Raw genomic sequence first — 56,993 nt, forward strand, 5'->3', positions numbered from 1 at the left:
GTCCCGGAGCGACGGCTTCTCCTGCAACACGAGGCCAGACAGCCAGCTCAGGGTGAACGGCGCGTCCGTCTCCGTTTGCCCGCGCTGGGCACGCAGCAGCACCGCCTCGCCTGACCAGACCCGCTCCAGGCGCAGTTCGTCCACCGCGAGGGTTATCTCGCTGGCCAGCGCGCGGGGATCCCGAAGGAAAACCACATGGCGGTTGGCGTCCGCGCCCACCATCAGGGTCGCGTTCCCATCCTTGAGCAGCAGCACCACCGGCCCGGTGTCGACGAAGTGCATAAGCTGGCGCCAACGCAATCGCATCGCCCGCGCCCACATGCCGGCGCTCTGTGCCCATTCGGAGAGCGAGGCCGCTGAAGGGATGTCTTGCGCACCCGTGGAGACGAGCTCGCCTGGATCCAACTCGATGCCGTGGAACCTGGCCGCGACCATCACCGCCTGCACGCGCGGATGGATCACGTCACCGTTGGTTTGGCGCCCACTGCCGGCATCAGTCGGGAACGTAGGCTGATAGCGCTGCGTCAGCGAACCGAGACGCTGTCCGATCGACATGTCCACGACGGCGTCTCCTCAAAGGAGCATCCGAAAAAAGCATACCTGCCGTTCTGGGCTACGAAATGCGGCGCCGTCATTACCTGTGACGTGTAGCGGGGCGGAGGGCGGCGCGCGTCATCCGCCCTTCCGAAGCCGCAGGTCCGTCGTTTCGCGGTCGAGCCACCCAAAAAGCAGCGGTTCGAAAGTTCTGGAACCTCACCCGTGCATGGAATGCGACCCTGTCATAGGGCCTGTCATCGATCCTGCCACAGGATTTGTCATAGAATCCGACATAGATCCCGTCATAGACCCTGTCATCGAATTCGACCCTGTCATCGACATGGCCGAATTATTGGATTCTGGAATCGCCGCCAAGCTGCCAAAGAGACCGTGCGCCTCGTTCTTCACTCCTGCGGTGAAGTAGATCTTGTTCGGATCGGTGCCGGCATTGCCACTGCCGGGAACAAGCGACCAGAGATCAAAGATGGTGATCGGGGCACCGTTGGCGTCTTCCAACTTGCCCAGGAAATGATCGTTCTTCGGATTGAAGACATTGATGGTGCCGTCGCCGAAATTTCCGACCAGAAGATCGTTGGCGAACTCGCCAAATCCCGGGGGTGCAATCGCAAGCCCCCAGGGAGAATCGAGCACCCCGCCGGACGCCACCCTGTCCAGCATATGGCCTTGCAGGTCGAACTCATCCACGAAGCCGTGGCCGACACCGGGGACGTCATCGTGTTTGGTGGGATCTTGCAGCGCGAACGTGACGAACAGGTGGTTGTCAAGAACCTGCACGTTGAAGGGCGCGTAGCCGGCCGGCACGTTCGGATCGGTAAAGCTATTCACCTGATTGAAGTTCTGGTCGAACACATCGACCGTTCCATTCCGGAAGTTTGCTGCGTATAGGAAAGTGCCATCGTCGGTCTGCGCAATCGTGAGACCCTTGTAGACGGCTCCGGTACCGCCCTGCGAGTTATCGACGGCCAGGACGGAGCTGGCGGGGTTCACGGTCGGATTCCAGCCGGAAATGGTGCCGTCCTCGGTTGCGAAAATGAAGACCGAGGATCCCGTAACGCCACCGCTGGTGACGTTGAACCCGCTTCCGGCAATATTGAACACGTCTCCGGTAGGGCTGGCCGGCGAGGTCTGCCCAGGGGGCGTCGCGATCGTGATTGCGGGAAACCCACCGACCTTCACCAGGGTTCCGTCACCGTTATAGACCGTCGTCACGCCCGCGCCGTTGTCCGACACCCAGAAAGGACTGGTCGCGCTGTGAGTTAAGCCCCAGGGATTGATGAGATTTGGATCGATTGTCACTGCAGGAACAACGAAGCCATCCGAGACCAGATTGGTTTGCGCAAACGATGTCTCTTCCTCGACCTTATGGTCAATGCGGCGGTGATCGTCGTCTTGAATTGATGACAAGTTTGAATCCATCGCAACCTCCTGCGATTTGTGGATGTTTCAATCCCGCTCGGCGCCATTGGAATCGCGCCTGCCCGCGGCGTGGCATCGTCTCCTCGTATTCAAACGTGACCCTCGTTTTCGAAGAGAATGCAACATCGGCTTTTGGTATCGGGCGCGTGCAATCGGCACTAACGTCTCTATTTGATGAAGACTGTGCAGCGACCACTTTATGAGAGATCGTTTAATCTTCTATGCCCGCAAAACATTGAAGGAGGCATGTTGCCAGAAATCAAGTGAGAGGTACTGCCATATCGGCACGAAGCCGCGACCCTGATCAATCCCTGTGCTGGCGCTCTCGGCGCGACCTTCTGCTGGATCTCAATCGCTACCGCTCTACCGGAGCGCAGATCCTAGGCGGGTTGGGGGCGAAGCCGTAACCCGCCACTTCTATCCAAGAGCGCGTCATGCGAAACGATCGCGGCGATGATGAACGGAAGCCGGTGATTTGCCCGACGTGCCAGATTTTTCTCTTCCGTCGAACCGGCGGACGACCCCGCGCAAAAAAAACACGCGCCCGACGGGCTAGATTTGGTGTGGTCGGGGGCTGTCCAGCCCCATGTGCAAAAATATTCTGATTTTCAGAAGACCCAAATCAACCTATATCCATCGCCATCCTGTTCCACTCAGAGGGGCGTTTCGCGAACGTCACGGACGCGGGGCGGGGGGCGGTGGACGCGACGGCGCGCTTGACGGGCGATGCCAACGCGGACGGCGAAGACGTGTGGTCCTGACACCCCGACGCTGGTGTCAAGTCGGTAGAGGCAACTCCGCCGGCGACGGTGGCAAGAAAGCCGATCACCGGGGAGAGCGCGGTATAAGCCGTAAACCATTGCGCGGGGAATGCCGGATGATTCCGGTGACTCGCTGTGAATACTCGTGTGCATACTTGTTACCAATAGCGCACACGAGGCTGCGGGTGCATCGGGCGCCCGGCATTCCCTGCGCCCTCTGATTGGAGAGGGCGGAACGAGCAGGCCAACCCTCGCGCAAAACATGCGGCGAGAATGCGAGGCTGTGTCTGCAAACACCAACCGTCGTCCCCGCGAAAGCGGGACCCAGTATTCCAGAGACGCCAGTGATTGAATCGATAAGCCGCGGCGTACTGGATCCGCTTTCGCGGGGACGACAAGTTTTTGTGGGCGCCGTGCGCCACACTCATTCGTCGTCCCGGCGAACGCCGGGACCCATACGCCGCGGCCCATCGATGAAGCGCTGCTGTGAGATACCTTCTGCCACAATAGACTACCGGGATTATGGGTCCCGGCGTTCGCCGGGACGACAGCTGGGGTTACCTGTACGGCGTCGGCAATCCATCCACTTCGCGAGATTCTTTTCAAGAGATGGATACGCGGGTCAAGCCCGCGTATGACGACCGAATTTGTTGAGCCCGGGTGCGCCGGGACCATTTAATTCGCCGGGACGACGAAATGTTTTTCCTTGCGCTACCTTTTCGGCAGCCGCTCGAAGGCCGGCATTCCCTCGGGGATCTGATGGAACGGCTGCCTGTCGATGGTGTAGATCGCCATCTGCGGGCCGCCGAACAGCGTGGGATCGTCGAGCGTGCCGACTTTCAGGACCACGGCGGGCAAACCCGGCGGCCGCGTCATCAGATGGGTGCCGCACTCGGCGCAGAATTCCCGCGTCACCGCGCGTTCCAGATCGCTGCGGGTAAACTGCCTGGGCGATCCCTTGGTGTAACGGACGCCGTCGATCGGCATCAGAACAAACAGGTTCGGCGCGCCGCCGGAGATATATTGGCATTCGCGGCAATGGCATTGCGCCTTCATCATCGGCTCGCCCTCGGCCACGTAACGCACCTCGCCGCAATAGCACCCGCCTTCCAGTTTCATGGCACTCTCCCGCTGTTGGCGTTCTGGTTCGAACTAATGCATCGCTTTCGCCGATGCCGCATGGGCATGCTTGTCGATCGCATCGATCACTTGCGGCCACATCGGGATCGGCAGCGCGTGGCCCATGCCTTCGATCATCAGCAATTTCGCGCCCGGGATCGAGGCCGCGGTGTCCTTGCCGCCTTCGGGGCGTACCAGCGGATCGACGGTGCCGTGAATCACCAGCGTCGGCGCCTTGACCGCGGCCAGCCGCTGCTTGCGGCTCCCCGAGGCGAGGATCGCCCGAAGCTGGCGTCCGACCCCGGCCGGGTTAAGGCCGCGCTCAAAGGTGCGCTCAGCGCGGGCGCGGTCGAGCGCTTCGTCTTCCGGAAAACTGCCGACGCGCAACACCTTCCAGGTCTGCGCGAAACGGGCAAAGTATTCTTCCTTGGTGGCGGGGGGCGGGGCCATCAGCACGGCGGTGGCTTCGCGGCTCGGCGACGGCACTTTTGGATTGCCCGTGGTCGACATGATCGAGGTCAGCGAGCGCACCCGCTGCGGAAACGAGATCGCGATTTCCTGGGCGATCATGCCGCCCATCGACGCGCCCACAATGTGGGCCGATTTGATGCCGAGCGCATCCATCAGGCCGATCACGTCCTTCGCCATGTCGCTCAGTTTGTAGGGCGCGGCGATCGGGATCTTCAGGAATCGCAGCTTGAGCAATTCAAGCGGGGTCAGGCGCTTGCCGCCGGTCAGCTTGCTGGACTTGCCGATGTCGCGATTGTCGAAGCGGATGACGCGAAACCCGCGCGCCGCGAGCTGCCGGCAGAAATCGTCGTCCCAATGGATCATCTGAGCGCCCAGCCCCATGATCATCAGCATCGGCTCGGCATCGGCGTCGCCGAAGATCTCGTAACAGAGTTCTATGCCGTTGGCGCGGGCGATCCGTTCGGGTTGGTGGAATGCTGCATTCACCTTGGCTGTTCCCTGAAGATGGTATTGCGATGCGGAGTCTATGACACGATTTTTCGCGCCGCAGAAGGCTTTCCCGGCTGGCAAATCGGCCAGGCGATGTTGACCGGCCTGGCGCAACAGTATGGTATGATCAAAAGAGACGGCTTCATCGTCGATCCGGAGGGCGCCCATGGCAGACAAGAGCAACGATCCGGCCGCGATGTGGCAGAACATGATCGGCGAGATGGAGAAGGGATTCAACGCCTTCGCCAATCAGGCGATGGCGTCGCCGGAAGTCAGCAAGGTCGTCAATCAGGTCGGCGGGATCAGCGCGGGTGCGCAGAAGCAGCTCGGCGAGTTCATGGAAAAATATCTCGTCGGCATGAACCTGCCGAGCCGGGCGCAGATGGTCGCCATGGCCGAGCGGCTGCAGTCGATCGAAGGGCAGCTGAACGAAATCAAGGCGCTGCTGCATCAGGTCCATCACAATTCAACCGCGCCCGACGGCGGACCTCCGGCTGCGCCGAAGCCGCCGCGCACCAGGCGTCCGCCGCCCGCGGGCGGAGAGCAAAAATGAGCGCCGCTGCGGGCCTCGACCTGGCGTCGATCCCGGAGCGAATCCAGTCCGAGGTGCAGCGCGCGATCCAGCGCAGCATCAAGGGCGTCGAATATATCGCCTCATCGGGCCCGTCGCTGGGCTCGACGCCAAAGGACATCCTGCACGTCCGCGGCACCATGAACCTGTATCACTACCGGCCGGTATCGGACGAGATCTACCGGGTGCCGATCCTGATCGTGATGGCGACCACCAACCGCGGCTACATCCTCGATCTGGTGCCCGGCCAGAGCTTCATCGAGTTTCTCCTGAAGCGCGGCTACGACGTCTACATGCTGGACTGGACCGCGCCGCGGCCGGAAGAGAAAAGCTTGCGGATGGAGGACTACGTCCTCGACTTCATCCCGGATTGCGTCCGCCATGTGCAGCGCGATTCCGGCGAAACCGACGTCACTGTCATCGGCTATTGTTTCGGCGGCGTGCTGTCGCTGCTCTACGGCTCGATCTTCGCCGGCGGGCCGATGAAAAACCTGATCTGCTTTACCACGCCGGTCGATTTCCGCGAGATGAAGCTGTTCCAGAATTTCTCGGACCGGCGCTATTTCGACGTCGACCGGCTGATCGACAGTGTCGGCAACGTTCCGCCCGAGATGATCCTTTCGTCATTCGAGATGCTGCGGCCGGCCTCGCGCGCCGCGAGCCAGGTGGCGCTGTGGGAAAACATCTGGAACGACGAATACGTCAAGTCCTACCGCATGTTCGACCGCTGGGCCACCGACACCCTGCCGCTGGCCGGCGAGTATTTCCGCACCATCACCAAGGACCTGATGTGGGACAACAAGCTCTACAACGGCGTGATGTCGGTCGGCGGGCGGCCCGCGGATATATCCAAGATCACGGTGCCGATCCTGCACGCGGTTGCCGAGCACGATCACATCGTTCCCTATGACGCCGCCAAGCCGCTGATTGAAAAGATCGGTTCGACCGACAAGGAAGAGGTGATGCTGAAGGGCGGGCATGTCAGCCTTGTCGCCGGCGCCAACGCCGTCAAGCGGCTGTGGCCGAAACTCGATTCATGGCTGGGTGAGAGATCGATATGAGCAGCACTGACACACGCAGCTATCCGCTCCGCGTCGCCACCGAGTTGGGCGAGATCGAGCTTCGGATGATGGGACCGGCCGACGAGGCGGCGGTGCTCGCATTCGCGCAACAGCTCCCGGTGCACGATCTGTTGTTCCTGCCGCGCAACATCAGCGAGCCCAAGGTGCTCGCCGCCTGGGTCAAGGATATCGAGCGGGGTTCGATCACGAGCCTGCTGGCGGTGAAATCGGGCAGGGTGGTCGGATGCGGAACGATCGTGCGCGATCCCTTGTCGTGGTCGCCGCATGTCGGTGAAATCCGCAACGTCGTCTCGCCGGACGTGCGCGGCCGGGGGGTGGGCCGGGCGCTGTCGCAGGAAACCTTTGCCCTCGCCTTGAGCATGGGACTGGAAAAATTGCTCGCTCAGATGACGGTCGACCAGACCGGCGCGATCGCGATTTTCGAAGGCCTCGGATTCAAGGCCGAAGCGCTGCTGCGCGACCACGTCAGGGATAAGGCCGGCAAAAAGCACGATATCGTCGTGCTCGGGCACAATGTGGCGCAGGTCCGGGCCCAGATGGAAGCCTACGGTTTGCCCGGGGCCGTGCAGCCCTGAGCCGGTGCCTCGGTATCAGTCACGAATTCGTGATATCGCGCTGCAACATGGATGTTGCGGCGCATCATTAACTATGGCATAACACCTTTGCCCCGGGCCAATCCGGACGGGGTGAGCCCATAGCTCAAATCTGAGGATGGAGAAACCCAATGACCACCGAGACCAATTCCGTAGTTGATACCGTCAAGGAAGTTTTCGCGCCCGTCACCGACGCGCTGAAGAACCTCCAGAATCTGGAAGTTCCCGAGGCCGCCCGTGAGTTCGTGAAGAAGAGTGCCTCTACCGCCAAGGAGCGCGCTGCCGACCTGCATGCCGGTTCGGAGAAGGTGACCGCCGCGATCGAAACCGCCGTTGCCGGTTCCGTCACCGAGGCCGCCAAGATCAGCCGCAACATCCAGCAGGCGATCTATCAGGACGCCGAAGCCCTCTTCGCAGGCATCGACAGGCTGGCTTCCGCCAAGTCGCTCAACGAAGCGGTGCAGATCCAGTCCGATATGGTCCGCGCGCGCGGCGAAGTGTTCATGTCGCGGGCGAAGTCCACCACCGAATATCTCGGCAAGCTCGTCGCCGACGGTGCGAAGAACGCCCAGGACAACTTCTCCAAGGTCTACACCAAGACCGCCTGATAGCGATCTACTGACAGTCAATCCTTCCAGGGCCCGCTTCGAGCGGGCCTTCTTTTTGGGAGAAAACGTCGACTGCGGCATTGCGCGCCGCTGTCATTCCGGACGAGGCGAAGCGGCGATCCGGAATCTCGAGATTCCGGGTTCGTGCTTTGCACGCCATGACGGCGATGGGCACGTCGCGCTATGCTTGAAACAGATCAACGCCCTGAAGGCCGCCATGCCTGTCCCCCGCACATTCACGTTCGACGCGCCCGGCGATGCCGTGCGCGCGGCAGAACTGCGCCGGGTCAAGGCGCTGGCGACGCTGGTACTGGCGGGCACGCTGGTGCTGTTCGTGGTGGCGAAGCTGTTGCTGCCCGTGCATCCCATCTTCGGCTTTGTCGCGGCGTTCGCGGAAGCCGCGACCATCGGCGGCCTCGCCGACTGGTACGCCGTGGTGGCACTGTTCCGCAGGCCTTTGGGATTGCCGATCCCGCACACCGCGATCATCCAGAGCAATCAGCACCGCATCGCCGACAAGCTCGGCGAATTCATCGAGGTGCATTTCCTCGAAGCGGCACCCGTGGAAGCCAAGCTGCGCCAGATCGACTTCGCCTCCTTCATCGCCGACTGGCTGCGCGACCGCAAGCGCAGCACCGATCTCGCCCGCTTCACGCTGCGCCTGTTGCCGGAGGCGGTCACCGCGACGGAGAGTTCGGGCCTGATGAACTTCATCACCCGCCGGATCACCAGCCAGTTGCAGGCCATCAATCTCGCGCCGCTCGCCGCGGGGACGCTGCGCGCCTTCGTAGAGGAGCACCGGCACCAGGGGCTGCTCGACGACATCCTGCGCGCGGTTCATGAAACGCTCACAAATGCCGAAACCATGGCCATGATCCGCGAGAAGATCCGCGCCGAGCTGCCGACGCTGCTAAAACTCTATCGCGCCGACAAATTCCTGGTGAACAAGATGGTCGCCTCCGCGACCACGTTCTTCGAAGAGGTCCGCAACGATCCGAAGCATCCGTTCCGCGGCGAGTTCGATCGCATGGTGTTGTCGTTCGTGGACCGGCTCGGCAGCGACCCCAGCTATGCCGGCCGCATCGACGGATTGAAGCGCGACCTGCTGGCGCGTCCCGAACTCGGCGATCTCGCGCGAAACGCCTGGGCGAACGCGCGGTCGTTCATCGAACGCAGCGCCAGCGGCGAGAGCCAGGTGCTGCAGCATCATCTGGCCGGCATGTTCATGGCCGCCGGCGAGGCGCTGGCGGGCGATTCCGAACTGCGGGCCGAGATCAATCAGGGCCTCGTTGCCGTGCTCCGGAGTTTCATCGCCGACCAGAAGAGCGGCGTCTCCAGCTTCATCTCCGATCAGGTCAAGGCCTGGGACATGGGGCAATTGCTTTCGCTGATCGAAATCAATATCGGCCGGGATCTGCAGTATATCCGCTTCAACGGCTCGCTGATCGGCGGCCTGGCTGGCTTGGGGCTTTACACGGCCGAATTCGTGCTGCGGTGGCTGTGACTTTTACATCACTTGGCTTCATTAAGTACGCGGACCTATTGTCCGATCCGATGCCAGCCGCTTGAATAAGGGAATCAGCGCCCTCACTTGATCAAGAGGTTGTTGCGTTGCGGAACGATTGCCCGGGTTTGGCGTCTTTAAATTGATCCATTCGGCGGCTCGTTCGAGGCCGGCCCTGAAGAGGAAACACCAATGTCCGCCACCGCCGAAACGCTGCGCCCGCCCTCCAGAACCCTGATGTTTCTGGAGGGGCGAGCGCTCCACGAATTTGGCGCGTTTCTCGGCGCCTTGCCGCTGCTCAGCCTGGCCCCGAAAGGCGACGGCCACCCGGTGCTGGTATTGCCCGGGCTGGTCGCGTCGGACACCTCAACGCGGCCGCTGCGCCATTTCCTGAAGAACCGCGGCTATGCCGTCAGCGGCTGGCGCCAGGGCCGCAATCTCGGCCTGCGCGGAGGCGCGCAGCACGCGATGGTCGATCTGGTGCAGGAATTGAACGACGCGCATGGGCGCAAGATCAGTCTGGTCGGATGGAGCCTCGGCGGCCTCTACGCGCGCCAGCTCGCGAAAATGATGCCGGATCGGGTGCGCTCGGTGATCACGCTAGGCAGTCCGTTTGCAGGCGATCCCAAGGCGACCAATGCCTGGCGCGTCTATGAGATGGCCAGCGGCCGCCGCGCCGACGAAGAGAACGGGCGGTTCGGCGGGTCGCTTTCGGAAACACCGCCGGTGCCGACCACCGCGATCTTCAGCCGCACCGACGGCATCTGCGCCTGGCAGGGCTGCGTGGAAAAGCCGTCCGCCCGGTCCGAGAATATCGAGGTCGAAAGCAGCCATTGCGGCATGGGCCATCATCCCGCCGTGGTCTACGCCGTGGCCGATCGTCTGGCGCAGCCGGAAGGCGAATGGACGCCGTTCGATCGCAGCGGCTGGCGCAGCATCGTCTACCCCGATCCGAGCAGGTAAGCGCCCGCCCTTCGAGACGCATCGCTTTGCGATGCTCCTCAGGATGAGGTCCTCTGGACCCTCATGGTGAGGAGGCGCCCTTGCGCCGTCTCGAACCATGAGGCCCCCGACGTTGTCGCAAATCGCAAAAACGCGCTATGCGTGGGGCATGGCGCCGCATCCGCTTGCCCGCATCATCGACCAGCTCAAGCGCGAACCCTCGCGCACCGGCTCCATCGTCATCACCTTGTTCGGCGATGCGATCGTGCCGCGCGGCGGTTCGGTCTGGCTCGGCACGCTGCTGGAGTTCTTTGCGACCATCGACATCGACAGCGGCGTGGTGCGCACGGCGATGTCGCGGCTCGCCACCGATGGCTGGCTCGAACGCAACAAGGTCGGCCGCAACAGTTTCTACCGGCTGGTGAAGAAGGGACGACAAACCTTTGATGTCGCGACAAAACATATCTACGATCCGCAGCCGTCCGACTGGACCGGACGCTTTGAACTTTTGCTGATCGGCAACAGTCAGGATCGCGACGTTTCGCGCGAGGCGCTGAAAAATGCCGGCTTCGGCAGCCCGCTGCCGGGCGTGTGGATCGCGCCTTCGGGCGTTCCGGTTCCGGAGGAAGCAGCAGGCGCGATCCTTCTGGAAGTGTCGGCCGAGGACGACAGCGGCCGGCGCCTGCTCAGCGAAAGCTGGCCGCTGGATCGCACCGCGGACGCCTACCTGAAGTTCATGAAAACCTTTGAGCCGTTGCGGGACTGGATTACCCGGCGCGAGCGGCTTTCCGATGCCGATGCCTTCACGGCGCGGATTCTGCTGATCCACTATTACCGCCGGGTGGTGCTGCGCGATCCGCTGTTGCCAACGGCGTTGCTGCCGGTGGACTGGCCGGGCAGGGCGGCCCGTTCGCTCTGCGGCGAGATCTATCGCGGGCTGCTTCCCGCGTCCGAACAATGGCTTGATCGGAATGCCAGCAACGAGAATGGGCCATTGCCGCCGGCCGGCGAGGAACTCGCGCGCCGGTTCGGCTGATACAATATGTTACAAAAATAACTTGAGTTTTGTATTTTATGATATATATTGAACGCAGTCTCCGTGGAGATCGCCATGTACACACAAGCGCTCAATACGTCCGAAGCCGAAGACCGCAATATTGAAGACGCCGGCCGTGCCGCGCAGTTTCAGGCCCGCATCGACGCCGACGATCGCATCGAGCCGAACGACTGGATGCCCGCGGCCTATCGCAAGACGCTGACGCGGCAGATTTCGCAGCACGCGCATTCCGAAATCGTCGGCATGCTGCCGGAGGGCAACTGGATCACCCGCGCACCGTCGCTGCGCCGCAAGGCGGCGCTGCTGGCGAAAGTGCAGGACGAATGCGGCCACGGGCTCTATCTCTATGCCGCGGCTGAAACGCTCGGCACCTCGCGCGAGGAACTGGTCGACCTGATGCTGGCGGGCAAGGCGAAATATTCCTCGATCTTCAACTATCCGACGCTGACCTGGGCCGACATCGGCGCGATCGGCTGGCTGGTCGATGGTGCCGCGATCATGAACCAGATTCCGCTGTGCCGCTGTTCCTACGGTCCCTATGCCCGCGCCATGATCCGGGTCTGCAAGGAAGAATCCTTTCACCAGCGCCAGGGTTTCGAGATCATGCTGACGCTGGCTCGCGGCTCGGAAGAGCAGAAGGCGATGGCGCAGAGCGCACTCGATCGCTGGTGGTGGCCGGTGCTGATGATGTTCGGGCCGCCGGACAAAGCGAGCCAGCACAGCGACACCTCGACCAGATGGAAGATCAAGCGTTTCTCCAATGACGAGCTGCGCCAAAAATTCGTCGATGCGACGGTGCCGCAGGCGCAGTATCTCGGCCTCACCATTCCCGACCCCGGCATGAAGCAGAACGCGGCGGGAAACTGGGAATACAGCGCGATCGACTGGAACGAGTTCAACCAGGTACTGGCCGGCAACGGACCGTGCAACCGCGACCGGCTGGCGGCGCGGCGCAAGGCGCACGACGAAGGTGCGTGGGTGCGCGAGGCGGCGCCTGCCTATGCCGAAAAACGCAAGCGCCGCAAGGCTGCGGCGTAAGCCGCCATAAATTCAGGGAGGTCACGATGACCACGCCAAACACTCCGCTGTGGGAAGTCTTCATTCGCAGCCGCAACGGACTTGCCCACAAGCACGTCGGCTCATTGCACGCGAGTGACACGACACTGGCGCTGCAGGCCGCGCGCGACATCTACACCCGCCGCGGCGAGGGCCTGTCGATCTGGGTGGTCCCCTCCAGCGCGATCACCGCGTCGGATCCGTCCGACAAGGGCATGATGTTCGAGCCGGCGGAATCCAAGATCTATCGCCATCCGACGTTCTATGATGTGCCCGACGAAGTCGGGCATATGTGACTTATCTCCTCATGGTGAGGAGGCGCGCGGCGTCGTCTCGAACCGTGAGGCCACCGGACCATCCATGGAAACCGTCATTGCGAGCGCAGCGAAGCAATCCATAGCCCAAGCAAGAATGGATTGCTTCGTCGCTTCGCTCCTCGCAATGACGACGAGACTTAAGCGCAAAGCAGGTTAGAGAACATGGCTGTCGCGTCCATAACCGTTTCCGAAACGCCGCTGGTGCTGTACGCGCTGCGCCGGGCCGATGACGCGCTGATCCTCGGGCATCGGCTGTCGGAATGGTGCGGTCACGCGCCAATGCTAGAAGAGGACATGGCGCTCGCCAATATGGGCCTCGATCTCCTGGGACAGGCGCGCGAGCTCTACGCTTACGCGGCGAAGGTCGAAGGTAAGGGCAACGACGAGGACAAATTCGCGTATTTGCGCGACGTCAGGCAGTACCGCAACCTGCTACTGCTGGAACAGCCGAACGGCGATTTCGCGCGCACCATGGTGCGGCAGTTCTTCTACGCTGGCTTCGCCGACCTCTATTGGCGCGCGATGATGACGTCGAGCGATACGACGCTGGCGGCGATCGCGGCGAAATCCGAGAAGGAAAGCGCCTATCATCTCAGGCATTCGTCGGAATGGATGGTCCGGCTCGGCGACGGCACCGAGGAAAGCCATCGGCGCGCGCAAGTAGCGATCGACGATCTCTGGGCGTTTACCGGCGAGATGTTTTGTAGCGACGACGGCGAGCGCGACTTGGTCGATGCCGGCATCGCCGTCGACCCCGCGGCCTTGCATGCGCCATGGCTCAAGACGGTTTCCGATGTCGTGGGCGAAGCGACGCTCGTTCTGCCTAAGAGCGACTGGATGCAGCAGGGCGGCCGCGACGGCCGGCACAGCGAGCATCTCGGGCACCTGCTCAGCGAGCTGCAATCGATGCAACGGACCTTTCCGGGGGCCACATGGTGACTGCTGTACTCAACAAAGCTGCCGAGTTGCGGCAACGCGCCTGGGATGCCGCGGCGGGGGTGGTCGATCCCGAGATACCGGTATTGACCATCGCCGATCTCGGCGTGCTGCGCGATGTCGCGGTTAAGGATGGCCGGGTCGAGGTCGCGATCACGCCGACCTATTCCGGCTGCCCCGCGATGAACATGATCGGGCTGGAAATCGAGCTCGCGCTGGAACGCGAGGGCTTTCGCCATTCAACGGTGCGCACCGTGCTGTCGCCGGCCTGGACCACCGACTGGATGAGCGACGACGGCCGCCGCAAGCTCAGGGAGTACGGCATCGCGCCGCCGCAAGCCGCAAGCTCCCGCCGCGCATTGTTCGGCGTGCAGCACGTGGCGTGCCCGCAGTGCGGCTCCGAGAATACCGAGGTGCTCTCCGAGTTCGGTTCGACCTCCTGCAAGGCGCTGTGGCGGTGCAAAAGCTGCCGCGAACCGTTCGATTATTTCAAATGTCACTGACCATGTCCGCAACAATTCCCCGCTTTCACCGCCTCGCCGTCAACGATCTGCGCCGCGAATCCTCCGATGCGGTGTCGCTGACGTTTACGATTCCGCAAGAGCTTGCGGACGACTACCATTTCGCTCCCGGGCAGTATCTGACCCTGCGCACGACGATGGACAGCGAGGAGGTGCGCCGCTCCTATTCGATCTGCTCCGGTCCTGACGACGGCGAGTTACGCATCGCGGTGAAAAAAGTCGATGGCGGCACCTTCTCGAGCTGGGCCGCCGATGAACTGAAAAAAGGCGACGAGCTCGATGTGATGACGCCGACCGGCCGCTTCGGCATTGCGCATGCGCCCGATGAGGCGCGGGTCCATGTTGGCTTCGCCGCCGGCTCCGGGATCACGCCGATCCTTTCGATCGTGAAGGGCGTGCTGGCGCGCGAACCCAACAGCCGCTTCTTTCTGTTCTACGGCAATCGTTCGACCGGCGGCATGCTGTTTCGCGAGGCGCTGGAAGAGCTGAAAGACCGCTTCATGCAGCGGCTTTCGATCTTCCACGTGATCTCAGGCGAAGAGCAGGACATCCCGATCCTGCACGGCCGGCTCGACGGCGAGAAGGTGAGGGTGCTGTTGCGCTCGCTGGTCCCGGCTGATAGCGTCGATCATGTCTTCATCTGCGGCCCCACCGGCATGAGCGAGGACTTGGAGGCGACCTGCCGGGATATCGGCATCGCCGCTGACCGCATTCACGTCGAGCGTTTTGTGTCCGGACTCGGCGGCAAACCGCGCGCCAAAGCGGTCGTACCGGTCACAGCGCCGGCGAAAGCGTTTGCCGCGCTGATCATCGACGGCAAACGCCGTGAGGTGCCGGTGGCCGAAGGTGAGGCCATTCTCGACGCGGCGTTACGCGCCGGCATGGACTTGCCGTTCGCCTGCAAGGGCGGCATGTGCTCGACCTGCCGCGCCAAGCTGGTCGAGGGCGAGGCGCAGATGGAAGTGAATTATTCGCTGGAGCCCTGGGAGCTCAATGCTGGGTTCATTCTCACCTGCCAGGCACGGCCGGTCTCGGATCGGGTCGTGGTGGATTACGATCATGTGTAGAGTCTCACGAACCGGTCATTCCGGGGCGCGCGTCAGCGCGAACCCGGAATCTCGAGCCAATCACCTCGAGATTCCGGGTTCAGCCCTGCGGGCTGCCCCGGAATGACTCAATCAGATTCAATCCCTCGGTCGCTTATCGAACACCCGCTTCGCCTTGCCGAGTGAACGCTCCAGCGTTTCCGGTGCCACGGCCCTGATGCGGGCGGTGATCCCGATGGTGTTCTTGATATAGGCGGTCACGCGCTCGGTATGTTCGACGAGCCCGCTGCCGTCCCAGCTTTCGGGGCGCGCTTCCGCCAGCACCGTCATCTCGTCCATCCGCCCCTCGCGCGTCAGTTCGATGATGAAGTGACCGCCGCACCAGTCGGTGGCGAGCAGCACTTCCTCAATCTGGGTCGGGAACACGTTGACGCCGCGCAGGATGATCATGTCGTCGGAACGCCCGGTGACCCTCTCCATCCGCCGCATGCCCGGCCGCGCTGTGCCCGGCAACAGCCGCGTCAGGTCGCGGGTGCGGTAGCGGATGATCGGAAACGCTTCCTTGGTCAGCGAGGTAAAGACAAGCTCGCCCTTTTCGCCGTCGGGCAGTACCGCGCCGGTCTCGGGATCGATCACCTCGGGGTAGAAATGATCCTCCCAGACATGCAGGCCGTCCTTGGTTTCCACGCATTCCTGCGCGACGCCGGGGCCGATCACTTCGGACAGGCCGTAAATGTCGGTCGCGTCCATGTCGAACGCCGCCTCGATCTCGGCGCGCATCGCATTGGTCCAGGGCTCCGCGCCGAAGATTCCGAATTTCAGGGACGATTGGCGTGGGTCCAACCGCTGCCTTTTGAATTCATCGAGGATGGCCAGCATGTAGCTCGGCGTCACCGTGATGATGTCGGGCTTGAAATCGTTGATCAACTGCACTTGCCGCTCGGTCATGCCGCCGGAGACCGGCACCACGGTGCAGCCCAGCCTCTCCGCGCCGTAATGCGCACCCAAGCCGCCGGTGAACAGGCCATAGCCATAGGCATTGTGCATGATCATGCCGGTGCGGCCGCCGGCGGCGCGGATCGAGCGCGCCATCACGTCGGACCACATCTCGATATCGGCCCTCGTGTATCCGACCACGATCGGCTTGCCGGTGGTGCCGGAGGAGGCATGGACGCGGACCAGTTTCTCGCGCGGTACCGCGAACATGTTGAACGGGTAGTTGTCGCGCAGATCGGTCTTCACGGTGAACGGAAAATGCGCAAGGTCCGACAGTTGGCGGAAATCTTTGGGGTGCACGCCGGCCTTGTCGAAGGCCTTTTTGTAATGCGCGACATTGTCGTAAGCATGCGCCAGCGTCCAGGCGAGGCGTTTTGTTTGCAGCGCCAGGATTTCGTCGCGCGACGCTCGTTCGGCCGCGTCCATCTCGGCGCGATAGCCGCTGCTGCCGGATTGAAGATTGGTCGAAGCCATCGCAGGTTTTCCCTGAATTAGCGGTCTATTTCAACTTGGCATCGGCATCAGTGGCCGGTACCCAAGCGCCGCCGGTGGTGCGGGAATGGCCGCGCAGTTCGGCGATCGCGGTATCATCTACGGTGACGCGCACATCGTAAATCCCGGAACGCCCGCTACGCGAGATTTCCCGCGCGGTGGCGACCAGCCGGTCGCCGAGCTTGCCGGGCCGGATGAACGAGATATTGCACTGCGCGGCGACGGTGCGTTCGTTGCGGGAGTTGCAGGCAAAGGCGAACGCCGAATCCGCCAGCAGGAAAATAAAGCCGCCATGAGCGATCCGCTGGCCGTTCACCATGTGCGGCTGGATCGTCATGGTCAGGACGGCCTCGCCGGCCTTGACCCGCACGATCTCCATGCCGAGACCCTGGCTGGCGTCGTCTTCCTTCCACATCGCATCCGCGCAGGCGCGCGCGAGATCGTCGGATGAAAGTGCCGCCTTGACCTTCACCGCGGTCTCCCCGCCGGTATCGGTCGCCGCCTGTCGATCAGGATCGGATACAAATGCTTCTCCCGTCGCGCCGGACTTGTTGGAACAAGCCTCTTGTACTGTACGTTCAGTCGGCTAGTCATGCGGCGAAGCGGCCACGGTGTCAACGATCCCCCTGGCGCCAGATCGTGTTGGAAAATCGCCAGGAAATATCGAGAGCGTCCATGATGTCGTCAGCCCCCAAAAATCCGGATGGTTCACCCCTGACCATGGAGGCGCACTGCGTACGCCTGCTGGCGAAGGCCGCCGATGTCGCGTCGCTGGCGCCGGTCGTCGAGCGGCGTACGCTGTCGCGGGCCGCCAACGAGGTATTGATCGACGTCAAGGCGGCGGCGGTCAATCCGTCCGATGTGAAGGCCGCGACCGGCCTAATGCCCTACGCGGTGTTTCCGCGCACGCCCGGGCGCGACTACGCCGGCATCGTGATCGACGGCCCGGCCGGTTCGATCGGGCGTGAGGTGTTCGGTTCGTCCGGCGACCTCGGGATCCGCCGTGACGGCACCCACGCCACACATCTTGCCGTCGAAGCCGATGCCATGGTGGAGAAGCCGAAAAACCTGTCGTGGGAGGAGGCCGCCGGGATCGGCGTTCCCTTCGTCACGGCGATGGAAGGCTTTCGTCGCGCCGGCATGCCAAAACAAGACGAGACCGTGCTGGTGATGGGCGTCAACGGCAAGGTCGGACAGGCGGCGGCGCAGATAGCAAGCTGGCATGGCGCGCGCGTGATCGGCGTGGTGCGCAAGAACGAGCCGTACGAAGGCCATGCCAACGGCAAGGTCGACGTCATCGTCTCATCGACGACCGACGTCGCCACGCGCGTACGCGAACTCACCAATGGCAAGGGCGCCGATATCGTGTTCAACACGGTCGGCGATCCCTATTTTCAGGCGGCGACCAAATCGCTGGCGGTGCGGGGACGTCAGATCCTGATCGCCGCCATCAACAGGGTCGTGCAATTCGACATCCTGGAATTCTATCGCGGCCAGCACGCCTATGTTGGTATCGATACGCTGGGCCTGTCGTCGATCGCGACCGGCGCGGTGCTCCGGGAACTCGTTCCCGGCTTCGCCAGCGGACATCTCAAGCCGTTCCCTATCAGGCCGGCCGCGATCTATTCGCTGGAAAATGCCAAGGCGGCCTTTGTCGCAGTCGCCGGTTCATCGCGCGATCGGGTGATCCTGCGTCCGGCGTAACAAGATACCCGAGACCCTTTGCAGGCCGGGTTCTCGTATCCTATCTTGTCGCGAGCGACGAAACGTCAGGGAATCATCCGTGCTGTCCGGTGCCAACATTGTTGTCTTTGCCGGCCTGCTGATCGGTCTCGCCTATGGCGCGGTCGCGCTGCTGAGCGGGTTTTGCCTCATGAGCAGCCTGCGCGGCTGGTGGGCGAAGGGCGACAGCCGGCTGGTCAGGACCTATGCGCTGGCGCTCGGCGTGGCGATCGCGGCGTCGCAGCTTCTGGCGGCGAGGGGCGTCGTCGATCTCGGCAAATCGATTTATCTGCAGCCGTCGTTTTCGGCGCCGCTGATGTTCGCCGGCGGATTATTGTTCGGCTACGGCATGGTGCTGTCGAACGGCTGCGGCTCGCGCGCGCTGGTGCTGCTCGGCCGTGGCAATTTGCGCTCGTTTGTCGTGGTAATCGTGCTCGGGATCGTCGCGGAGATGACCCTGAAAGGCCTGATCGCGCCGGGGCGGATCGCCTTGCTGCAGCTGTCGCAGACTGCCCCGAAGATCACTTCCGTGCCGGGCCTGTTGTCGGCGCTCGGCGTCAACGACACCTACACGCGGATGCTTGCGGCCTCCCTGATATCGGGAGCGCTGATCATCTTTGCGTTCGCGCACGCGCCGTTCCAGCGTTCCTGGGGGCAGATCGCGGCGGGGGTCGCGGTCGGCCTGCTGGTAACCGCGGGCTGGTTCGTGACCGGCTACCTCGGCGCGGACGATTTCAATCCGACGCCGGTGGCGTCGCTGACCTTCATCGCCCCGATCGCCGATATGCTGCAATACGCCATGCTGTCGACCGGGCTGACACTGAATTTCGGCATCGCCGTGGTTGCTGGCGTCTTCGCCGGAAGCCTGGTCACGGCGCTGGTCACGCGTCGCTTCCATTGGGAGGGTTACACCTCGCCGCGCCACATGCTGCGCTCGGCCGGCGGAGCGGCGCTGATGGGCGCGGGCGGCGCTACGGCCTATGGCTGCTCGGTCGGGCAGGGCCTGACCGGACTGTCGACGCTGGCGCTGGCATCGTTCGTCGCGGTCGCCGGAATTTTGCTGGGGGCCGCGGCGGGCCTGCGCGGCGTGCTCCGCGTCGAGCCCTTGGTTTCGGCGCAGGACGTAAGATCAGACCCTTTGACCTGACGTCGCCAGCCGCATCACGTCGAGATATCCGGGTCGTACTTCCATCCGCTTGCTCAGCCCTTTGTCGATGAGCAGCCGGTGCGCTTCGGGCAGCCGGTAGCACGGCAGATACATGAACAGGTGATGCTCGGCGTGGTAATTCACCCAATAGGGCGCGATCAACAGCCGCTCGATCGGATTGGCGCGGGTGGTGCGGGCGTGGCTGAACGGATCTTCGCCGGTAGAGGTACAGGCGTGCTCGGCGATGTTGCGGATGCGCGTCACCAGCGGCAGCCAGCTGGCCATCGCCACCACCCAGACGCCCCAGTACCAGATGCCGGCGCCCGCCAGCCAGAACAGGCCGAACATCATCGCGTTCACCGCGAGGAACCGCGCCATCTTGTCGGCGCCGCTCGAAACAAAACTCTCGTGTGACACCGTCTCGTCCGCATCGCCGCGCCGAAACAGCGACAGGAACAGCGGCAGCCGCTGCTTCACAAAGGTCTGGCCGGTGAGATCGCGGATCGCCTTGCGATAAAAACTCTCCTTGGTGATCGGAAACGGCGCCGACAGTGACAGATCGGGGTCCTCGGGCTGCTGGGTGAATTTGTGATGCTGCAAATGGTAGGAGCGGTAGCTGGCGAGGTCGGCACCGACAGGGACCGCGCACAGCCATTGTCCTATCCATTCATTGATCGTTCGGTTGGCATGCAGCCCGCCATGCGCGGCTTCGTGCATCAAGATGGCAAGCCCGAGCTGCCGCGTGCCGACGACCGTCACCGCGATCAGCCAGGTCAGCGGATTCGGCCACAGCGTCACCAGCGCGATGGCGGCCGCGATCGTGCCCCAGGCGTGAACCACCAGCCACATCCCACGCAGCGAACTGCGCGACGTCAGCCGGCTCCATTCCGCAGGCCTGAAAACAGCTTTGGGGTCGACGCGCGCCACGACCGGCATCAGGTGGCTCCTTTAGCGCATTTTCCAGTTCCGTGGTCTCATCCTTCGAGACGCGCGCAAGTGCGCGCTCCTCAGGATGAGGTCTCAGGTCCTCATGGTGAGGAGCGCGGCAACGCCCCGCGTCTCGAACCATAAGCCATAGGATGGTCTGCCATGATACGCCCGCCTGCCTGATCGTCAATCGGCCGCGCGGGTGACGATACGGATCTCCGAGGTCAGGGTGCGGTGCACCGGGCATTTGTCGGCGATTTCCATCAGTCGCTTGCGCTGTTCGGCGTCGAGTGCGCCTTCCATGGCGATGACCAGGTCGATCTGGTCGAGCATACCGGCCCTGGTTTCGCATTCGGCGCAATCTTCGGCATGGATCTTGTTGTGCTTGAGCGTCACGGTCACGCGCTCTAACGGCAGCGCCTTGCGCTCGGCGTAAAGCCGCATGGTCATCGATGTGCAGGCGCCGAGGCCGGCCAGCACGTAGTCATAGGGGCCGGGTCCGGTGTCGTCGCCGCCGGCGGCGACGGGCTCATCGGCCAGCATGCGGTGCGGGCCTAGCGAAATTGCCTGCTGGAATTTGCCGTTGCGCGTTTCGCGAACCACGACGTTGCGCGGCGCTTTGCCGAGATCGGCATCCTGTTCGGGCGCGACGGGATCGAGGTAGCGCGTGGCCCAGGCGGCGATGACATCGGCGACATAGGCAGCGTCCTGCTTGGCGGTCAGCAGATGATCCGCACCGGCCAGCGACACGAAACTCTTGGGATGCCTGGCCGCGACGAAGATGCGGGTGGCATTGTCGATGCTGACGGTATCGTCATCAGGCGCATGCATGATCAGCAACGCCCTGTGAAGCCCGGTCACATGCGCCATCAGATTCTGTTCGGCGATGTCGTCGAGGAATTCGCGTTTGATCTGGAACGGCCGGCCGGCGAGCGAGACTTCTACCTCGCCCTGTGTGCGGATGTCCGCGATGCGATCTTTGAACAGACCGGTGACATGGGCCGGATCGGAGGGGGCTGCGATGGTGGCGACGGCCCTGGCATCCGGGATTTGCCCGGCGGCGGCCAGGATGGCCGCACCGCCGAGACTGTGGCCGATCAGGATCGCGGGCGCTTTTCGGGTTTCGCGCAGGTGGTCGGCGGCCCGAACGAGATCGGCGACGTTCGAGGAGAAGGTGGAGTTGGCGAAATCGCCTTCGCTGGAGCCGAGACCCGTAAAATCGAAGCGCAGCACCGCGATACCCTTCGCTGCCAGCGCCACCGCGATCCGCTTGGCCGCCAGCACGTCCTTGCCGCAGGTGAAGCAGTGCGCGAACAGCGCGTAGGCCAGCGGCTCCCGCTCCGGCAGCTCCAGCGATGCCGCGAGTTGCTGGCCTTCCGCGCCGGGGAATTGGAAACGTTCGGTTGGCATGGTCGGCCTCCACGTTGTTCTTCATCTCTCGGCAGGAGAGGTGGTTAACCATAGGCGTTGGTAACAAGTTGAATGAGATGTTTCCTTGGCACATACCTTTGAAGGTCTTTCTGTACGATAGTGCCAAATCTTTGCTTGAAGTCGTTTTGACGCCTCTCGAACGTCTTGCGCGCGGTTTCTTGATGAGATGTTTCTTCGAGATTTTTGATATCAATCACGTAATACAAGACAAAGGTACAGAGAAAATAGACGAGCACGATAAACAACAAGAACGCGAACAATCGATCATCAAACGTGATGCTCAATCCGGCCACTGGAATTTTATCTATCGAAACGTTGAAGGCGTTCGCCGAAATTGCAAGAACAGACGCAAGCAGCAGATTGCGTTTCGTCGCTCGTGTTGCTGGTGAAAGAGGATCGGCCATTATGTCCTGCCAAAAGACGGAGCGTAGCCGATTCTTGGAATTATGCGCAAAAACCTCAGGCGGGCCTTAAACGTGAACTTTGGACGAATACGAGCCTGTTAAACCCTTGCGTGTGATTCGAAATCTGCAGAATTGGCTGCTTTTGGGGGATGGGAATGAAGATAGTCGGGTTAGCGAGAGTAGGGAAGTTCAGCGCGAAGCACCGGGTGAGGGGTCACGCTCTCGATAGACCGTAACCCCTCACCCGGATTTCTCGCTAGCTCGAAATCCGACCTCTCCCTGTGGGAGAGGTAACGAGGAACGCTGGGCCCAGATCAGTCGCCGGAATAGCGCTGTTCCTGCCACGGATCGCCGCGGTTGTGATAGCCGCGAACTTCCCAGTAGCCCGGCGTATCCTCGGCGAGGAATTCGATGCTCTGCAGCCACTTCGCGCTTTTCCAGAAATACAGATGCGGCACCACCAGCCGCACCGGGCCGCCGTGTTCCTGCTCCAGTGGCGCGCCGGACCAGCTGTGGGCAAGCAGCGCATCTTCGGCGGCAAAATCCTCCAGCGCGAGGTTAGTGGTATAGCCGTCGTGGGAATGCAGCACCACGTGGCGCGCCTCATCGCGCGGCTGGCATGCCATCAAAAGATCGCGGGTCGCCAGCCCCTCCCATTGGTTGTCGTAGCGCGACCACGTGGTCACGCAATGGATATCGGAGGTGAACTTTGCCTGCGGCTGCGCCGTGAACTGCGCAAAATCCCAGAAGATCGGATGCTCGACCGCGCCGTAGACGTCGAGCCGCCAGCGTTCGCGGGAAATCTGCGGTGTCAGGCCGAGATCGAGCGTCGGCCAGTCCCGGGTCAGATGCTGTCCCGGCGGCAGGCGCTGCTCCTCGGGCCGCGAAGCCTTTCCGGTAAGGAAGCGGCCCTCGCGCGCCCAGCGCTGCTTGCTGCGCGTCAGTTTTGAAACCGGAGGCTCATCGGTGTCGTCGGCCATCGCATGCCTTCGCTATTGCAGGACTCATTCGTGCCGGTGCATCGCCGATTCGTGCTTGGTGTCGCGCATGGTCGCGTAGATGATTAGCGAGAGGCAGATGATGCCGCTGAGATAAAAGTAAAACCAGTCCTCGTGACCGAGACTTTTGAAATACAGCGCGATTGCCGGCGCGGTGCCGCCGAACACGGACACGGTAATGGCGTAGGGAAGGCCCACCCCGAGCGCGCGGACATTGGTGGGAAACAATTCGGCTTTTACGATGGCGTTGATCGAAGTGTAGCCGGCGACAAAGATCCAGGCCGCGCAAATCAGCAGGAAGGCCATCAAGGGCGATTTGGTCGCCTTCAGCGTGGTCAGGATCGGAATCGTTGCGAGCGTGCCGGCGACGCCGAAAAAGATCAGCAGCGGCTTGCGGCCGATGCGGTCGGACAGCGCGCCGTAAATTGGCTGTAGCACCGTCGCGAAAATCAGCGACCCGAAGATCACGAGCGTGGTCTGGTCTTCGGTGAGGCCGACCGACAGTTTGACGAAGGTCTGCATGTAGGTGGTGAAAGTATAGAACGCCGCGGTGCCGCCGGCGGTGAGGCCGACGACGAGAAGTAGTTCACGTGGATATTTCAGCAGGCCGCGGATCGAGCCGGTCGGCTTGGCGATCTTGCGGGCTTCGACGAAGGCGTCGGTTTCCTGCAACTGGCGCCGCATCACGGCGGCGAAAATCGCAAGCCCCGCGCCGATCACGAAGGGAATCCGCCAGCCCCAGTCTTTTAGCTCCTGCGGGGTCAGAAACACCTTTTGTAGCAGCAACAGCACGATGATCGCGGTGAGCTGGCCGCCGATCAAGGTGACGTATTGAAAGCTCGAATAGAAGCCGCGATTTTTGGCATCGGCGACCTCGCTGAGATAGGTGGCGCTGGCGCCGTATTCGCCGCCGAGGCTTAATCCCTCGATGACGCGCGCCAGCGCCAGTATCGCCGGTGCGGCGAGACCGATCGAGGCGTAGGTCGGCGTTACCGCGATCATCAGCGAGCCGAAGCACATGCAGACCACCGACAGCGTCAGCGACAGCCGCCGGCCGTAGCGGTCCGCGATATAGCCGAACAACCAGCCGCCGAGCGGCCGCATCAGGAAGGTCGCGGCGAACAGCACGGCGGCGTTGAGCTGCTGCACCACGGGATCGCTCTGCGGGAAGAATGCCGGGGCGAAGTACAATGCGAACGCCGTGTAGGCGTAGAAATCGTACCATTCGACGAGATTGCCGACCGAGCCGATCAGGATCGCCCTGATCCGGCGTTCCATGTCGCCGAGATCGATATGCTCGTCAGCCGCCTGTTTCAGGACTTGATCTGTCAATCCACTCGTCTCCAACCTCAGCGCGCTTTTCCGAACAGCATCGGAAGCTGGCGGGGTCCGCGCACGGTGCCTTCCGACCAGGTCACCTGACCGGCCGGGTCCAGTCTGAAATCCGGAATGCGCTTCAGCCATTCCTCGATCGCCACCGTCATTTCCATGCGCGCGAGGTTGGAGCCGACGCAGCGGTGGATCCCGAGGCCGAACGCGGCATGGCGGTTCTCCTTGCGGTCGATCACGACCTTGTCGGCATCGGGAAACATCGCGGGATCACGGTTGGCGGCGGGAAACGACAGCAGCACCATGTTGCCGGGCTTGACGGGGCAGCCGCTCACAACCGTCTCCTTCATCACCTCGCGCGCCATCGTCACCGGCGCATAGGCGCGCAGCAATTCCTCGATCGCTGTCGGCATCAGCTCCGGCTCCGCGATCAGGCGGTCGCGATCCGCTGGCGTCTTTGCTAGATGCCACAGCGAAGCCCCGATCGCGCTCCAGGTGGTGTCGATGCCGGCGATCAGCAACAGCCGCAGCGAGCCCAGCACATGGGCGTCGGACAAGGGCTGTCCGTCCTTGTCTTTGGCCTTCATCAGCGTCGAGATCAGGTCGTCGGTGGGGTTCTGTTTGCGCTGCTCGATATGGCCGGCGAAATAGCCGGTCATCTCCTGGACCGCGCGCATCAGTGTGTCGTCGTCCTTGATGCCGAGTTCGAGGATTTCGTGGATCCATTTGATGAAGATATCGCTGTCTTGTTCGGGGATGCCGAGCATGTGAGCGATGGCGCGGACCGGGACATGCTTGGTGTAGCGCGCGGCGGCGTCGCATTTTCCGTCCGCAATGAACTCGTCGATCAGCTCATTGCAGATGGCGCGAACCCGCGGCTCCAGCTTTTTCATGGCGTCGGGCGTGAACGGCGGCAGCAGCAATTGCTTGGCCGGCTTGTGCTCCGGCGGATCGGAGGTGATCGGCGGCGCCACGCCCGTTTGCTCCGGCCGGACGTCGCGCACAATGACGCGGCGCGAGGAAAAATGCTCGGTATCGTACGCAACCTGCTTCACCGCCTCGTAGGTGGTCGGCAGATAGCAGCCGAGAAAGCGCTTGGTGTGAACCACAGGAGATTCTTGCCGCAATTCGTCCCAGATCGGAAACGGATTTTCGGTCCAGCGCGGATCGGTATGGTCGAAATCGTGAACCCAGTCGGTGACGGGGGCATGATTGGTCATCAGCGCAATTTCCTTTTGCTTTGCTTCGCTCACGGCCGGCGGATTCGCGAAGGTGATGCGCGGCTCACTCTTCAATCACGTCGATCGCCATTTCCGGACAATTGGCCTGGGCGAGCCACGCCTTGTCCTCCAGTCCCGAAGGCACTGAGCCATCGCCGATTTCGTGCGCATTGCCATATTCGTCGAGCTCGAACAGTTCTGGCGCCAGCGATTTGCAGCGGGCATGTCCCTGACACTTATCCTGGTCGACATGTATTTTCAGTTTTCCGGTCATAGAAGTGCTCCTCCTATCGCGCGTATCGCTCGCGCATTGCTGTTTTCCCGGCGATTATAGCGGCGCAGGCCTGATCCGCCAGCAGGCAAAATCGCCGCTTTGCCGAAGCCAATGGGCCTCATCCCACATCCCCAGAAGCGCGCCTTCGCGCGCGTCTCGGAGGATGACTTGATCGGGCCTCATGGTTCGAGACGGCGCACCGGACAGCGCAAATGCGCCGCCGGGACAGCGCCTCCTCACCATGAGGAGCTGCTAAGGCGCCGGCCGCGGATCGATTGGCGTGGTGCCGCGCAACCCCAGGATATCCTCCAGCGCCTTCGCGCCGGCCAGCAGTTGTGCCTCGCCGCGCGGCGCCGTCACCATTTGCAGCCCGACGGGCAGGCCTGACGCGGTGAACCCGCACGGCAACGACAGCGCCGGGCAACAGGCCAGCGTGATCGCATAGACGATGGCAAGCCACTCGACGTAGTTGTCGAATTTCTTTCCCGCGCATTCGGCGACATAGCGGTTCCCGATCGGAAACGGTGCCACGATGGTCGCCGGCGTCAGCAAGAGATCGTAGGTCTTGAAGAACTCGACCGTGCGCGCCGTCATCTCGACGCGCTGCGCTTCCGCGCGCGCGATCTGTTCGACGGTCAGTCTCAGCCCTTCCTCGATATTCCAGATCACTTCAGGTTTGAGCAGGTCGCGCTTGGTGCGCAACAGCGCAGCCTTGGTCATCGCAAAATCGAACGCGCGCAGCACGTGAAAGCACTCATGGGCTTCGCGCAGATCGGGATGCGCTTCCTCGACGATGACGCCGGCCTCGGCGAAGCGCGAAGCCGCCTTTCGTGTAATGGCGGCGACCTCGGGATCGACAGGGGTAATGCCGAGATCGGGCGAATAGGCGATGCGCTTTGGCTTGTTGCCGGAGCGCGCGGCGGACAGGAACGATATCTGCGGCACCGGCAGCGACAGCGGATCGGCCGGATGCTCGCCGCTCATGGCATCGAGCAACAGCGCGAGATCCTCGACATTGCGGGCCATCGGGCCGTGGACGGTGAGATTTCGGTCGATTGTCGCCGATGGCGTGTGCGCAACGCGGCCGATGCTCGGACGCATGCCGACGATGCCGCAGAAGCTCGCGGGGTTTCGCAGCGAGCCGCCCATGTCGGTGCCATGCGCGAGCCACGCCGTGCCGGTGGCGAGCGCCACCGCCGCGCCGCCGGAGGAGCCGGCGGCGGAGCGCGACAGGTCCCAGGGGTTGAGCGTCGCGCCGAATACTTCGTTGAAAGTGTTGGCGCCGGCACCGAATTCCGGCGTGTTCGATTTGGCGTAGACCACCCCGCCGGTGTTTTCGAGATGTTCGACCACGAGATCGGAACGTTCCGAAATAGCGTCCTTGAAGATTGGCGAGCCCTGCGTCATGCGCACGCCCTCGACATTGACCAGGTCCTTGATCGGGATCGGCATGCCCGCGAGCAGGCCGCGATCGCCGATCGGCTTTTTCATCAGGGTCTTTGCATGGTCGCGGGCGCGATCGAAGCACAGTGTCGGCAAGGCGTTCACCTTTCCGTCAACCTCGGCGATCCGCCGCTCCAGCACGTCGAGCAGGTCAAGCGGGGTGACTTCGCCCGTGTTGAGTTTATCGACGATAGCGCAAGCCGTTGCCCGCACCAGTTCCTGATCAGACGCCACGTATGTTTCCCTCTTCGTTCCGCTTCTCGGCAGCAGCTAGTCCTGTAAAACATTTTCCGGCAAAGTGGAAACGCGCGCGAGCGCACCGCGACTGGAGATTTAAGTATGACCACGCCGTTCGATGCGCCTGACTGGCGCGCCCTAAGCCAGCAAAAACGCGACCTCGGCCTCAACAATGGCGTCGCCGTGGCCGAAAGCGCCGACATCGTCGCCGGCTGGGAGCGGCGCTCCCTTGAGTTGCGCGCGCGGTATTCGGGGCATCTCGACCTCCGATATGGCCCGCGCGAGCGCAACCGGATCGACTTCCTCAAGGCAGCCGACAAGGCGCCGACGCTGGTGTTCATTCACGGCGGCTACTGGCAGACACGGGCCAAGGAAGTCTTCACGGTCATGGCCGAAGGTCCGATGGCGCACGGCATCAACGTCGCTTTGATCGGCTATACGCTGGCGCCGGAGGCGACGCTGGACGAGATCGTCGCCGAAATCCACGCCGGGATCGACTTTCTGGCCGAGCAACTGCCCGTGCTTGGCGGCGACGCGGGCCGGATCGTGGTGTCGGGCTGGTCGGCCGGCGGGCATCTGACCGTGATGGCGCTGACGAACGCGCACGTCAAAGCCGGCATCGGAATCAGCGGCATCTACGATCTCGAGCCGATCCGCGCCAGCTACCTCAACGTCAAGCTCGGGCTTGACGAGGCAATGTCTCACCGCAATTCGCCTGCCATGCAGGCCGGCGGCACGATGAAGCCGCTGTCGCTGGTTGTCGGCGGCGCGGAATTGCCGTTGCTGCGCAAGCAGACCGCGGATTTCGCCGGCCACCGCGCCAAATTCGGATTGCCGGTGACCTATGAAGAGATCCCTGGCGCCAATCATTTTACCATCATGGAAGAACTGCTCTCGCCAAGGGGCCGGATCACCACGCTGGTCCGGCAGCTGTTGGAGCGGACGGCGAATTAGCTCGTCATTCCGGGGCGATGCGAAGCATCGAACCCGGAATCTCGAGATTCCGGGTCTGGTGCTAACGCACCATCCCGGAATGACGGAATCTATTAGTTCGCTTTCGCCCTCGCAAAGACGGCAGTGGAGCTATTCAAACTATCCCCAGCCCGCACTGATGCCGCCGTCGACGGTGTAAATCACCCCCGACGTATAACCCGAACGGTCGGAGGCCAGAAACGCCATCAAATCGCCGATCTCGCGGGCGTGCGCGGGACGGCCGAGCGGCAAGCCCTTCTGAAACTCCCTGTAGCGGTTTTCGTCGCCGAACTGGTTCTTTGCGCGTGTCTTCAGCAGCGTGACGTGGCGGTCGGTGCCGACGGGGCCGGGGTTGATGCCGACCACGCGGATGTTGTCGGCAAGGCTCTTGCCGCCGAGCGCTCGGGTAAACGCCATCAGCGCGGCATTGCCGGCGCTGCCGCAGATGTAATTGGCGTCGAATTTTTCGCCGGCGGCGCCGATGTCGTTGACGATCACGCCATGGCCCCGCGATTTCATGTGCGCATATACCGCGCGGGTCAGGTTGATATAGCCGAACACCTTCAGCTCCCAGGCGTGCCGCCAGGCCGCTTCGTCGATCTTGTCGATCGAACCGCCGGGAATATCGCCAGCATTGTTGACGAGGATATCGATATCGGAGGCGTCCTTTGCCAGCCTGGCAATGTCCTCGGGCTTGCGCAGGTCGACGACCTCTACGGTGGCGTCGATCTGATGCGCCGAGCGCAGCCGCTCGGCGAGGGCCTTCAATTGATCGCCACTACGCGCGGCAAGCCTGAGATGGCAGCCTTCTTCAGCAAAGGCCTCGGCGGCCGCCGCGCCGATGCCCTTCGAGGCGCCTGTGATCAGGACGCGCTTGCCGCGCAGATGAAGATCCATGGGATTACCTTCTCGATGGGAGACGTCTGGTGGGTGTGGTCGGCTGACTTCAACTGTTAGGCTGCCGCCGCCAAAGTGGTCAACATTGCACTGCAGCGTTGCGCCGTGGCGAAGTTTGGTCCATTGCAATCCCCTCCAATCAACGGCGTTACCGGCGCGGCAAGACCTGAAGGAACTATCGATGAGCAACGAGAAAAAGCAATATCGGATCGCGGTCATTCCCGGCGACGGTATCGGCAAGGAAGTGGTGCCTGAAGGCTTGCGCGTGCTGGAGGCGGCGGCGAAAAAGCACGGCGTCAGCGTGCATTTCGACCATTTCGATTTCGCCTCCTGGGACTATTACGAAAAGCACGGCGAGATGATGCCGGAGGACTGGAAGACGAAAATCGGCAAGCACGACGCGATCTATTTCGGCGCGGTCGGCTGGCCCGCCAAAATTCCCGATCACATTTCGTTGTGGGGATCGCTGATCAAATTCCGCAGGGAGTTCGACCAGTACGTCAACCTTCGCCCGGTGCGGCTGATGCCGGGGGTGCCGTCGCCGCTGGCCAATCGCAAGCCCGGCGATATCGATTTCTGGGTGGTGCGCGAAAACACCGAAGGCGAATATTCGTCCGTCGGTGGACGGATGTTCCCGGACACCGAGCGCGAATTCGTCACCCAGCAGACGGTGATGTCCAGGATCGGCGTCGACCGCATCCTGAAGTTCGCGTTTGACCTCGCGCAATCGCGGCCGAAGAAGCACCTGACCTCGGCGACGAAATCCAACGGCATTTCCATCACCATGCCGTATTGGGACGAGCGCGTGGAGGCGATGGCGAAAAACTATCCCAAAGTGAAGTGGGACAAGTACCACATCGATATCCTCACCGCGAACTTTGTCCTTCACCCGGATTGGTTCGACGTCGTCGTGGGGTCCAACCTGTTCGGCGACATTTTGTCCGATCTCGGCCCCGCCTGCACCGGCACCATCGGCATCGCGCCGTCAGGCAACATCAATCCGCCCGGCCTTTTCCCCTCGGTGTTCGAGCCGGTGCACGGCTCGGCGCCCGATATCGCGGGGCAGGGCATCGCCAACCCGATCGGCATGATCTGGTCCGGCGCAATGATGCTGGAACATCTCGGCGAAAAGGCCGCGGCGGCTTCGATCGTCGCGGCGATCGAGCGCACGCTCGGCGAACGCACGCTGCGCACCCGCGATCTCGGCGGCAATGCGGATACCACCGCGTGCGGCAAGGCGGTGGCCGAGATGGTGGAGTAGGGCGTTCTTCTTCTTTCCGAGAAGAACGGGTGCCAGTCGCATCGCTCTCGCCCCTTGTGGGAGAGGGCATCACTGACGGCGGTACTGGCTACGGTGAGGGGTTGGCTCAGCGGGCAGTGTCGCCCACAGAGAGAACCCTTCATCCGGCAGCCTTCGGCTGCCACCTTCTCCCACAAGGGGAGAAGGGAAGTAACGGCGCCGCTATTTTCCTCCCGCAATCCGCCGGCAATGCTCCCACGCCGCGGCAATCAAATTCTCGCTTGCCTCGGGCGTGCGGAACGCTGAATGCGCCGACAGCGTGACATTCGAAAGCTTCGTCAGCGGATGATCCGCCGGCAGCGGCTCGATGTTGAAGACGTCGAGCCCGGCATGCCGGATGTGGCCCGACTTCAGCGCCTCGATCATCGCGGCTTCGTCGAGCATGGCGCCGCGCGCGGTGTTGACCAGGATCACGCCCGGCTTCATCGCCGCGATGCGCCTTGCCGAGAGAAAGCCGCGGGTGTCGTCGTTCAGCAACAGATGGAGCGAGACCACGTCGCTCTGCGCCAACAGCGCATCGAGCTCGACGAACTCGACGCCGGCAAATTTCTTCGGCGACCGGTTCCAGGCGATCACCCGCATGCCGCTGCCGAGCGCGATGCGCGCGACTTCGGCGGCGATGCCGCCGAATCCGATCAGGCCCAGCGTCTTGCCGGTGAGCTGCATGCCGTCCTCGCGCAGCCAGTTGCCGGCGCGCATCTCGCGGTCCATCGCGGCGATGCCGCGCGCCGCCGCCCACATCAGCGCGATCGCGCATTCGGCCACCGCGGTGTCGCCATAGCCCTTGATCAGATGAACCTCGATGCCGAGTTCGGCGAGCTCTTCCGGGTTCATGTAGCTGCGCGCGCCGGTGCCCAAAAACACCACGTGCTTCAGGCCGGAACATTTCCGCGCGACCTCCGTCGGCAACGGCGTGTGATCGATGATGACGATCTCGGCGCCATCGAGCAGGCCCGGCATCTGGTCCGCTGTGATGTCGGCGTCGCGGTTGATGCGCACCGGCGGATCGCCCGATTTATTCAGGCGTTCGAAGATATCCGCTAGCGATCCGTTGGCGTCGACAAAAACTCCACGCACTGCCATCTCCGTCTGTTGTCAGGAAGCGACGCCGGCGAGCGCCAGCACGGTATGCATCAGCACGTTGGCGCCAGCCGTGCAATCGGCCTGCGTTGCGTCCTCGAGTTCGTTGTGGCTGACGCCGTCCTTGCAGGGGACGAACACCATCGCCGCCGGCATGATGGTGTTGAGATTGCAGGCGTCGTGGCCGGCGCCTGAGGTAATGCGGCGATGGGAATAGCCGAGCGCCTTGGCGGCGTTCTCCACCGCATCGACCAGTTTTGCGTCGAAATGAGTCGGCGGCTTGCGCCAGACCAGATCGAGCGCGACGTCGACCTTGCGCCGCGCCGCGATCTCGGCGGCCGCCGCACGCAACTCCTTGTCGAGCGCGTCCATGATCCCGGCATCGGCGCTGCGGCAATCCACGGTAAAGGCGACTTCGCCGGGAATGACGTTGCGCGAGGGACTTTTGATGACGGCTTCGCCGATGGTGCCGACCGCCCGGGGACCGTGCTTTCCGGCGATGCTTTCCATCGCCAGCACGATCTCCGACAATGTCGCCAGCGCGTCGCGGCGCAGCGGCATCGGCGTCGAGCCGGCATGGCTCTCGAACCCGGTGATCCTGCCGTCATACCACAACACGCCCTGACCGGAATCGACCACGCCGATGGTCTTGCCTTCGGCTTCGAGGATCGGGCCCTGCTCGATGTGCAGTTCGACAAAGCTGGTGAATTTCTGCGTGCCGACCGGGCTCGCGCCGCGATAGCCGATATCATCCAATGCCTCGGCCACCGTGACACCGTCAGCGTCCTTGCGCGACAGAATATCGTCGGTGGTGAAATCGCCGACATAGGCTGCCGACGCCATCATCGCCGGCGCGAAGCGCGAGCCTTCCTCGTTGGTCCAGTTGACGATGCAGATCGGCATTTCCGTTTCGATCCCGGCGTCATTGAGGGTGCGGACCACCTCAAGCGCCGCCAGCGTGCCGAGCACGCCGTCGAACTTGCCGCCGGTCGGCTGGGTATCGAGGTGCGAGCCGAGTCCGACAGGCGGCTTCGACATGTCGCGGCCCTTGCGCAGGGCGAACATCGAACCGAGCGTATCGACGTGCACCTCGAGCCCGGTGGCTTCGCAGGCGTTGCGGAACCAGTCACGCACCTGCTTGTCCTCACGGCCGAGCGTCAGCCGCCGCACCCCGCCTTTCGCGGTGGCGCCGAATTTCGCGGTCTCGTGAATCGTATCCCAGAGACGGGCGGAATCGACTTGCAGATTGGAGGCGGGCTGGTTCATGCGGCTGTTCCGTGGCGTCTGGATACGGCAGTTGCTTTTCAATGACGCGCTGGCGGCGGCGCGTCAACTGAGGGCGTTCGACTGCGCGATCTGGCCGGCAAGATCGGCGACGAGTTCGACCGCGACCGTATCGGGGGAAGCCAGCCAGCTTGCCGCAAACGTCAGGGGCGAGATTTTGAGGTCGGTCGAGAGCAGTTGCAGCCGGCCGTCCGCCAGTTCGTTTTCGACGATCGCGGTGGGGATGACCGCAATACCGAGCCCCTCGATCGCCATGTGGATGACGGTTGCGAGCGAGGCACTGGCGTGCAACCGGATCGGCGGCAGATCGGGCCGGTTGAACAGCGCGCGCACGACCTCATAGGGCTGGGTCTTGCGCGGGAAGGTGATGATCGGAAACTTCGCGAGATCATACACCTTGAGCGGACCATGGCCGAGACCGAGTGACGGGCTGGCGAGAAAGCCGATCGCGTAGTCGCACAGCGAGCGATTGCGAACGCTGGAGGCGGACAGCGGCCCGAGCATGAAGGCCAGCTCGATTTCCTGCGCAAGCAGCCTCGCGGTCAGGTTCGGCGTGATGTCGACTTCGATCTCCAGCGACAGATTGGGATAGGCGGTATTGACGCTCTTGATCAGCCGCGACAGCCAGGTGTGCACGATGGTCTCGGCGACCCCGAGCCGCAACACCCCGCGCATCGCCGAGCGGTCGCTCACTTCAGCCATCATCTCCGAGCGCAGGCCCATCAGTTTTTCCGCATAGACCATCAACTGCCGGCCGCTCGGGGTCGGCGAGGCCACGCGATGGTCGCGGTTCAACAGCTTCACCCCCAACTCGCGTTCGAGTTGGGCGATCCGCTGCGAGATCGCGGGCTGGGTGGTATTGAGTTTCTCGCCCGCGGCGCGGAAGCTGCCCAGGGTCACCACCCACAGGAAGGTCTCGATCGATTTGAAGTCCACCATCGGAGGGAGCTCCGATCGATAAAATTAATTTATCGATCGTGATCAAAAACGAAGATTAGACTTTATAGTAGGCGTGGGTTTCACTATTGTCGAGAGAATAGGCAGGGCGATCTGATGACCGTTTTAACGGCAGAGGACTTCCGCGGCGATGAGACCGCACTTCCGAGCCTGCAGGCCCGCCTGGCGTGCCGCGCCGGCATGGCCACCACCACCGCCGGCGTCGCCAACGGCTTTGTCCAGGGCAATCTGGCGATCCTGCCGGAAAAGCTTGCGGCCTCGTTCCACCGCTTCTGTCAGCTCAATCCAAAACCGTGCCCGATCATCGGCATGTCCGATGTCGGAGATCCCCGCATTCCCTCGCTCGGCATCGATCTGGACATCCGCACCGACCTGCCGCGCTACCGGGTCTGGCGCGACGGCGAGGTGGCCGACGAGCCGACCGATATCATGGCGCATTGGCGCGACGATCTGGTCGCGTTCGTGCTGGGGTGCTCGTTTTCGTTCGAGGAAGCGTTGATGGCGGACGACCTGCCAATCCGCCACATCGAGCGCAACGTTCGCGTGCCGATGTACCGCACCAATATTGCGTGCAGCCCGTCGGGGCCGTTCGCCGGCCCGATGGTGGTGTCGATGCGCCCGTTCAAGCCGGCCGATGCGATCCGCGCGGTGCAGATCACCTCGAGATTCCCTTCGGTGCACGGCGCACCGGTTCATCTCGGCCATCCGCATTCGATCGGGATTTCCGATATCGCAAAACCCGATTACGGCGATGCGGTGCCGGTGGAAGCCGACGAGATTCCCGTGTTCTGGGCATGCGGCGTGACCCCGCAGGCGGTGATCTCGGCGGCGAAGCTGCCGTTTGCGATCACGCACGCGCCCGGATTGATGCTGGTGACCGATCTCCGCAACAAGCAACTTGCTGTGCTTTAAAGGGCAGCGTCTGCTGTTCTTTAAGGCTTTACCGCCATCCGCAATCGTTTCATCGATGAGCCGCCGATCAACAGAGGACCCCGTGATGACCATCACTCGCCGCAATGTATTGCTTGGAGCCACGGCCACCGCCGCGCTGTTGCCGGTCGCGGCGCGCGCGCAAACACCCGAAGTGAAGATCGGCATCATCTATCCGTTTTCCGGCGCCAGCGCCCAGATCGGCGTCGATGCACAAAAGGCATTTGAGACCGCCGCCGAGATCATCAACAACAAGTACGATTTCGATCTGCCGCTGGCGCGGACCGAGGGACTGCCTGGGCTCGGTGGTGCCAAGATCCGTCTCGTGTTCGCCGATCACCAGGCCGATCCGCAGAAAGGCCGCGCCGAAGCCGAGCGCCTCATTACGCAGGACAAAGTCTGCGCCATCATCGGCACCTACCAGAGCGCGGTCGCCGTCACCGCCAGCCAGATCTGCGAGCGCTACCAGATCCCGTTCATCTCGGCCGACAATTCCTCGCCGAGCCTGCATCGCCGCGGCCTCAAATTCTATTTCCGCGCCGCCCCGCATGACGAGATGTTCTCGGCCGCGATGTTCGACTTCTTCGATGCCATGAAAAAGAAGGGCACCAGGATAGATACCCTGTCCCTGTTCCACGAGGATACCATCTTCGGCACCGACTCGGGCAACGCGCAGATCAAGCTCGCGGGCGAGCGCGGCTACAAGGTGCTGGCCGATATCAAATACCGCGCCAATTCGCCATCGCTGTCGGCCGAGGTACAGCAGCTCAAGGCAGCCAATGCCGACGTGCTGATGCCCTCAAGCTACACCACTGACGGCATCCTGCTGGTGAAGACCATGGCCGAACTCGGCTACAAGCCGAATGCCATCGTTGCGCAGGACGCCGGCTTCTCCGAAAAGGCGCTGTACGACGCGGTCGGCGACAAGCTCGAAGGTGTGATCTCGCGCGGCAGCTTCTCGCTCGATCTCGCCGCCAAACGGCCGATGGTCGGCAAGATCAACGCCCTGTTCAAGGAAAAGTCGGGCAAGGACTTCAACGACTACTCGTCGCGGCAGTTCATGGGCCTGATCGTGATGGCGGATGCCATCAATCGCGCCAAGTCCACGGATGGCGACAAGATCCGGGAAGCGCTGGTGGCCACCGACATGCCGGGCGAGACCACCATCATGCCGTGGAAGCGCGTCAAGTTCGACGAAATGGGCCAGAACAACGACGCCGATCCGGTGCTGCTGCAATATACCGGCGGCAAGTTCGTCACCATCTTCCCGCCGCAGGCCGCGGTCGCCGAAGCCACCTGGCCGATGAAGTAAGATGCGACGTGCGCGTCACCCCGCGGCGCGCGCCCTCATCCTGAGGAGCTTGCGAAGCAAGCGTCTCGAAGGATGGACGCAACGCATGGACTCGCGGCCATCCTTCGAGACGCGCGCAAGGCGCGCTCCTCAGGATGAGGTCGGAAATATATTCGCAGGCTCTCAGGATGAGGGCTTTTGCCTGGAGCCATCCCTTTGACCGCCGCAACCATCATCCAGTCTCTCGCCAGCGGCCTGTTGATGGGGCAGCTCTACGGCCTGATCGCCGTTGGGCTGGCGCTGATCTTCGGCCTGATGGATGTCGTGAACTTCGCCCATGGCGAATTCCTGATGATCGCGATGTATGCGACGTTCTTTCTGTTCGCGTTCTTTGCCATTGATCCCTTGCTGGCCGCACCCCTGGTGGCGGCGGCGCTGTTCGTGTTCGGCGCGGTGGTCTATCTCCTGATCGTGCGCTTTGCGGTCCGCGCCAAAGCCAATGCCGGCATGGTGCAGATCTTCTCAACCTTCGGGCTCGCCATCGTCATGCGCGGGCTGGCGCAGTTCTTCTTCACGCCGGACTATCGCAGCGTCACCCATTCATGGCTCGGCGGCAAAACCATCTCGATATCGGGCATCTTCCTGCCGGTGCCGCAGCTGGCGGGCGCGCTGGTGTCGATCGCAGCCTTCATCGCGCTGTACTTTTTCATCAACCGCACCGATTTCGGCCGCGCTTTGGAAGCGACCCGCGAGGACGCCGGCGCGGTGGCGCTGGTCGGCATCGACAAGAACAAGGTGTTCGCGCTGGGCTGGGGCCTTGGGGCTGCGCTGGTGGGCCTGGCCGGCGCCGTGATGGCGATGTTCTTCTACATCTATCCCGACGTCGGCGCGTCATTTGCGCTGATCGCCTATGTCACGGTGGCGCTCGGCGGCTTCGGCAGCGTGTTCGGCGCCTTTGCCGGCGGCATCATCGTCGGCCTGGTCGAAGCTTCCACGGCGTTGATCCTGCCGCCCTCCCTGAAATCGGTCGGCATCTACGCGGTCTATCTGCTGGTGGTCTTCATCCGGCCGCGCGGCCTGTTCGGGTCGATCTGATGGATACGACCTTCGCCCAGCGCCGCCGCCGCGATCTGATCGTAGCGGTGTGCCTTGCGGCGGTCGCCGCAATGGTTCCGCTGTTCGTGAAGGACGTCTACGTTCAGAACATCATGGTGCTGACCCTGATGTATGCCGCGTTGTCGCAGAGCTGGAATATCCTTTCGGGCTATTGCGGGCAGATCTCGCTCGGCCACGCGCTGTATTTCGGACTTGGCGCTTATACGACAGCGCTTCTGTTCACCAAGTTCGGCGTGCTGCCGTGGTTCGGCATGATCAGCGGCGGCCTGCTATCGGCGCTGATTGCGATGGCGCTTGGTTACCCCTGTTTCCGCCTGCGCGGCCACTACTTCGTCATCGCCACCATCGTCATCGCCGAGATCGCGCTCCTTTTGTTCCAGAACTGGAATTGGGCGGGCGCCGCGCTCGGCATCGACATTCCCGTGCGCCACGACAGTTGGCTCACTTTTCAGTTCACACGCAGCAAGCTGCCCTATTTCTATTTCGCGCTCGCGCTGGCCTGCGTCGCCTGGCTGGTGACCTGGTGGCTGGAAGATTCCAAATGGGGCTACTGGTGGCGCGCCGTGAAGGACAATCCGGACGCCGCCGAAAGCCTCGGCGTGGTCGTGTTCAATTCCAAGATGGGGGCCGCGGCGGTCTCGGCCTTTCTCACCGCGGTCGGCGGCGCCTTCTATGCCCAGTTCGTATCCTACATCGATCCCGAAAGCGTCATGGGTTTTCAGTTTTCGCTATTGATGGCGCTGCCCGCGGTGCTCGGCGGCATCGGGACGCTGTGGGGGCCGGTACTCGGCGCCGTCATTCTGATCCCGCTCACCGAACTGACGCGCTCCTTCATCGGCGGTTCCGGCCGCGGCGTCGACCTGATCGTCTACGGCACGCTGATCGTGCTGATCTCGCTGGCGCGCCCCGAGGGCCTGGTCGGACTGTTCTCGCCGCGGCGCAAGGGAGCGGCGCGATGACCGCCTTGCTGGAAACCCGCGGCGTCTGGCAGCGCTTCGGCGGCCTGATCGCCAACAGCGATATATCGATTTCGGTCGGCCGCGGCGAGATCGTCGGATTGATCGGCCCCAACGGCGCCGGCAAGTCGACGCTGTTCAACCTGATCGCGGGCGTGCTGCCGCCGACCCAAGGCTCGATCTGGCTCGACGGCGAGGACGTCACCGCGCTGCCGGCGGCGCAGCGCTGCCAGCGCGGCATCGCCCGCACCTTCCAGGTCGTGAAAAGCTTCGAGACCATGACGGTCATCGACAACGTCATCGTCGGCGCGCTGATCCGCACCACCATCATGCGCGAAGCGCGCCGCAAGGCCTGGGAGGTACTGGAATTCGCCGGCCTCGCCGGCCGCGCCAATGTGTCGGCAGGCGAGTTGATTCCGTCGGAAAAACGCCGGCTCGAGGTCGCCCGCGCGCTCGCGACCGAGCCGAAACTGCTGCTGCTCGACGAAGTGCTGACCGGTCTGACGCCGATCGAGGCGCAGACTGGCGTCGAACTGGTGCGAAAAGTGCGCGCCACCGGCGTCACGGTATTGATGGTCGAGCACGTCATGGAAATCGTGATGCCGCTGGTCGATCGCGCCATCGTGCTCGATCTCGGCAAGGTGCTGATCGAGGGCAAGCCGGCCGACATCGTGCGCGATCCGAAAGTCATCAGCGCCTACCTCGGGGATCGTCATGCTGTCGGTGCATGAAATCACCACCGCCTATCAGGGATTGGTGGCGATCTCGGCTGTGAGCATCGAGGTCGCCAAAGGCGAGATCGTCTGCGTCGCCGGCGCCAACGGTGCCGGCAAATCGACGCTGCTGAAATCCATCGCCGGCGCCGAGCGGCCGCGCTCCGGCACCGTGACCTTCGACGGTGCGCGCATCGACGGCCTGGCGCAGCACGTGATCACCGCGCGCGGCATCGCCTATGTGCCGGAAAACCGCCGCCTGTTCCCGCGGCTGTCGGTGCGCGACAACCTGCGGCTCGGCAGTTACATGTACCGCAGCCAGCCTGATCGCGACGAGCCGCTGGCGCTGGTGTTCAAATTGTTTCCGCGCCTGTCGGAGCGTCTGGAACAGCGCGCCGAAACACTGAGCGGCGGCGAGCAGCAGATGCTGGCGATCGGCCGCGCGCTGATGACGCGGCCGCGGCTGTTGATGCTGGACGAGCCGTCGCAGGGCATCATGCCGAAACTGGTCGACGAAATCTTTCAGGCGGTGAAGCGAATCCGCGACGCGGGGATGACCGTATTGATTGTTGAGCAGCGCATCGCCGAATGCCTTGATATCGCCGACCGCGCCTACATCCTGCAGACCGGCCGCCTCCTGATGCAGGGCACCGCAGCCGAGATCATGGGCAATCCCGACGTGCGCAAGGCGTATCTCGGGCTGTGACACTCGTGTCCCGGACGCGGTGCAGCGCTTCTCCCGGCGATGCGAAGCATCGTCCGGTACGCTGCTCCGCAGAGCCGGGACCCATTCGCGTTTAGATAAGATGACCACGGATCAGCAGCGCATCGCTTCGCGCTGCCCAGCGTCCGGGGAACGCGGCGTCAATGCTCGTGCTGCTCCGGCAACGTCAGCCCGAACGTTTTTGTCAAATCAGCCACCTGCGCCAGCGTCAAATACCGCGGGTTCAGCCCGCGCAGCAGTAGATACAGCTTTGCGGTTTCCTCCAGTTCCTCGATCGCAAACACTGCCGCTTCCAGCGACTCCCCGGCGACCACCGGGCCGTGATTGGCGAGCAGCACGGAAGCATATTTGCCGGCGAGGCCCTTGATCGCGTCGGCTACATCAGGATCGCCTGGCCGATAATACGGCACCAGCGCGGTGGCGCCGCATTTCATCAGGTAATAGGCGGTCATCGGCGGCAATGCGGCGCGTGGATCGATCTCCGGCAGCATCGACAGCGCCACCGAATGGGTTGAGTGCAGATGCACCACCGCGCGCGCCGCGTTGCGCGTCTGGTACAGCGCGGTATGCAGCGGCACTTCCTTGGTCGGAGCGTCGCCGGACGTTAGCCTGCCGTCGGCGCCGAGCCGCGACAGCCGCGCCGGATCCAGGGAACCGAGCGAGGCGTTGGTCGGCGTTACCATATAGCCGCCGTCGTCAAGTCTGACGCTGATGTTACCCGACGAGCCCGGCGTCAGCCCGCGCTCGAACAGCGAGCGGCCGAGGCGGCAGATTTCCTCGCGTATCCCGGTTTCGGTCATATCCGTATCCTGGCAGCATCCTCGTGCCGCCTTGTCTCACGCTTTGGCAGCGCGGCCAAGCCGTGATACCCAGAGGCAAAGCCGCATCTGAACTGCGGCTATGAGGAACCCCTAAGGAATTGCCGCATGCCTGAATCCGTCACCGCTAAACCGCGCATCGCCGTCATCGGGCTGGGCTCGATGGGGTTTGGCATGGCGACCTCGCTGCGGCGGGCCGGTTTTGACGTCACCGGCTGCGATGTCTCCGATGAGGCCGTGGCGCGGTTTGTCGCCGACGGCGGGGCCGGCGCGAAAACGCCGGCCGAGGCCGCGAAGTCGGTCGACATCGCGGTCAGCGTGGTCGTCAACGCCGCGCAGACTGAAACCATTCTGTTCGGCAAGGAAGGCGTCGCCGAAACACTGGCAAAAGACGCGGTGTTCGTCTCCTCCGCCACCATGGATCCGGATGTGGCGCGGCGGCTGGCGAAACAACTGGAGGCGACCGGCCGGCACTACCTCGATGCGCCGATCTCCGGCGGCGCCCAGCGCGCGGCGCAAGGCGAACTCACCATTTTGGCGTCAGGCAGTCCTGCGGCTTTCGCCAAGGCCAGGCCCGCGCTCGATGCGATGGCGGCAAAGCTCTACGAACTCGGCGATGCCGCCGGGCAGGGCGCCGCGTTCAAGATGATCAACCAGCTTCTGGCCGGCGTGCATATCGCGGCCGCCTCGGAGGCGATCACATTCGCCGCCAAACAGGGGCTCGATATTCGCAAGGTCTATGAGGTGATCACGGCGTCGGCCGGCAATTCCTGGATGTTCGAAAACCGCATGCCGCACGTGCTCGACGGCGATTACTCCCCGCGCAGTGCGGTGGAAATTTTCGTGAAAGACCTTGGCATCATTCAGGACATGGCGCGCACGGCGAAATTTCCGGTGCCGGTGGCATCCGCCGCGCTGCAGATGTTCCTGATGACGGCGGCGTCCGGCATGGGCCGCGACGACGACGCCTCGGTGGCGCGGATGTATGCCCGGGTCACCGGCACGGCTTTGCCGGGCGAGCCGAAATAGCAGTGAACCAACAAGAGGACATCAGATGCCCCGTTTCGCCGCCAATCTCACCATGATGTTCAACGAAGTGCCGTTCCTCGACCGCTTTGATGCGGCGGCGCGGGCCGGGTTTACCGCCGTTGAATTCCTGTTTCCTTACGATCATCCGGCCGAAGAGGTCGGCAAGCGGCTCAAGGCCGCCGGACTGACGCAGGCGCTGTTCAACCTTCCGCCGGGCAATTGGGAAGCCGGCGAAAAAGGCTTTGCCGCGCTGCCGGATCGTTTTGCCGATCTGCAGCAGAGTCTGATGACCGCGCTGCCTTATGCGCAGGCGACCGGTGTCAAGCGCGTGCATCTGATGGCGGGGATCGCCGACCGCCGCGATCCCAAAGCGGTGGCGGCGTTTCGCAAGTCGCTGGTATGGGCGGCCGAGTTCTTCCGCCCCCATGGCCTCGACGTCGTGATCGAGCCGATCAACCCGCGCAACGTGCCCGGCTACTTCCTCAACGATTTCGGCTTCGCCCGCGATCTGATCCGCGAACTGGAGATCCCCAACCTGAAATTGCAGTTCGATATCTATCACTGCCAGATCATCCATGGCGACGTCACCATGCGACTGCGCGAGATGATGCCGATCATCGGTCACGTCCAGATCGCCAGTATCCCCTCGCGCAACGAGCCGGACGGCGAGGAATTGAACTATCCGTTTCTGTTCGATGAACTCGACCGGCTCGGCTATGGTGGTTTCATCGGCTGCGAATATAACCCGCGGGCCAGGACCACCGACGGCCTCGGCTGGTTCAGGCCCTATGCCGGAGTGAAAACATGACGCCGGCCGGAAAGCTATCTCTTGGCTGCATCGCCGACGATTACACCGGCGCCTCCGATCTCGCCAACACGCTGACCCGCTGCGGGTTGCGCACGGTGCAGACCATCGGCGTTCCCGCAGACGATCTCGATCTGCCCGACGTCGATGCGGTGGTGGTATCGCTGAAAAGCCGGTCGATCGATGCCGGACTCGCGGTGTCGCGCTCGCGATCGGCGGAAAAATGGCTGCGCGGCCGAGGCGCCCGGCACGTGCTGTTCAAGATCTGCTCGACCTTCGATTCCACCGATGCCGGCAATATCGGCCCGGTCATGGACGCGCTGCGCGCCGATTCCGGCGAGACAATCGTGCTGGTGACGCCGGCGTTTCCGGAGACTGGCCGCACGGTGTATCAGGGCAATCTGTTCGTAGGCTCGGTGCCGCTGAACGAAAGCCCCCTGAAAGATCATCCGCTCAATCCGATGCACGATTCCAATCTGGTGCGGGTGCTGGCGCGGCAAAGCCGGACCACCGTCGGTCTCGTCGCTCTCGCGGACATCGCGGGCGGTGCGGACGCCGTCCGCGCGCGCCTTGCCGATCTTTCCGGCAAAGGTTTTGGCGCCGTGATCGCGGACGCAGTTTTCGAGCGCGATCTGGAAACCATCGGCGCCGTCGCGCTGGATCATCGCGTCTCCGTTGGCGCATCCGGCCTCGGCCTCGGTCTGGCCCGTGCGCTGGTCGCCTCACGCCTTGTCAAATCGGATACGTCGGACGCGATCTCGGACTCGCCGGTCGGCGGCCCGGCAGCGTGTCTGGCGGGCAGTTGTTCGCAGGCGACGCTGCAGCAGATCGCCAACGCCGAAGCTGTCATGCCGGTGCTGCATCTCGATCCCGACCAGGCCGTCGCCGGCAAGGGTGAAGCCCGGCGTGCGCTGGCCTGGGCTCGGGAACGGCTCAAGGACGGCCCGGTGCTGATCGCCAGCAGTTCGACGCCGGACGAGGTCGCCGCCTTGCAGGCGCGCCAGGGCCGCGATGCCGCGGGCCATGCGATCGAGCAGGCGATGGCCGACATCGCTGAAGGATTGGTTCAATCGGGTGTACGGCGGCTGGTGGTCGCCGGCGGCGAAACCTCCGGCGCGGTGGTGGACCGCTTGCAGATTCCCGGCTTTCTGGTGGGCGCGGAGATCGCCGCCGGCGTGCCGGTGCTGCGCGCGGTCGGCGCCAGCGCCGGCGAGATGCTGCTGGCGCTGAAGTCAGGCAATTTCGGCGGCCCGAAATTTTTCTCCGACGCGCTGAAGCTGATGCGCTGAGCGGCATCACCCCCATCTGTGTCGCACGCTGTTATCTCCGATCGCACTTCCTAGAGACTCGACAACACGCCGGCACCGGCCAGGACCACCACCACGATCCAGGGCGGCATCTTCCATATCGTGAGGAGGAGGAAGCCCGCGAGCGCGAGTGCAAAATCGCGCGGTGACAGGACGGCGCTGGTCCAGACCGGGTTGTAAAGGGCCGCACCGAGAATACCGACCACGGCTGCATTGGTGCCCCGCATGGCCGCCTGAGCGGCGGGGCGCGTCCGCATCGCATCCCAGAACGGCAGCATGCCATAGACAAGCAGCATGCCCGGAAGGAACAGCGCGACGAGAGCAATGACGGCGCCAGCCACGCCGTTTGGCGGAGGACCCATCACCGCCCCAAGATAGGCGGCGAAGGTGAAGAGCGGGCCCGGCACCGCCTGCGCCATTCCATATCCTGCCAGGAATGCCTCGTTGTTGATCCATCCCGGCGTAACAACCTGGGCCTGAAGCAGCGGCAGCACGACATGGCCGCCGCCAAACACGAGCGTGCCCGACCGGTAGAACGCGTCGAACAAGGCGAGCGCCTGAGAGCCGGTCGCGCTGGCGACGAACGGAGGTATCAAGAGGAGCGCGGCGAAGAGAGCGAGCGCGATGACGCCTCCTCGCGGGGTGACCGGAAAATTCAGATCCCCGGAATGCGGCGCGACCTCTCCCCGGCAGAGCCAAAGGCCCGCGCACGCGCCGAGCGCGATTGCTGCGATCTGCCCGAACGATCCGGCGAAAAAAACAACGACCGCAATCGCGGCAAGCGCGATGCCGGCGCGGGTGCGATCGGGTGTGAGGGTTCGCGACATGCCCCAGATGGCTTGTGCGACGACGGCAACAGCGACAAGCTTGAGGCCATGCAGGAAACCTTCGGCAACCGGCCCCGTGAATGCGGCTGCGCCCATCGCAAAGGCGAACAGGATCAGGGCCGAGGGTATGGTGAAGGCGAACCACGCCGCAAGTCCACCCAAAAGGCCATTGGCTCGAAGAATGCCGAGGGAAAAGCCGACCTGGCTGGAGGCCGGCCCTGGAAGAAACTGACAGAGCGCGACCAGGTCCGCATAGGCAGGGTCGTCGAGCCATTTGCGACGCACCACCAACTCATCCCGGAAGTATCCGAGATGAGCGATCGGACCGCCAAACGAGGTCAATCCCAGCTTCAGGAATGTCTTGAAGACCTCGCCGACGCGACCTTCGGAAGCGTCGCTGCTCGCAGGTCGTTGAACTTCATTGTCCAGATTCATTCGATTGCGCTCAAATATCGATAAACGATATCGGGAACCGATACTGCAGCCAAGCGTTTCCGGCCATCGTGCAACCGCGAGGAGATGATAGTGGCCTCGGTATCCGATGAAATGCCCCGTTTGTGACATCGTTCGATCTGGACTATCGCATTTCGATCGTGCAACTCGGGTAGCCGGTCGATTGGGTCGTTACGACGGAGCGTTCTCATGACAATTGATCGGCGCCGGCTGCTGCAAGCTGGGGGAATCACAGCGCTCTCGGCAGCGCTTCCCAAACGGGTCCAGGCTCAGTCTTCCGACAGCCCGCACGTTTCGCCGCAAGGCGCAGCGGATCATGCGATCCGGATCGGCAACGGGCTCGTTGAACTGGCACAGGATCGCATCATTTCCACCACCACTTACAACGGGCAGTTTCCGGGCCCCCTGCTGCGCTTCAAGGAAGGCCAGAAGGTCGTCGTCGATGTCCACAATGATACCGATACGCCAGAGCAGCTGCATTGGCACGGGCAGACGCTACCGGTGGATGTGGACGGGGCGTTTGAAGAGGGGACACCGTTCATTCCCGCCCATGGTATGCGCCGCATAGGTTTTTCGCCCGGGCCGGCTGGACTACGATTCTATCACACGCACCTCACGCCCGGTGCCGATCTGTCCGGCGGCCAATATGGCGGACAAGTAGGCACGGTCTACATCGAGCCGAAACATGAACCGGGCCGCTACGATCGCGAAGTGTTTCTGATGCTCAAGGAATTCCAGCCCGCATTCAGTCGCGGCGGCGACATGGCGATGGATTTTCTTGCACCGGCGACGCGGGTCAAGGTGCTCGAGGAGGCCGGCGAATCGGCGATGCGCGCTTCATTGGCCAAGGGAATGCGGCACGGTTTCGAGGTCGGGTACAGCCTGTTCTCGATCAATGGCCGGATGCTGGGCCATGGCGATCCCATTCGCGTCAAGGCGGGCGAGCGTGTGCTGTTTCATATCGTCAACGGCAGTGCGACCGAAATCCGCAGCCTCGCTTTGCCGGGACACAGCTTCGAGGTTATCGCATTGGACGGCAATCCCGTCCCGACAACGACGCACGTACCCGTCCTGTGGCTGGGAACCGCCGAACGTGTATCTGCGATGGTCGAGATGAACCATCCCGGAGTTTGGGTCATGGGCGACCTGGCGGACGACGACCGCGCAAGGGGGATGGGCATCGTGATTGAGTATGCCGGCAAAACGGGAAAGCCAAAATGGACCAGGCCGGCTCCGTTTAAATGGGACTACACGCGTTTCGGAAGGTCCGGCCCTGACGGGCAGGCACCGGATGAAACCATCGATATGACGTTCACCAAGAACAACGCGGCCACTCAAGGCTTCAACGAATGGCGCATCAATGATGTCGCGTTCTCGATGGACAAAATGGAGCCGATGTTTCACCTGCGTCAGGGCAGGCGCTATCGGCTGCGCATGAGCAATGCCAGCGACGACATCCACCCCGTGCATCTGCACCGTCACAGCTTCGAACTGACCCGGATAGCTGGAAAAACCACAGCCGGGATCATGAAGGATGTCGTCATGCTCGGCGGATACCAGCAAGTGGAAGTTGACTTTGTGGCGGACAATCCCGGTTTGACCTTGTTCCATTGCCACCAACAGCTGCACATGGACTTCGGCTTCATGGCACTGTTCGATTGCGCCTAGTTCAGGCCTGCTCAAGCCTGACTACCGCGGCGTTCGAATGCTTGTTCCGTTCCTACCGCCGACGAACGCCGTATTGAGCCCGATTCCAATCAAAAATGCGGGACGAAAGTTTGCTGGCGCCCAGTGTTTCCGCGATATTCCATCCACGCCTGCCTCAAAATCTGCACGGACGAAGTGAGGAAGATGGCAGCCATCACGCCCGCCACAGCTAAATCCGGCCAAGCGCTCGCGGTTCCCCAAACGGTGAGCGCAGCAATCACTACTATGACGTTGCCGATCGCATCGTTGCGCGAGCAAAGCCAGACCGAGCGCACGTTGGCATCGCCTTCCTTGTAACGCACCAGCAGCAACACCGATGCAAGATTGGCTGCCAGCGCGAGCATCCCAATAGCGCCCATCAGTTCGGCACGGGGCATGCCAAGGACGAGCGTTTGGTAAACGGTTGAACCAAAAACCCATAGCGACATCGCGCTAAGGGAAACGCCTTTAGAGAGCGCCGCCACAGCACGCGTTTTCATGCTGGCGCCGATGACCGCCAAGCTTAAACCGTAAGTGACAGTATCGGCGAGAAAGTCGAGCGCATCAGCCTTGAGGGCTTGCGAGCCTGCAACATGGCCGGCGAACATTTCGGCGAAAAACATCAAACCGTTGATGCTAATGACCGTCCAAAGCACGCGCTTGTAACGCGGTTCTACACCGTCAAATACCGGCACACCGCCTGAGCAGCAGCTATCCGTGCCGCTGGCTGCGGCCGGACCAATTTGCTGATTACGCTGGCCATTTGAGCCGCAACAGTGGTCGGACATCCGGACGCTTCCCATTATTCCGGAAAGAGCGTACAACCTCTAGCGACTAGAGGTTCAAGCGAAAAATGAACGCTTCAATCGGAGAGTTATCCCGGCAGACCGGCGTGAAGGTACCGACGATACGTTATTACGAGCAAGTCGGCCTGCTTTCTGTGCCCGCTCGTACCGAAGGCAAGCAGCGGCGGTATGGCGCAACCGACATCATGCGATTGAATTTTATTCGGCATGGCCGCGAGTTGGGCTTCGAGGTCGACGACATTCGAGAGCTTCTGGCATTAAGCGCACAGCCCGAAAAACCTTGCGACGACGCGGACAAAATTACCGCCCGCCACCTGGCGGCAGTTGATCAACGCATTTCGCAACTTACCGCACTACGCGGCGAACTCACCCGGATGCTCGACAATTGTAACGGCGGCCGTGTGGCAGATTGTCGGGTGCTTGAAAGTCTGGGCATGCCGTCTGTCCAAGAGCGGTAATCGATTTATCGCATAATTTGACGGGGCGTTCGGTTATCGCGAACGTAGTCTGGACGTGCCGAATTGCGCGGCTTGGCAATCACACGATGCCTTATCATCACTAGCTGTTGGCGGTGCGGTTTAGTCCGCGGGATGCAAAGCTGCGAGCTCGCTTTCCAGCACGCCATGCCATCCTGGCCCATCGCGAAGGTACAAAGATGGACGGTGAAGACGCATTCTTGTTGTCTGGTATGGGAGGTGTAACCATCTTTATCGGACCTTGCAGCATTGCGCGTGAAGGAGACATTCATGAGTGATGTCGGCAGAAGCGCCCATTGGGAGAATGTTTATAAGACCAAAGGCGAAAGAGAAGTCAGTTGGTTTCAGCAGCATCCCGCGCCATCCCTCGATCTGATAGCATTGACAGGCGTCTCCGCCCGCGCGGCGATCATCGATATCGGCGGCGGTGCGTCCCGCCTCGTGGACGCCCTTGTCGAACGTCAAACGGGACAAATTACGATTCTGGACCTTTCCAAAATGGCTCTCGATGCCGCGAAAGCGCGTCTGGGCAACAAGGCCGCAAATGTCCGGTGGGAGGTTGCCGATGTCACTAAATGGGACCCGGCCCAAGCCTATGAACTGTGGCACGACCGTGCGGCGTTTCATTTCTTGACCAGTCCGGCCGATCAATCCGCCTATGTCGACCGGCTGAAAAAAGCCCTCGCGTCCGGAGGCTATGTCATCATCGGCACCTTTGCTTTGGACGGCCCGGAGCGATGCAGCGGATTGCCGATTGTGCGACATGATGCAGCCTCGCTGTCCGAAATTCTGGGAACCGATTTCAAGTTGATCGACGCGCGACGGCATGACCACGCGACCCCGTGGGGTGCCCTGCAGCGATTTCAGTTCAGCACATTTCGCCGGAACTAACGCTCAAGGGTCTCGGGAGCGTTAGTGCCGGATTTGCCGAAGTCTTGCGGAGACCAAGTTTAACGCCAGTGCTGGAAACCAGCACTTCCTGAACTCGGTAAGGGCTCCCAGACCCGCGGCTCTGAGCCGCCTGTTGGGCCGGCGGAATCGGGTGTCGGGGATGTGAAGCCGATGGGGTCGCTGGCGTTGGCTTTTTTCCACAGTTCGGGTAAATCAGCGCCACGAATTGGCCTCCTGGCTGGCCAATTTCTGGCTGTTTGGGGAATGCCCGTTTTATGATCGCATTGGTCCGTATCGCGTTGAGCCGGCCGTATACTTTCGTCGTGCTCGCGCTGCTGCTGTTGATTATCGGACCGCTCGCGACGCTACGCACGCCGACCGACATTTTCCCGGATATCCGGATCCCCGTGATCGGCGTGGTCTGGCAATATACCGGCTTGCCGCCCGACCAGATGTCGGGACGAATCACCACGCCGTTCGAGCGGTCGCTGACGACCACGGTCAACGACATCGAGCACATCGTCGCGAACTCCTACAATGGGGTCGGCATCGTCAAGATTTTCTTTCAGCCAACCGTCGACATCAGAACCGCCAACGCCCAGGTTACCGCAATTTCGCAGACCCTTCTGAAGCAATTGCCCCCCGGTTCAACGCCGCCGCTGATCCTCAATTACAGTGCATCGACGGTGCCGATCATCCAGGTCGCGCTGTCGGGCGAAGGCTTGACCGAGCAGAATCTCGCCGACATCGGCATCAACCAGCTGCGGACGCCGCTGGTCACGGTGCCCGGCGCGGCGATTCCGTATCCGTTCGGCGGCAAGCAGCGCCAGGTCCAGATCGATCTCAATTCGTCGGCGCTGCAGGCCCGCGGGCTGTCGGGGCAGGACGTCGCCAATACCCTGGCCGCACAAAATCTGATCACGCCGGTCGGCACGGAGAAGATCGGCAGCTTCGAATATACCATCCAACTCAACAACTCGCCGCTCAAGATGGAAGAGCTCGGCGACCTGCCGATCAAGACCGTGAACGGCGCGATGGTCTACATCCGCGACGTCGCCAGCGTTCGCGACGGCAACCCGCCGCAGACCAATATCGTTCACGTCGACGGCAACCGCTCGGTTCTGATGATGGTGCTGAAGGCCGGCGCGGTCTCGACGCTGGATATCATCGCCGGCATCAAGCAGAAGGTGATCGACGTCAAGGATCAGCTGCCGGATGCGCTGAAGATCGGATTCATCGGCGACCAGTCGCTGTTCGTCCGCGGCGCCATCACCGGCGTTGCTAATGAAGGCGTCATTGCCGCGCTGTTGACCAGCGTGATGATCCTTTTGTTCCTGGGAAGCTGGCGCTCCACCGTCATCATTGCCGTCTCGATTCCGCTCGCCGTGCTCGGCGCCATCATCATGCTGTCGGCGATCGGCGAGACCCTCAACATCATGACGCTCGGCGGCCTGGCGCTGGCGGTCGGCATTCTCGTCGACGACGCCACGGTGACGATCGAGAACATCAATTACCATCTCGAACAGGGCAAGCCGGTCGAGCAATCGATCATGGACGGTGCCAACCAGATCGTGACGCCGGCGTTTGTCTCGCTGCTGTGCATCTGCATCGTGTTCGTGCCGATGTTCTTCCTGACCGGGGTGGCGCGCTTCCTGTTCGTGCCGATGGCCGAGGCCGTGATGTTCGCTATGGTCTGGTCGTTCATCCTGTCGCGCACACTGGTGCCGACGATGGCGAAATATCTGCTGCAGCCGCACCTGCACCATGCCGAAGGCGAGGGGCCGCCGCCGTCGCGCAACCCTCTGATCCGGTTCCAGCGCGCCTTCGAGGCGCGGTTCGAGCGTATTCGCGGCGGTTATCGCGATCTGTTGTCGATGGCGCTCGGACGACGGCCGGTGTTCGTTGTCGGATTTCTCGCTTTCGTCGCCGTTTCGTTCCTGCTGGTGCCGTTTCTCGGCCGGAATTTCTTCCCCTCGGTCGACGCCGGCTCGATCCTGATGCATGTCCGCACCCAGGTCGGGACCCGCGTCGAGGAGGCCGCCAACCAACTCGCCGACGTGCAGAAGGCGATCCGCAAGATCATTCCGCCCGACCAAATCGACACCGTCGCCGACAACATCGGCATGCCGATCAGCGGCATCAACATGACCTACAACAATACCGGCGTGATCGGCCCGCAGGACGGCGACATCCAGATCAAGCTGAAGGAGAATCATCGGCCGACCGTCGAATACGTCCAGGCGCTGCGTGAACAGCTGCCGCGGTTGTTTCCCGGCATAAGCTTTGCCTTTCTGCCGGCGGATATCGTCAGTCAGATCCTGAACTTCGGCGCACCGGCGCCGATCGACCTGCAGGTGCGGGGCGCGGATGTGAATGCGAATTTCGCCTACGCCAACAAGCTGCTGAGCCGGATTCGCCGGATCCCCGGCATTGCCGATGCACGGATCCAGCAGTCGCCCAACAATCCCTCCTTCAACATCGATGTCGACCGCACCCGCGCCCAATATGTCGGGCTGACCGAGCGCGATGTCACCAACAGTCTCGTGGTCAATCTGGCCGGCAGTTCCCAGGTCGCCCCGACCTATTATCTCAATCCGGATAACGGCGTGTCGTATTCGATCGTGATGCAGACGCCGCAATACCAGATCGACTCGCTCAGCGCGCTGCAGACGCTGCCGATCACGGCGGTGGGCGTGCCACAATCGCCCATTCTCGGCGGCATCGCCAATATCACGCGGACGACGTCCAGCGCCGTGGTGTCGCAGTACGATATTCAATCCCTGGTACAGATTTACGCGACCCCGCAGGGCCGCGATCTCGGCGCGGTGGCCGCCGACGTCAGGGCGCTGATCGCCGATACCGCCAAGGACGTGCCGAAGGGCTCTTCGGTGGCCCTGCTGGGTCAGGTGCAGACCATGAACAGCGCGTTTTCCGGGCTGCTGTTCGGGCTGCTCGCCGCGGTCGTGCTGATCTATCTCCTGATCGTGGTCAACTTCCAGTCGTGGTCCGATCCGTTCGTGATCATCACCGCACTTCCTGCAGCCCTCGCCGGCATCGTCTGGATGCTGTTCACGACGCAGACCACGCTTTCGGTGCCGGCGCTGACCGGCGCGATCATGTGCATGGGCGTCGCCACCGCCAACAGCGTGCTGGTGATCAGCTTTGCCCGCGAGCGTTACGAAGAGCTCGGCGATCCCGTCGCAGCCGCGCTGGAAGCCGGCTTCGTGCGCTTCCGCCCGGTTTTGATGACCGCGCTGGCGATGATCATCGGCATGACGCCGATGGCGCTGGGACTCGGCGAAGGCGGCGAACAGAACGCGCCGCTGGGGCGTGCCGTGATCGGGGGGCTGATATTCGCGACGACGGCTACCCTGATGTTTGTTCCCGTGGTTTTTAGTATGGTACACAAGAAGCAAGGCGCCAAAGCCGCCGCCTCACTGGAGACTTCGCATGCCCACTGAACACAACTCGCCGGTGTCTCGCCGGAAGTTGAGCATTTTCGGGCTTGTGGCGGGAATCGTGGCGGTCATGGTCGTCGTCACCGGGATCAAGGCACGCGAGGATTCAAGCGCGAAGCTGCGTGAATGGACCGTCAATCAGGCGATTCCGACCGTGGCGGTGGTGCTGCCCGACGCCAAGGTTCTCGATGCCACCATCGATCTGCCGGGCCGGCTCGAGGCCTATTACCGGGCGCCGATCTTTGCCCGCGTCAGCGGCTATCTGAAAAGCTGGAGTGCCGACATCGGCGCCAAGGTCAAGGCCGGGCAGGTGATCGCCGAAATCGAGGCGCCGGACCTCGACCAGCAATTGCTGCAGGCGCGTGCCGATCTCACCAGCCAGGAGGCCAGCGCCAGACTGTCCGAAGCCACGCTGAACCGCCGCAAAACGCTGATCGCCTCGAATTTCGTCTCGATGCAGGAGATCGACGAACGCTCCGCCGACCTCTCCAACAAGAAGGCCGCGGTCAATTCCAGCCAGGCCAATGTCGAACGGCTGGAAGCGCTGGCCGGCTACAAGAAGATCACCGTGCCGTTCGACGGCGTGGTCACCGCGCGCGACACCGACGTCGGCGCGCTGATCAACGCGGGCGGCGGCGCCGGGCCTGCGATGTTCGTGATCTCCGACATCAAGAAGCTGCGGGTCTATGTCAACGTGCCCCAGAATTACGTGCCCGCGATCAAGATCGGCGCCAAGGCGGTGATTACCATGCCGGAATATCCAACCCGGACCTTCGCCGCGACGGTCGAGGCGTCCTCGCAATCTGTCGATGTCGCCTCCGGCACGACGCGGATGCAGCTGGCGCTCGACAATGCCGGCGGAGAATTGATGCCGGGCGGCTACGCCAATGTGCGCATGAGCCTGCAGCGCGACACCGTACCGCTGCATATTCCGGCCAGCGCCCTGATCTTCAACCAGAGCGGCCTGCGTGTCGCGACCGTCGGTTCTGACGACAAGGTGCTGTTCAAGGCCGTGACCATCGCCCGCGATCTCGGCCGCGATATCGAACTGGCCTCGGGAATATCCGCTGACGATCGCGTCATCGTCGCGCCGCCCGATGGCATCGCCGACGGCGATCAGGTCCGCGTCGCCGGCGCCAAGCCGGGCAAGACCGAGAAGGTTTCGGAGAAGCTGGACGTCAAGGGATAGGGCGAGGTGAACGTCTTTCGTTAGACCCGCCACTCCAGCACGCCATCGGCCGCCGTAACGATCTCGCCTGATGACCCCACCGGCGTACGGTCCAGATCCAGCAGATGCGCCAGCGTCGCGCCGTCGCGCGCGGGCACCCGCGCCAGTGCGCGGGCATCGTCGGAGGTCCGCAGCATGACCACGCCGTGCTCGACCTCGCCACCCCGGCCATAGATCACCGTAAAACTCTCGACCGAGCCCCTGCCGCCGGCCTCGGTGACGAACTGTGGCACCGCGCCGCGCTGCCGGTCGGCCTCGGCCTGCACGCTGGTATTCTGCGCCAGCGGAGTTTGCGGCGCTTGCCGCGACAGCACCAGCGCATGATGCTTGGTGACAAAACCACCCTGGCCGTAGAGCAAACCGAGTTTTGCGCCATTGCGCAGCTGGCGCACCATCGCGCAGGCGGCATGGGTCATGTAGGTGTTGAGCGGCGCGCCGAAGAACGTCAGCCCGCCGGTCACCGTCGGCTGCACGCCGGCGCCGAGGCCCAGCGTCCGCCGGGCCATTTTCGGCACGCAGGGAAAGCAGCTGTAGAGCTCGATGGCGTCGAACGCGCCGCCATCGGCAAGCTCCATCGCCGCCTGCAATACGGCGTTCTGGGCGTGGCTTTCGAAGAAGTGGTCGCGGGCAAGGTAATCGTGCGGTTCTTCCGCTGAGGCGCCGCCATGGATGTGGATCAGGCGATCCTCGGCAATCCCGGCGGCGCGCGCCTTGGCAAGGCTGGTGATCAGGATCGCGCCGCCCATGTTGACGCTGGGATTGGCCACCATCAGCTTGGTATAGGGCCACGCGATTAGCCGGTTGTCCGGCGCCGGCGTGGTGATTTCCTCAGGGGAGAAGCGCCGCTTCAGCCAGGCATGAGGATTTTCCGAGGCGACATTGGAATAGGTCGACCACAGCGTGCCTGACTCCGCCATCGCCTCGCGCGGGGTCTGGCCCCAATGCGCCGAGCTTGCGGCTTCGTAAAACGGATAGACCGTCACCGGCCTGAACACGCCAAGCTGCACCGCGATCGGCTTCTGGAACGCGGCGCCGCGTTTCGGCTCCGGCACATCATGCGCGAACGGCGTCCATGGCAGCGTGACGCCGGCGCGTTCGGCCTTGGTCGCGGTCGATTGCGCTTCGGCGCCGCAGACCGCAGCGACGCTGCATTCGCCGCGCGCAATGCGTTGCGCCGCTTCGTGCAAATAGCGGATCGGGCTTTCGCCGCCGACCGGACCGTAATAGGCGTGCTTGGGCTTGATGCCGAGACGGTCGGAAAGCTGTTTGGCCGGATCCTGATAACGCCAGCTCAGGAAATTGACGATGTCGAGCGAGCCGATCTCGCCGAGCAATCTTGCGCCGCTGTCGGCTTCGGCGCGCCGGAGCGCTTCTTCCAGCAGCGCAAGCGGCTCGAGGCCCGCGGCGATCTCCTTCGGACGATCGGTGATCTCACCGACGCCGACGATGACGGGAATGCGGTTGTCGGGGAGAGGGAAGAGTGAATTTGTCATTTGCTTTTGCTTCACTTTCTCAACAAGGCGGACCTCATCCTGAGGAGCGGCCTTTTGGCCGCGTCTCGAAGGATGGGCACAACGCATCGACTCGCGGCCATCCTTCGAGACGCGCGCGAGGCGCGCTCCTCAGGATGAGGTCTGAGATAGTCGCAAGCTTTTGCCGTAAGGATTAGCCTACTCCCCCACCAGCGCGTTCATGTGCTCGACCGCCTCGATGAAATCTTCCTTGAATTCCTGCACCACAGCGCCGGCCGATTTCACGCTGTCGATCAGGCCGACACCCTGGCCGACGAAATAGCTGACGAGGTCGCGCGCCTGGACGTTGCCCGCGGCCGCGGAGCGATCGATCGAGTTGAAGGCGTCGCGGCTGATGATGCTTTGCAGCGGCATTGGCAGCGCGCCGGGGCTGTCCGGTCCGCGGTCCCACGCGTCGGTCCAGACCGAGCGCAACTGCCGCGCCGGCTTTCCGGTACGGCCCCTGGAACGGATGGCGTCGCGCGAGGAGGCCGCGATCATCTTTTCGCGGAAGATTTCCGAGGTCTCGGATTCGACGGTGGCAAGCCACACCGAGCCGGTCCAGACGCCGGCGGCGCCCATCGCCATGCAGGCCGCCATCTGGCGTCCGGTCATGATGCCGCCCGCGGCCAGTACCGGCACGTCGCGGATCTCTCTGATCGCCTTGATCACCTCGGGCACCAGCACCATGGTCGAGACCTCGCCGCAATGACCGCCGGCCTCGGTGCCCTGCACCACCAGAATATCGACGCCGGCCGCGACCTGACGCAGCGCGTGCTCCTTGGCGCCGACCAGGGCCGCCACCGGGACGCCGTGCTTCTTGCCCATCTCGATCATCGCCTTCGGTGGCACGCCGAGCGCGTTCGCAATCAGGCGGATCGGGTGCCGGAACGACACATCGAGAACTTCCAGCGCACGCCGCGCGTCGAACGGCTGCGGCTGATTGTCGGCGACCTCCGTCGTCTTCAGCTCGACGCCGTATTTGTTCAGCAGGTTGCGCGTGAAGGCGCGATGCTCGGGCGTGATACGGGCTTCCAGGCTTTTCCAGGTGACGTCCTTCTCGCCCGCTGTGGAAATGTTCTCGGGGATCAAGACGTCGAGCCCGTAGGGCTTGCCGTCGACGTGATCGTCGATCCATTTCAGTTCTTGCTCGATCGATTCAGGCGAATGCGTGGTGGCGCCGAGCACGCCAAAACCGCCGGCGTGGCTGACCGCGGCGACCACGTCGCGGCAATGGCTGAAGGCCAGCAAGGGAAATTCTATTCCCAGCATGTCGCAAACAGGCGATTTCATGGTTGTAGTCACTCCCAGGGGCAGCTTTTGGTGCTGCGCGTTCTGATTTGAATTCGGTCTCTCACAGGACGCTAGCGCAGTATAGGCGGTCGTGCCAAGCGGGCTCCTTTCCTCTCCCCGCGCAGAGCGGGGAGAGGTTGAGGAGGGCATTTTTGTTACTTGCGCTTTCGCGCGGCGGGTAGAATGCTGGTTTCAATTCAAAGAAAACCGAGGGAGTTCGAATGTCCGCTTCGTCATCCATCTCCGGCAAAAGCCACGCCGCGGACACCGCGACCCGCGACGTCGTCGTGGTCGGCGCGGGCTTTGCCGGACTGTACATGCTGTACCGGCTGCGCGGGCTGGGACTGTCGGTCCGGGTCTATGAGCAGGGCGGCGATGTCGGCGGCACCTGGTACTGGAACCGGTATCCGGGCGCCCGATGCGACGTCGAAAGCATGCAGTATTCCTATTCGTTCTCCGACGAACTGCAGCAGGAATGGGACTGGAGCGAGCGCTACGCGCCGCAGCCCGAAATTCTG

The 56,993-nt window shown here is 62.8% G+C and carries 55 protein-coding genes (2 of these 55 running past the window's edge); 31 read left to right on the forward strand and 24 right to left on the reverse strand.

Annotated features, from left to right (window positions below):
- The 4 genes from B5527_RS11730 to B5527_RS11745 form a co-directional block, all read right to left on the reverse strand.
- Positions 1-555, reverse strand: the beginning of a protein-coding gene (locus tag B5527_RS11730) for a peptidase domain-containing ABC transporter (protein WP_079601428.1). The gene continues 1,701 nt to the left of window position 1, outside the view; 555 of the gene's 2,256 nt are visible here — the first part of the coding sequence; its start codon is at positions 553-555; the stop codon falls past the left edge of the window.
- 198 nt (positions 556-753) lie between these two features.
- Positions 754-1,974, reverse strand: coding sequence for a TIGR03118 family protein (locus B5527_RS11735; protein WP_079601429.1), 1,221 nt, complete (start codon positions 1,972-1,974; stop codon positions 754-756).
- Between the two features lie 1,472 nt (positions 1,975-3,446).
- The gene (locus B5527_RS11740; RefSeq protein ID WP_079601430.1) at positions 3,447-3,854 is read right to left on the reverse strand and encodes a GFA family protein; all 408 of its coding nucleotides are present in this window, start codon (positions 3,852-3,854) and stop codon (positions 3,447-3,449) included.
- A 33-nt stretch (positions 3,855-3,887) separates the two neighbouring features.
- A complete protein-coding gene (locus tag B5527_RS11745) occupies positions 3,888-4,811 on the reverse strand; it encodes an alpha/beta fold hydrolase (protein WP_079607228.1) in 924 nt (307 codons plus the stop codon).
- Between the two features lie 169 nt (positions 4,812-4,980).
- Here B5527_RS11745 and B5527_RS11750 point away from each other — a divergent pair, with 169 nt between their 5' ends.
- The 12 genes from B5527_RS11750 (at position 4,981) to paaE (ending at position 15,068) form a co-directional block, all read left to right on the forward strand.
- A complete protein-coding gene (locus B5527_RS11750) occupies positions 4,981-5,367 on the forward strand; it encodes a hypothetical protein (protein ID WP_079601431.1) in 387 nt (128 codons plus the stop codon).
- The gene (locus B5527_RS11755; protein ID WP_079601432.1) at positions 5,364-6,446 is read left to right on the forward strand and encodes a PHA/PHB synthase family protein; all 1,083 of its coding nucleotides are present in this window, start codon (positions 5,364-5,366) and stop codon (positions 6,444-6,446) included. The genes B5527_RS11750 and B5527_RS11755 overlap by 4 nt, the downstream gene beginning before the upstream one ends.
- The gene (locus B5527_RS11760; RefSeq protein WP_079601433.1) at positions 6,443-7,042 is read left to right on the forward strand and encodes a GNAT family N-acetyltransferase; all 600 of its coding nucleotides are present in this window, start codon (positions 6,443-6,445) and stop codon (positions 7,040-7,042) included. Before B5527_RS11755 ends, B5527_RS11760 begins: the two co-directional genes overlap by 4 nt.
- 149 nt (positions 7,043-7,191) lie before the next feature.
- Positions 7,192-7,668, forward strand: a complete 477-nt coding sequence (locus tag B5527_RS11765) for a phasin (protein ID WP_079601434.1) — start codon at positions 7,192-7,194, stop codon at positions 7,666-7,668.
- A gap of 217 nt (positions 7,669-7,885) precedes the next feature.
- A complete protein-coding gene (locus B5527_RS11770) occupies positions 7,886-9,172 on the forward strand; it encodes a DUF445 domain-containing protein (RefSeq protein WP_079607229.1) in 1,287 nt (428 codons plus the stop codon).
- Between the two features lie 192 nt (positions 9,173-9,364).
- Positions 9,365-10,135: an esterase/lipase family protein gene (locus tag B5527_RS11775; RefSeq protein ID WP_079601435.1), complete on the forward strand. Its 771-nt coding sequence runs from the start codon at positions 9,365-9,367 to the stop codon at positions 10,133-10,135.
- Between the two features lie 148 nt (positions 10,136-10,283).
- Positions 10,284-11,150: a phenylacetic acid degradation operon negative regulatory protein PaaX gene (paaX, locus tag B5527_RS11780; RefSeq protein WP_079601436.1), complete on the forward strand. Its 867-nt coding sequence runs from the start codon at positions 10,284-10,286 to the stop codon at positions 11,148-11,150.
- A gap of 75 nt (positions 11,151-11,225) precedes the next feature.
- Positions 11,226-12,209, forward strand: a complete 984-nt coding sequence (gene paaA, locus B5527_RS11785; protein ID WP_079601437.1) for a 1,2-phenylacetyl-CoA epoxidase subunit PaaA — start codon at positions 11,226-11,228, stop codon at positions 12,207-12,209.
- A 26-nt stretch (positions 12,210-12,235) separates the two neighbouring features.
- A complete protein-coding gene (paaB, locus tag B5527_RS11790) occupies positions 12,236-12,523 on the forward strand; it encodes a 1,2-phenylacetyl-CoA epoxidase subunit PaaB (protein ID WP_079601438.1) in 288 nt (95 codons plus the stop codon).
- A gap of 183 nt (positions 12,524-12,706) precedes the next feature.
- Entirely contained in the window at positions 12,707-13,483 is a 777-nt protein-coding gene (gene paaC / locus B5527_RS11795) for a 1,2-phenylacetyl-CoA epoxidase subunit PaaC (protein WP_079601439.1), read from the forward strand.
- Complete coding sequence (paaD, locus tag B5527_RS11800) at positions 13,477-13,983, forward strand: 1,2-phenylacetyl-CoA epoxidase subunit PaaD (protein WP_079601440.1); 507 nt, start codon at positions 13,477-13,479, stop codon at positions 13,981-13,983. Before paaC ends, paaD begins: the two co-directional genes overlap by 7 nt.
- A 2-nt stretch (positions 13,984-13,985) precedes the next feature.
- The gene (gene paaE, locus B5527_RS11805; RefSeq protein ID WP_079601441.1) at positions 13,986-15,068 is read left to right on the forward strand and encodes a 1,2-phenylacetyl-CoA epoxidase subunit PaaE; all 1,083 of its coding nucleotides are present in this window, start codon (positions 13,986-13,988) and stop codon (positions 15,066-15,068) included.
- Between the two features lie 117 nt (positions 15,069-15,185).
- Here the strand turns inward: paaE and paaK are convergent, their stop codons facing one another.
- Positions 15,186-16,517, reverse strand: coding sequence for a phenylacetate--CoA ligase PaaK (gene paaK, locus B5527_RS11810; protein ID WP_079601442.1), 1,332 nt, complete (start codon positions 16,515-16,517; stop codon positions 15,186-15,188).
- Positions 16,518-16,542: 25 nt separating this feature from the next.
- Positions 16,543-17,007, reverse strand: a complete 465-nt coding sequence (gene paaI, locus B5527_RS11815) for a hydroxyphenylacetyl-CoA thioesterase PaaI (protein ID WP_079601443.1) — start codon at positions 17,005-17,007, stop codon at positions 16,543-16,545.
- A gap of 206 nt (positions 17,008-17,213) precedes the next feature.
- Between paaI and B5527_RS11820 the strand changes: the two genes are divergently transcribed.
- Positions 17,214-18,239 (forward strand): quinone oxidoreductase family protein, encoded by a 1,026-nt coding sequence (locus tag B5527_RS11820; RefSeq protein ID WP_079607230.1) that lies wholly within the window; start codon positions 17,214-17,216, stop codon positions 18,237-18,239.
- 79 nt (positions 18,240-18,318) lie between these two features.
- Entirely contained in the window at positions 18,319-19,404 is a 1,086-nt protein-coding gene (locus B5527_RS11825; RefSeq protein ID WP_079601444.1) for a YeeE/YedE family protein, read from the forward strand.
- On the opposite strand, the gene B5527_RS11830 is transcribed toward B5527_RS11825, so the two are convergent.
- From B5527_RS11830 to B5527_RS11865, 8 genes are all read right to left on the reverse strand, one after another.
- Positions 19,387-20,340: a fatty acid desaturase family protein gene (locus tag B5527_RS11830; protein WP_079601445.1), complete on the reverse strand. Its 954-nt coding sequence runs from the start codon at positions 20,338-20,340 to the stop codon at positions 19,387-19,389. The genes B5527_RS11825 and B5527_RS11830 overlap by 18 nt on opposite strands.
- Positions 20,341-20,517: 177 nt before the next feature.
- Positions 20,518-21,741: a bifunctional alpha/beta hydrolase/OsmC family protein gene (locus tag B5527_RS11835; protein ID WP_079601446.1), complete on the reverse strand. Its 1,224-nt coding sequence runs from the start codon at positions 21,739-21,741 to the stop codon at positions 20,518-20,520.
- 44 nt (positions 21,742-21,785) lie between these two features.
- Positions 21,786-22,166, reverse strand: a complete 381-nt coding sequence (locus B5527_RS11840; protein WP_079601447.1) for a hypothetical protein — start codon at positions 22,164-22,166, stop codon at positions 21,786-21,788.
- 314 nt (positions 22,167-22,480) lie between these two features.
- Positions 22,481-23,146 carry a sulfite oxidase-like oxidoreductase gene (locus B5527_RS11845; RefSeq protein ID WP_079601448.1) on the reverse strand — a complete coding sequence of 222 codons (666 nt, stop codon included), beginning with the start codon at positions 23,144-23,146 and terminating at the stop codon, positions 22,481-22,483.
- 24 nt (positions 23,147-23,170) lie between these two features.
- The gene (locus tag B5527_RS11850) at positions 23,171-24,442 is read right to left on the reverse strand and encodes an MFS transporter (protein ID WP_425305095.1); all 1,272 of its coding nucleotides are present in this window, start codon (positions 24,440-24,442) and stop codon (positions 23,171-23,173) included.
- A 71-nt stretch (positions 24,443-24,513) separates the two neighbouring features.
- On the reverse strand, positions 24,514-25,713 hold the full coding sequence (locus B5527_RS11855) for a cytochrome P450 (RefSeq protein WP_079607232.1): 1,200 nt from the start codon (positions 25,711-25,713) through the stop codon (positions 24,514-24,516).
- Positions 25,714-25,777: 64 nt separating this feature from the next.
- Entirely contained in the window at positions 25,778-25,987 is a 210-nt protein-coding gene (locus B5527_RS11860; protein WP_079601449.1) for a ferredoxin, read from the reverse strand.
- Positions 25,988-26,239: 252 nt separating this feature from the next.
- On the reverse strand, positions 26,240-27,664 hold the full coding sequence (locus B5527_RS11865; RefSeq protein ID WP_079601450.1) for an amidase: 1,425 nt from the start codon (positions 27,662-27,664) through the stop codon (positions 26,240-26,242).
- Positions 27,665-27,769: 105 nt separating this feature from the next.
- On the opposite strand from B5527_RS11865, the gene B5527_RS11870 reads away from it, so the two are divergent.
- The gene (locus B5527_RS11870; protein WP_079601451.1) at positions 27,770-28,621 is read left to right on the forward strand and encodes an alpha/beta hydrolase; all 852 of its coding nucleotides are present in this window, start codon (positions 27,770-27,772) and stop codon (positions 28,619-28,621) included.
- A gap of 138 nt (positions 28,622-28,759) precedes the next feature.
- Here B5527_RS11870 and B5527_RS11875 read toward each other — a convergent pair whose 3' ends face one another.
- A complete protein-coding gene (locus B5527_RS11875; protein WP_079601452.1) occupies positions 28,760-29,536 on the reverse strand; it encodes an SDR family oxidoreductase in 777 nt (258 codons plus the stop codon).
- Positions 29,537-29,717: 181 nt separating this feature from the next.
- Here B5527_RS11875 and B5527_RS11880 point away from each other — a divergent pair, with 181 nt between their 5' ends.
- Complete coding sequence (locus B5527_RS11880) at positions 29,718-30,797, forward strand: tartrate dehydrogenase (RefSeq protein WP_079601453.1); 1,080 nt, start codon at positions 29,718-29,720, stop codon at positions 30,795-30,797.
- A gap of 201 nt (positions 30,798-30,998) precedes the next feature.
- On the opposite strand, the gene B5527_RS11885 is transcribed toward B5527_RS11880, so the two are convergent.
- The 3 genes from B5527_RS11885 to B5527_RS11895 all read right to left on the reverse strand — a co-directional run bounded on the left by B5527_RS11885 (position 30,999) and on the right by B5527_RS11895 (position 34,139).
- Positions 30,999-31,913, reverse strand: a complete 915-nt coding sequence (locus B5527_RS11885; RefSeq protein WP_079607233.1) for an NAD(P)-dependent oxidoreductase — start codon at positions 31,911-31,913, stop codon at positions 30,999-31,001.
- 18 nt (positions 31,914-31,931) lie between these two features.
- Positions 31,932-33,182: a Zn-dependent hydrolase gene (locus B5527_RS11890; RefSeq protein ID WP_079601454.1), complete on the reverse strand. Its 1,251-nt coding sequence runs from the start codon at positions 33,180-33,182 to the stop codon at positions 31,932-31,934.
- Positions 33,183-33,245: 63 nt separating this feature from the next.
- Positions 33,246-34,139: a LysR family transcriptional regulator gene (locus B5527_RS11895; protein ID WP_079601455.1), complete on the reverse strand. Its 894-nt coding sequence runs from the start codon at positions 34,137-34,139 to the stop codon at positions 33,246-33,248.
- 114 nt (positions 34,140-34,253) lie between these two features.
- Between B5527_RS11895 and B5527_RS11900 the strand changes: the two genes are divergently transcribed.
- The 6 genes from B5527_RS11900 to B5527_RS11925 all read left to right on the forward strand — a co-directional run bounded on the left by B5527_RS11900 (position 34,254) and on the right by B5527_RS11925 (position 39,869).
- Positions 34,254-35,069 carry a putative hydro-lyase gene (locus B5527_RS11900; RefSeq protein WP_079601456.1) on the forward strand — a complete coding sequence of 272 codons (816 nt, stop codon included), beginning with the start codon at positions 34,254-34,256 and terminating at the stop codon, positions 35,067-35,069.
- A gap of 85 nt (positions 35,070-35,154) precedes the next feature.
- The gene (locus B5527_RS11905) at positions 35,155-36,399 is read left to right on the forward strand and encodes an ABC transporter substrate-binding protein (protein ID WP_079601457.1); all 1,245 of its coding nucleotides are present in this window, start codon (positions 35,155-35,157) and stop codon (positions 36,397-36,399) included.
- 195 nt (positions 36,400-36,594) lie between these two features.
- Complete coding sequence (locus B5527_RS11910; protein WP_079601458.1) at positions 36,595-37,473, forward strand: branched-chain amino acid ABC transporter permease; 879 nt, start codon at positions 36,595-36,597, stop codon at positions 37,471-37,473.
- Positions 37,473-38,453, forward strand: a complete 981-nt coding sequence (locus tag B5527_RS11915; RefSeq protein ID WP_079601459.1) for a branched-chain amino acid ABC transporter permease — start codon at positions 37,473-37,475, stop codon at positions 38,451-38,453. Before B5527_RS11910 ends, B5527_RS11915 begins: the two co-directional genes overlap by 1 nt.
- The gene (locus B5527_RS11920; RefSeq protein WP_079601460.1) at positions 38,450-39,181 is read left to right on the forward strand and encodes an ABC transporter ATP-binding protein; all 732 of its coding nucleotides are present in this window, start codon (positions 38,450-38,452) and stop codon (positions 39,179-39,181) included. Before B5527_RS11915 ends, B5527_RS11920 begins: the two co-directional genes overlap by 4 nt.
- Positions 39,165-39,869, forward strand: coding sequence for an ABC transporter ATP-binding protein (locus tag B5527_RS11925; RefSeq protein WP_079601461.1), 705 nt, complete (start codon positions 39,165-39,167; stop codon positions 39,867-39,869). Before B5527_RS11920 ends, B5527_RS11925 begins: the two co-directional genes overlap by 17 nt.
- 158 nt (positions 39,870-40,027) lie before the next feature.
- Here B5527_RS11925 and B5527_RS11930 read toward each other — a convergent pair whose 3' ends face one another.
- The gene (locus B5527_RS11930) at positions 40,028-40,687 is read right to left on the reverse strand and encodes an aldolase (protein ID WP_079601462.1); all 660 of its coding nucleotides are present in this window, start codon (positions 40,685-40,687) and stop codon (positions 40,028-40,030) included.
- A 126-nt stretch (positions 40,688-40,813) separates the two neighbouring features.
- On the opposite strand from B5527_RS11930, the gene ltnD reads away from it, so the two are divergent.
- Genes ltnD through otnK form a run of 3 tightly spaced genes read left to right on the forward strand, consistent with a single transcriptional unit; the run spans position 40,814 to position 43,828 of the window.
- Entirely contained in the window at positions 40,814-41,734 is a 921-nt protein-coding gene (gene ltnD / locus B5527_RS11935) for an L-threonate dehydrogenase (RefSeq protein WP_079601463.1), read from the forward strand.
- Positions 41,735-41,759: 25 nt separating this feature from the next.
- Positions 41,760-42,542, forward strand: a complete 783-nt coding sequence (otnI, locus tag B5527_RS11940; RefSeq protein ID WP_079601464.1) for a 2-oxo-tetronate isomerase — start codon at positions 41,760-41,762, stop codon at positions 42,540-42,542.
- On the forward strand, positions 42,539-43,828 hold the full coding sequence (gene otnK, locus B5527_RS11945) for a 3-oxo-tetronate kinase (protein WP_079601465.1): 1,290 nt from the start codon (positions 42,539-42,541) through the stop codon (positions 43,826-43,828). Before otnI ends, otnK begins: the two co-directional genes overlap by 4 nt.
- A gap of 50 nt (positions 43,829-43,878) precedes the next feature.
- Here otnK and chrA read toward each other — a convergent pair whose 3' ends face one another.
- On the reverse strand, positions 43,879-45,108 hold the full coding sequence (chrA, locus tag B5527_RS11950) for a chromate efflux transporter (protein WP_079601466.1): 1,230 nt from the start codon (positions 45,106-45,108) through the stop codon (positions 43,879-43,881).
- 189 nt (positions 45,109-45,297) lie between these two features.
- A complete protein-coding gene (locus tag B5527_RS46255; protein WP_245332820.1) occupies positions 45,298-45,606 on the reverse strand; it encodes a hypothetical protein in 309 nt (102 codons plus the stop codon).
- Between B5527_RS46255 and B5527_RS11955 the strand changes: the two genes are divergently transcribed.
- A complete protein-coding gene (locus tag B5527_RS11955) occupies positions 45,535-46,794 on the forward strand; it encodes a multicopper oxidase family protein (protein WP_245332720.1) in 1,260 nt (419 codons plus the stop codon). The two genes, B5527_RS46255 and B5527_RS11955, sit on opposite strands and share 72 nt — an antisense overlap.
- 89 nt (positions 46,795-46,883) lie before the next feature.
- On the opposite strand, the gene B5527_RS11960 is transcribed toward B5527_RS11955, so the two are convergent.
- Positions 46,884-47,600, reverse strand: a complete 717-nt coding sequence (locus B5527_RS11960; protein WP_079601468.1) for a cation transporter — start codon at positions 47,598-47,600, stop codon at positions 46,884-46,886.
- Between the two features lie 65 nt (positions 47,601-47,665).
- On the opposite strand from B5527_RS11960, the gene B5527_RS11965 reads away from it, so the two are divergent.
- The 4 genes from B5527_RS11965 (at position 47,666) to B5527_RS11980 (ending at position 53,632) form a co-directional block, all read left to right on the forward strand.
- Positions 47,666-48,076, forward strand: coding sequence for a MerR family transcriptional regulator (locus B5527_RS11965; RefSeq protein ID WP_079601469.1), 411 nt, complete (start codon positions 47,666-47,668; stop codon positions 48,074-48,076).
- Between the two features lie 288 nt (positions 48,077-48,364).
- Complete coding sequence (locus B5527_RS11970; protein WP_079601470.1) at positions 48,365-48,985, forward strand: class I SAM-dependent methyltransferase; 621 nt, start codon at positions 48,365-48,367, stop codon at positions 48,983-48,985.
- Positions 48,986-49,260: 275 nt separating this feature from the next.
- Positions 49,261-52,446, forward strand: a complete 3,186-nt coding sequence (locus B5527_RS11975; RefSeq protein WP_079601471.1) for an efflux RND transporter permease subunit — start codon at positions 49,261-49,263, stop codon at positions 52,444-52,446.
- The gene (locus tag B5527_RS11980) at positions 52,436-53,632 is read left to right on the forward strand and encodes an efflux RND transporter periplasmic adaptor subunit (protein WP_079601472.1); all 1,197 of its coding nucleotides are present in this window, start codon (positions 52,436-52,438) and stop codon (positions 53,630-53,632) included. The genes B5527_RS11975 and B5527_RS11980 overlap by 11 nt, the downstream gene beginning before the upstream one ends.
- 20 nt (positions 53,633-53,652) lie before the next feature.
- On the opposite strand, the gene B5527_RS11985 is transcribed toward B5527_RS11980, so the two are convergent.
- On the reverse strand, positions 53,653-55,164 hold the full coding sequence (locus B5527_RS11985) for an acetyl-CoA acetyltransferase (protein ID WP_079601473.1): 1,512 nt from the start codon (positions 55,162-55,164) through the stop codon (positions 53,653-53,655).
- Positions 55,165-55,341: 177 nt separating this feature from the next.
- Positions 55,342-56,475 carry a nitronate monooxygenase gene (locus B5527_RS11990; RefSeq protein ID WP_079601474.1) on the reverse strand — a complete coding sequence of 378 codons (1,134 nt, stop codon included), beginning with the start codon at positions 56,473-56,475 and terminating at the stop codon, positions 55,342-55,344.
- Positions 56,476-56,696: 221 nt separating this feature from the next.
- Between B5527_RS11990 and B5527_RS11995 the strand changes: the two genes are divergently transcribed.
- Positions 56,697-56,993, forward strand: the 5' portion of a protein-coding gene (locus B5527_RS11995) for a flavin-containing monooxygenase (protein ID WP_079601475.1). The gene runs 1,377 nt beyond the window's last position; 297 of the gene's 1,674 nt are visible here — the first part of the coding sequence; its start codon is at positions 56,697-56,699; the stop codon falls past the right edge of the window.

It is taken from the genome of Bradyrhizobium erythrophlei (assembly GCF_900129425.1).
Taxonomy (GTDB): Bacteria; Pseudomonadota; Alphaproteobacteria; order Rhizobiales; family Xanthobacteraceae; genus Bradyrhizobium; species Bradyrhizobium erythrophlei_C.

Excerpts from the sequence above, each read along its gene's own strand:
- B5527_RS11735 (WP_079601429.1), bottom strand. The coding sequence starts at position 1,974 with ATGGATTCAAACTTGTCATCAATTCAAGACGACGATCACCGCCGCATT.
- B5527_RS11740 (WP_079601430.1), bottom strand. The coding sequence starts at position 3,854 with ATGAAACTGGAAGGCGGGTGCTATTGCGGCGAGGTGCGTTACGTGGCC.
- B5527_RS11750 (WP_079601431.1), top strand. The coding sequence starts at position 4,981 with ATGGCAGACAAGAGCAACGATCCGGCCGCGATGTGGCAGAACATGATC.
- B5527_RS11755 (WP_079601432.1), top strand. The coding sequence starts at position 5,364 with ATGAGCGCCGCTGCGGGCCTCGACCTGGCGTCGATCCCGGAGCGAATC.
- B5527_RS11760 (WP_079601433.1), top strand. The coding sequence starts at position 6,443 with ATGAGCAGCACTGACACACGCAGCTATCCGCTCCGCGTCGCCACCGAG.
- B5527_RS11765 (WP_079601434.1), top strand. The coding sequence starts at position 7,192 with ATGACCACCGAGACCAATTCCGTAGTTGATACCGTCAAGGAAGTTTTC.
- B5527_RS11770 (WP_079607229.1), top strand. The coding sequence starts at position 7,886 with ATGCCTGTCCCCCGCACATTCACGTTCGACGCGCCCGGCGATGCCGTG.
- B5527_RS11775 (WP_079601435.1), top strand. The coding sequence starts at position 9,365 with ATGTCCGCCACCGCCGAAACGCTGCGCCCGCCCTCCAGAACCCTGATG.
- paaX (WP_079601436.1), top strand. The coding sequence starts at position 10,284 with ATGGCGCCGCATCCGCTTGCCCGCATCATCGACCAGCTCAAGCGCGAA.
- paaA (WP_079601437.1), top strand. The coding sequence starts at position 11,226 with ATGTACACACAAGCGCTCAATACGTCCGAAGCCGAAGACCGCAATATT.
- paaB (WP_079601438.1), top strand. The coding sequence starts at position 12,236 with ATGACCACGCCAAACACTCCGCTGTGGGAAGTCTTCATTCGCAGCCGC.
- paaC (WP_079601439.1), top strand. The coding sequence starts at position 12,707 with ATGGCTGTCGCGTCCATAACCGTTTCCGAAACGCCGCTGGTGCTGTAC.
- paaD (WP_079601440.1), top strand. The coding sequence starts at position 13,477 with ATGGTGACTGCTGTACTCAACAAAGCTGCCGAGTTGCGGCAACGCGCC.
- paaE (WP_079601441.1), top strand. The coding sequence starts at position 13,986 with ATGTCCGCAACAATTCCCCGCTTTCACCGCCTCGCCGTCAACGATCTG.
- paaK (WP_079601442.1), bottom strand. The coding sequence starts at position 16,517 with ATGGCTTCGACCAATCTTCAATCCGGCAGCAGCGGCTATCGCGCCGAG.
- B5527_RS11820 (WP_079607230.1), top strand. The coding sequence starts at position 17,214 with ATGTCGTCAGCCCCCAAAAATCCGGATGGTTCACCCCTGACCATGGAG.
- B5527_RS11830 (WP_079601445.1), bottom strand. The coding sequence starts at position 20,340 with ATGCCGGTCGTGGCGCGCGTCGACCCCAAAGCTGTTTTCAGGCCTGCG.
- B5527_RS11835 (WP_079601446.1), bottom strand. The coding sequence starts at position 21,741 with ATGCCAACCGAACGTTTCCAATTCCCCGGCGCGGAAGGCCAGCAACTC.
- B5527_RS11840 (WP_079601447.1), bottom strand. The coding sequence starts at position 22,166 with ATGGCCGATCCTCTTTCACCAGCAACACGAGCGACGAAACGCAATCTG.
- B5527_RS11845 (WP_079601448.1), bottom strand. The coding sequence starts at position 23,146 with ATGGCCGACGACACCGATGAGCCTCCGGTTTCAAAACTGACGCGCAGC.
- B5527_RS11850 (WP_425305095.1), bottom strand. The coding sequence starts at position 24,442 with ATGGAACGCCGGATCAGGGCGATCCTGATCGGCTCGGTCGGCAATCTC.
- B5527_RS11855 (WP_079607232.1), bottom strand. The coding sequence starts at position 25,713 with ATGACCAATCATGCCCCCGTCACCGACTGGGTTCACGATTTCGACCAT.
- B5527_RS11860 (WP_079601449.1), bottom strand. The coding sequence starts at position 25,987 with ATGACCGGAAAACTGAAAATACATGTCGACCAGGATAAGTGTCAGGGA.
- B5527_RS11870 (WP_079601451.1), top strand. The coding sequence starts at position 27,770 with ATGACCACGCCGTTCGATGCGCCTGACTGGCGCGCCCTAAGCCAGCAA.
- B5527_RS11875 (WP_079601452.1), bottom strand. The coding sequence starts at position 29,536 with ATGGATCTTCATCTGCGCGGCAAGCGCGTCCTGATCACAGGCGCCTCG.
- B5527_RS11880 (WP_079601453.1), top strand. The coding sequence starts at position 29,718 with ATGAGCAACGAGAAAAAGCAATATCGGATCGCGGTCATTCCCGGCGAC.
- B5527_RS11890 (WP_079601454.1), bottom strand. The coding sequence starts at position 33,182 with ATGAACCAGCCCGCCTCCAATCTGCAAGTCGATTCCGCCCGTCTCTGG.
- B5527_RS11895 (WP_079601455.1), bottom strand. The coding sequence starts at position 34,139 with ATGGTGGACTTCAAATCGATCGAGACCTTCCTGTGGGTGGTGACCCTG.
- B5527_RS11900 (WP_079601456.1), top strand. The coding sequence starts at position 34,254 with ATGACCGTTTTAACGGCAGAGGACTTCCGCGGCGATGAGACCGCACTT.
- B5527_RS11905 (WP_079601457.1), top strand. The coding sequence starts at position 35,155 with ATGACCATCACTCGCCGCAATGTATTGCTTGGAGCCACGGCCACCGCC.
- B5527_RS11915 (WP_079601459.1), top strand. The coding sequence starts at position 37,473 with ATGGATACGACCTTCGCCCAGCGCCGCCGCCGCGATCTGATCGTAGCG.
- B5527_RS11920 (WP_079601460.1), top strand. The coding sequence starts at position 38,450 with ATGACCGCCTTGCTGGAAACCCGCGGCGTCTGGCAGCGCTTCGGCGGC.
- B5527_RS11925 (WP_079601461.1), top strand. The coding sequence starts at position 39,165 with ATGCTGTCGGTGCATGAAATCACCACCGCCTATCAGGGATTGGTGGCG.
- B5527_RS11930 (WP_079601462.1), bottom strand. The coding sequence starts at position 40,687 with ATGACCGAAACCGGGATACGCGAGGAAATCTGCCGCCTCGGCCGCTCG.
- ltnD (WP_079601463.1), top strand. The coding sequence starts at position 40,814 with ATGCCTGAATCCGTCACCGCTAAACCGCGCATCGCCGTCATCGGGCTG.
- otnI (WP_079601464.1), top strand. The coding sequence starts at position 41,760 with ATGCCCCGTTTCGCCGCCAATCTCACCATGATGTTCAACGAAGTGCCG.
- otnK (WP_079601465.1), top strand. The coding sequence starts at position 42,539 with ATGACGCCGGCCGGAAAGCTATCTCTTGGCTGCATCGCCGACGATTAC.
- chrA (WP_079601466.1), bottom strand. The coding sequence starts at position 45,108 with ATGAATCTGGACAATGAAGTTCAACGACCTGCGAGCAGCGACGCTTCC.
- B5527_RS46255 (WP_245332820.1), bottom strand. The coding sequence starts at position 45,606 with ATGCAGCTGCTCTGGCGTATCGGTATCATTGTGGACATCGACGACGAC.
- B5527_RS11960 (WP_079601468.1), bottom strand. The coding sequence starts at position 47,600 with ATGTCCGACCACTGTTGCGGCTCAAATGGCCAGCGTAATCAGCAAATT.
- B5527_RS11965 (WP_079601469.1), top strand. The coding sequence starts at position 47,666 with ATGAACGCTTCAATCGGAGAGTTATCCCGGCAGACCGGCGTGAAGGTA.
- B5527_RS11970 (WP_079601470.1), top strand. The coding sequence starts at position 48,365 with ATGAGTGATGTCGGCAGAAGCGCCCATTGGGAGAATGTTTATAAGACC.
- B5527_RS11975 (WP_079601471.1), top strand. The coding sequence starts at position 49,261 with ATGATCGCATTGGTCCGTATCGCGTTGAGCCGGCCGTATACTTTCGTC.
- B5527_RS11980 (WP_079601472.1), top strand. The coding sequence starts at position 52,436 with ATGCCCACTGAACACAACTCGCCGGTGTCTCGCCGGAAGTTGAGCATT.
- B5527_RS11985 (WP_079601473.1), bottom strand. The coding sequence starts at position 55,164 with ATGACAAATTCACTCTTCCCTCTCCCCGACAACCGCATTCCCGTCATC.
- B5527_RS11990 (WP_079601474.1), bottom strand. The coding sequence starts at position 56,475 with ATGAAATCGCCTGTTTGCGACATGCTGGGAATAGAATTTCCCTTGCTG.